Origin of the sequence: Microcoleus sp. B5-D4 (assembly GCF_036705145.1) — a bacterium.
Taxonomy (GTDB): Bacteria; Cyanobacteriota; Cyanobacteriia; order Cyanobacteriales; family Microcoleaceae; genus Microcoleus.
In genome coordinates, this window is record NZ_JAUBTV010000001.1 from 1 (window position 1) to 57,671 (window position 57,671).

Annotated in this window: 48 protein-coding genes, 1 tRNA gene and 1 pseudogene; 24 read left to right on the forward strand and 26 right to left on the reverse strand. The window is 45.0% G+C overall.

Annotated elements, in window-relative coordinates:
- Positions 1-246: 246 nt before the first annotated feature.
- The 4 genes from QUB10_RS00005 to QUB10_RS00020 all read right to left on the reverse strand — a co-directional run bounded on the left by QUB10_RS00005 (position 247) and on the right by QUB10_RS00020 (position 2,384).
- Positions 247-1,470 carry a GTPase gene (locus tag QUB10_RS00005; protein WP_333198360.1) on the reverse strand — a complete coding sequence of 408 codons (1,224 nt, stop codon included), beginning with the start codon at positions 1,468-1,470 and terminating at the stop codon, positions 247-249.
- A gap of 127 nt (positions 1,471-1,597) precedes the next feature.
- Positions 1,598-1,984 carry a type II toxin-antitoxin system VapC family toxin gene (locus QUB10_RS00010; RefSeq protein ID WP_333198362.1) on the reverse strand — a complete coding sequence of 129 codons (387 nt, stop codon included), beginning with the start codon at positions 1,982-1,984 and terminating at the stop codon, positions 1,598-1,600.
- Positions 1,985-1,986: 2 nt separating this feature from the next.
- Positions 1,987-2,202 carry a type II toxin-antitoxin system VapB family antitoxin gene (gene vapB, locus QUB10_RS00015; RefSeq protein WP_333198364.1) on the reverse strand — a complete coding sequence of 72 codons (216 nt, stop codon included), beginning with the start codon at positions 2,200-2,202 and terminating at the stop codon, positions 1,987-1,989.
- 26 nt (positions 2,203-2,228) lie between these two features.
- Positions 2,229-2,384 carry a hypothetical protein gene (locus tag QUB10_RS00020; protein ID WP_333198366.1) on the reverse strand — a complete coding sequence of 52 codons (156 nt, stop codon included), beginning with the start codon at positions 2,382-2,384 and terminating at the stop codon, positions 2,229-2,231.
- Positions 2,385-2,467: 83 nt separating this feature from the next.
- Here QUB10_RS00020 and nadC point away from each other — a divergent pair, with 83 nt between their 5' ends.
- On the forward strand, positions 2,468-3,331 hold the full coding sequence (nadC, locus tag QUB10_RS00025) for a carboxylating nicotinate-nucleotide diphosphorylase (RefSeq protein WP_333198368.1): 864 nt from the start codon (positions 2,468-2,470) through the stop codon (positions 3,329-3,331).
- A gap of 359 nt (positions 3,332-3,690) precedes the next feature.
- Here nadC and QUB10_RS00030 read toward each other — a convergent pair whose 3' ends face one another.
- Positions 3,691-4,719: a C39 family peptidase gene (locus tag QUB10_RS00030; RefSeq protein ID WP_333198370.1), complete on the reverse strand. Its 1,029-nt coding sequence runs from the start codon at positions 4,717-4,719 to the stop codon at positions 3,691-3,693.
- A 485-nt stretch (positions 4,720-5,204) separates the two neighbouring features.
- On the reverse strand, positions 5,205-6,533 hold the full coding sequence (locus QUB10_RS00035; protein WP_333198372.1) for a pitrilysin family protein: 1,329 nt from the start codon (positions 6,531-6,533) through the stop codon (positions 5,205-5,207).
- A 182-nt stretch (positions 6,534-6,715) separates the two neighbouring features.
- On the opposite strand from QUB10_RS00035, the gene QUB10_RS00040 reads away from it, so the two are divergent.
- The 4 genes from QUB10_RS00040 (at position 6,716) to QUB10_RS00055 (ending at position 9,159) form a co-directional block, all read left to right on the forward strand.
- Positions 6,716-7,588 (forward strand): ABC transporter permease, encoded by an 873-nt coding sequence (locus tag QUB10_RS00040; RefSeq protein WP_333198374.1) that lies wholly within the window; start codon positions 6,716-6,718, stop codon positions 7,586-7,588.
- A 386-nt stretch (positions 7,589-7,974) separates the two neighbouring features.
- Entirely contained in the window at positions 7,975-8,184 is a 210-nt protein-coding gene (locus QUB10_RS00045; RefSeq protein ID WP_015176940.1) for a DUF2997 domain-containing protein, read from the forward strand.
- A gap of 40 nt (positions 8,185-8,224) precedes the next feature.
- Positions 8,225-8,611, forward strand: a complete 387-nt coding sequence (locus QUB10_RS00050) for a DUF1257 domain-containing protein (RefSeq protein WP_242716193.1) — start codon at positions 8,225-8,227, stop codon at positions 8,609-8,611.
- Positions 8,612-8,688: 77 nt separating this feature from the next.
- Positions 8,689-9,159 (forward strand): ferredoxin, encoded by a 471-nt coding sequence (locus QUB10_RS00055; RefSeq protein WP_333198376.1) that lies wholly within the window; start codon positions 8,689-8,691, stop codon positions 9,157-9,159.
- 95 nt (positions 9,160-9,254) lie between these two features.
- Here the strand turns inward: QUB10_RS00055 and QUB10_RS00060 are convergent, their stop codons facing one another.
- The 4 genes and pseudogenes from QUB10_RS00060 to QUB10_RS00075 form a co-directional block, all read right to left on the reverse strand.
- Positions 9,255-9,536 carry a YiaA/YiaB family inner membrane protein gene (locus QUB10_RS00060; RefSeq protein WP_333103320.1) on the reverse strand — a complete coding sequence of 94 codons (282 nt, stop codon included), beginning with the start codon at positions 9,534-9,536 and terminating at the stop codon, positions 9,255-9,257.
- 363 nt (positions 9,537-9,899) lie between these two features.
- Positions 9,900-10,037, reverse strand: a pseudogene (locus tag QUB10_RS00065) (Uma2 family endonuclease); the annotation flags it as partial.
- Positions 10,038-10,282: 245 nt separating this feature from the next.
- Positions 10,283-10,639 carry a hypothetical protein gene (locus tag QUB10_RS00070; protein WP_333198378.1) on the reverse strand — a complete coding sequence of 119 codons (357 nt, stop codon included), beginning with the start codon at positions 10,637-10,639 and terminating at the stop codon, positions 10,283-10,285.
- Positions 10,640-10,710: 71 nt separating this feature from the next.
- Positions 10,711-14,160, reverse strand: a complete 3,450-nt coding sequence (locus tag QUB10_RS00075; RefSeq protein ID WP_333198380.1) for an nSTAND1 domain-containing NTPase — start codon at positions 14,158-14,160, stop codon at positions 10,711-10,713.
- Positions 14,161-14,309: 149 nt separating this feature from the next.
- On the opposite strand from QUB10_RS00075, the gene QUB10_RS00080 reads away from it, so the two are divergent.
- On the forward strand, positions 14,310-14,666 hold the full coding sequence (locus QUB10_RS00080) for a CU044_2847 family protein (protein WP_333198382.1): 357 nt from the start codon (positions 14,310-14,312) through the stop codon (positions 14,664-14,666).
- 211 nt (positions 14,667-14,877) lie between these two features.
- Here QUB10_RS00080 and QUB10_RS00085 read toward each other — a convergent pair whose 3' ends face one another.
- The 5 genes from QUB10_RS00085 to QUB10_RS00105 all read right to left on the reverse strand — a co-directional run bounded on the left by QUB10_RS00085 (position 14,878) and on the right by QUB10_RS00105 (position 18,661).
- Positions 14,878-15,957 carry a hypothetical protein gene (locus QUB10_RS00085; protein WP_333198384.1) on the reverse strand — a complete coding sequence of 360 codons (1,080 nt, stop codon included), beginning with the start codon at positions 15,955-15,957 and terminating at the stop codon, positions 14,878-14,880.
- A gap of 76 nt (positions 15,958-16,033) precedes the next feature.
- Positions 16,034-17,011: a hypothetical protein gene (locus tag QUB10_RS00090; protein WP_333198386.1), complete on the reverse strand. Its 978-nt coding sequence runs from the start codon at positions 17,009-17,011 to the stop codon at positions 16,034-16,036.
- 56 nt (positions 17,012-17,067) lie between these two features.
- Positions 17,068-17,436, reverse strand: a complete 369-nt coding sequence (locus tag QUB10_RS00095) for a hypothetical protein (protein ID WP_333198388.1) — start codon at positions 17,434-17,436, stop codon at positions 17,068-17,070.
- A gap of 59 nt (positions 17,437-17,495) precedes the next feature.
- Complete coding sequence (locus tag QUB10_RS00100; protein ID WP_333198390.1) at positions 17,496-18,200, reverse strand: hypothetical protein; 705 nt, start codon at positions 18,198-18,200, stop codon at positions 17,496-17,498.
- Positions 18,201-18,394: 194 nt separating this feature from the next.
- Positions 18,395-18,661 carry a hypothetical protein gene (locus tag QUB10_RS00105; RefSeq protein WP_006634886.1) on the reverse strand — a complete coding sequence of 89 codons (267 nt, stop codon included), beginning with the start codon at positions 18,659-18,661 and terminating at the stop codon, positions 18,395-18,397.
- 254 nt (positions 18,662-18,915) lie between these two features.
- On the opposite strand from QUB10_RS00105, the gene QUB10_RS00110 reads away from it, so the two are divergent.
- The 6 genes from QUB10_RS00110 (at position 18,916) to QUB10_RS00135 (ending at position 24,788) form a co-directional block, all read left to right on the forward strand.
- Positions 18,916-19,239 (forward strand): helix-turn-helix domain-containing protein, encoded by a 324-nt coding sequence (locus QUB10_RS00110; protein ID WP_172189318.1) that lies wholly within the window; start codon positions 18,916-18,918, stop codon positions 19,237-19,239.
- Between the two features lie 15 nt (positions 19,240-19,254).
- A complete protein-coding gene (locus tag QUB10_RS00115) occupies positions 19,255-19,944 on the forward strand; it encodes an ImmA/IrrE family metallo-endopeptidase (protein WP_242716182.1) in 690 nt (229 codons plus the stop codon).
- Positions 19,945-20,029: 85 nt separating this feature from the next.
- A complete protein-coding gene (locus tag QUB10_RS00120; RefSeq protein WP_333103328.1) occupies positions 20,030-20,269 on the forward strand; it encodes a polymorphic toxin type 33 domain-containing protein in 240 nt (79 codons plus the stop codon).
- A gap of 30 nt (positions 20,270-20,299) precedes the next feature.
- A complete protein-coding gene (locus QUB10_RS00125; protein WP_333103329.1) occupies positions 20,300-20,731 on the forward strand; it encodes a DUF4279 domain-containing protein in 432 nt (143 codons plus the stop codon).
- A 187-nt stretch (positions 20,732-20,918) separates the two neighbouring features.
- Positions 20,919-21,761 carry a YheC/YheD family protein gene (locus QUB10_RS00130; protein ID WP_333103330.1) on the forward strand — a complete coding sequence of 281 codons (843 nt, stop codon included), beginning with the start codon at positions 20,919-20,921 and terminating at the stop codon, positions 21,759-21,761.
- Between the two features lie 27 nt (positions 21,762-21,788).
- The gene (locus QUB10_RS00135; RefSeq protein ID WP_333103331.1) at positions 21,789-24,788 is read left to right on the forward strand and encodes a tetratricopeptide repeat protein; all 3,000 of its coding nucleotides are present in this window, start codon (positions 21,789-21,791) and stop codon (positions 24,786-24,788) included.
- Positions 24,789-24,892: 104 nt separating this feature from the next.
- Here the strand turns inward: QUB10_RS00135 and argS are convergent, their stop codons facing one another.
- Positions 24,893-26,650 carry an arginine--tRNA ligase gene (gene argS / locus QUB10_RS00140; protein WP_333103332.1) on the reverse strand — a complete coding sequence of 586 codons (1,758 nt, stop codon included), beginning with the start codon at positions 26,648-26,650 and terminating at the stop codon, positions 24,893-24,895.
- Between the two features lie 349 nt (positions 26,651-26,999).
- Here argS and QUB10_RS00145 point away from each other — a divergent pair, with 349 nt between their 5' ends.
- From QUB10_RS00145 to QUB10_RS00160, 4 genes are all read left to right on the forward strand, one after another.
- The gene (locus QUB10_RS00145) at positions 27,000-27,395 is read left to right on the forward strand and encodes a hypothetical protein (protein WP_333198394.1); all 396 of its coding nucleotides are present in this window, start codon (positions 27,000-27,002) and stop codon (positions 27,393-27,395) included.
- A 711-nt stretch (positions 27,396-28,106) separates the two neighbouring features.
- On the forward strand, positions 28,107-29,498 hold the full coding sequence (locus tag QUB10_RS00150) for a malic enzyme-like NAD(P)-binding protein (RefSeq protein ID WP_333198396.1): 1,392 nt from the start codon (positions 28,107-28,109) through the stop codon (positions 29,496-29,498).
- The gene (locus tag QUB10_RS00155) at positions 29,499-29,630 is read left to right on the forward strand and encodes a hypothetical protein (protein ID WP_333198398.1); all 132 of its coding nucleotides are present in this window, start codon (positions 29,499-29,501) and stop codon (positions 29,628-29,630) included. It abuts the gene before it with no gap.
- A 360-nt stretch (positions 29,631-29,990) separates the two neighbouring features.
- Positions 29,991-33,833, forward strand: a complete 3,843-nt coding sequence (locus QUB10_RS00160; RefSeq protein WP_333198400.1) for a PAS domain S-box protein — start codon at positions 29,991-29,993, stop codon at positions 33,831-33,833.
- A gap of 56 nt (positions 33,834-33,889) precedes the next feature.
- On the opposite strand, the gene QUB10_RS00165 is transcribed toward QUB10_RS00160, so the two are convergent.
- The 4 genes from QUB10_RS00165 to QUB10_RS00180 all read right to left on the reverse strand — a co-directional run bounded on the left by QUB10_RS00165 (position 33,890) and on the right by QUB10_RS00180 (position 38,801).
- Positions 33,890-35,278, reverse strand: coding sequence for a cytochrome P450 (locus QUB10_RS00165; protein ID WP_333198402.1), 1,389 nt, complete (start codon positions 35,276-35,278; stop codon positions 33,890-33,892).
- Positions 35,279-35,361: 83 nt separating this feature from the next.
- Entirely contained in the window at positions 35,362-35,859 is a 498-nt protein-coding gene (locus QUB10_RS00170) for a GNAT family N-acetyltransferase (RefSeq protein ID WP_333198404.1), read from the reverse strand.
- A 91-nt stretch (positions 35,860-35,950) separates the two neighbouring features.
- A complete protein-coding gene (locus tag QUB10_RS00175; protein WP_333198406.1) occupies positions 35,951-36,547 on the reverse strand; it encodes a tRNA isopentenyl-2-thiomethyl-A-37 hydroxylase MiaE in 597 nt (198 codons plus the stop codon).
- Between the two features lie 73 nt (positions 36,548-36,620).
- Positions 36,621-38,801 (reverse strand): tetratricopeptide repeat protein, encoded by a 2,181-nt coding sequence (locus QUB10_RS00180; RefSeq protein WP_333198408.1) that lies wholly within the window; start codon positions 38,799-38,801, stop codon positions 36,621-36,623.
- 99 nt (positions 38,802-38,900) lie between these two features.
- Between QUB10_RS00180 and QUB10_RS00185 the strand changes: the two genes are divergently transcribed.
- The 3 genes from QUB10_RS00185 (at position 38,901) to QUB10_RS00195 (ending at position 45,337) form a co-directional block, all read left to right on the forward strand.
- Positions 38,901-39,569: a glycosyl hydrolase 108 family protein gene (locus QUB10_RS00185; RefSeq protein ID WP_333198659.1), complete on the forward strand. Its 669-nt coding sequence runs from the start codon at positions 38,901-38,903 to the stop codon at positions 39,567-39,569.
- A 597-nt stretch (positions 39,570-40,166) separates the two neighbouring features.
- The gene (locus QUB10_RS00190; RefSeq protein ID WP_333198410.1) at positions 40,167-41,297 is read left to right on the forward strand and encodes a serine/threonine-protein kinase; all 1,131 of its coding nucleotides are present in this window, start codon (positions 40,167-40,169) and stop codon (positions 41,295-41,297) included.
- Between the two features lie 533 nt (positions 41,298-41,830).
- Positions 41,831-45,337, forward strand: a complete 3,507-nt coding sequence (locus QUB10_RS00195) for a PAS domain S-box protein (protein ID WP_333198412.1) — start codon at positions 41,831-41,833, stop codon at positions 45,335-45,337.
- Between the two features lie 259 nt (positions 45,338-45,596).
- Here the strand turns inward: QUB10_RS00195 and QUB10_RS00200 are convergent, their stop codons facing one another.
- The gene (locus QUB10_RS00200) at positions 45,597-45,719 is read right to left on the reverse strand and encodes a hypothetical protein (RefSeq protein ID WP_333109292.1); all 123 of its coding nucleotides are present in this window, start codon (positions 45,717-45,719) and stop codon (positions 45,597-45,599) included.
- Positions 45,720-45,808: 89 nt separating this feature from the next.
- Between QUB10_RS00200 and QUB10_RS00205 the strand changes: the two genes are divergently transcribed.
- Positions 45,809-47,080, forward strand: coding sequence for an FAD-dependent hydroxylase (locus tag QUB10_RS00205; protein ID WP_333198414.1), 1,272 nt, complete (start codon positions 45,809-45,811; stop codon positions 47,078-47,080).
- A 178-nt stretch (positions 47,081-47,258) separates the two neighbouring features.
- Here the strand turns inward: QUB10_RS00205 and QUB10_RS00210 are convergent, their stop codons facing one another.
- From QUB10_RS00210 to QUB10_RS00225, 4 genes are all read right to left on the reverse strand, one after another.
- Positions 47,259-48,428, reverse strand: a complete 1,170-nt coding sequence (locus tag QUB10_RS00210; RefSeq protein ID WP_333198416.1) for a hypothetical protein — start codon at positions 48,426-48,428, stop codon at positions 47,259-47,261.
- Positions 48,412-51,927, reverse strand: a complete 3,516-nt coding sequence (locus tag QUB10_RS00215) for a sacsin N-terminal ATP-binding-like domain-containing protein (RefSeq protein ID WP_333198418.1) — start codon at positions 51,925-51,927, stop codon at positions 48,412-48,414. The genes QUB10_RS00210 and QUB10_RS00215 overlap by 17 nt, the downstream gene beginning before the upstream one ends.
- A 76-nt stretch (positions 51,928-52,003) precedes the next feature.
- The gene (locus tag QUB10_RS00220) at positions 52,004-52,216 is read right to left on the reverse strand and encodes a helix-turn-helix domain-containing protein (RefSeq protein ID WP_332973393.1); all 213 of its coding nucleotides are present in this window, start codon (positions 52,214-52,216) and stop codon (positions 52,004-52,006) included.
- Between the two features lie 318 nt (positions 52,217-52,534).
- Positions 52,535-52,618 (reverse strand) — tRNA-Leu (locus QUB10_RS00225).
- 228 nt (positions 52,619-52,846) lie between these two features.
- On the opposite strand from QUB10_RS00225, the gene accC reads away from it, so the two are divergent.
- The gene (accC, locus tag QUB10_RS00230) at positions 52,847-54,202 is read left to right on the forward strand and encodes an acetyl-CoA carboxylase biotin carboxylase subunit (RefSeq protein ID WP_333198420.1); all 1,356 of its coding nucleotides are present in this window, start codon (positions 52,847-52,849) and stop codon (positions 54,200-54,202) included.
- Positions 54,203-54,276: 74 nt separating this feature from the next.
- On the opposite strand, the gene QUB10_RS00235 is transcribed toward accC, so the two are convergent.
- Entirely contained in the window at positions 54,277-54,561 is a 285-nt protein-coding gene (locus QUB10_RS00235; protein WP_006634856.1) for a YggT family protein, read from the reverse strand.
- 124 nt (positions 54,562-54,685) lie between these two features.
- Here QUB10_RS00235 and psbX point away from each other — a divergent pair, with 124 nt between their 5' ends.
- The 3 genes from psbX (at position 54,686) to QUB10_RS00250 (ending at position 57,596) form a co-directional block, all read left to right on the forward strand.
- On the forward strand, positions 54,686-54,805 hold the full coding sequence (gene psbX, locus QUB10_RS00240) for a photosystem II reaction center X protein (protein ID WP_190741405.1): 120 nt from the start codon (positions 54,686-54,688) through the stop codon (positions 54,803-54,805).
- A gap of 281 nt (positions 54,806-55,086) precedes the next feature.
- Positions 55,087-55,896 carry a Ycf66 family protein gene (locus tag QUB10_RS00245; RefSeq protein ID WP_333198422.1) on the forward strand — a complete coding sequence of 270 codons (810 nt, stop codon included), beginning with the start codon at positions 55,087-55,089 and terminating at the stop codon, positions 55,894-55,896.
- Positions 55,897-56,471: 575 nt separating this feature from the next.
- Positions 56,472-57,596, forward strand: coding sequence for a redoxin domain-containing protein (locus QUB10_RS00250; RefSeq protein ID WP_333198424.1), 1,125 nt, complete (start codon positions 56,472-56,474; stop codon positions 57,594-57,596).
- Positions 57,597-57,671 lie beyond the last annotated feature (75 nt).

The following is a 57,671-nucleotide window of genomic DNA, read 5'->3' on the forward strand; positions in this document are numbered from 1 at the left end:
AGTTTTTCTTGCAATTCTGCAATGATTTTTTGCAGCCCCAGTACCATTTCTACCAGTTCAGCTTGGCTCAACTGCTCTATTTCGGTTTTTTCCTTCTGTCTGGTGGCTGTGGGCTTTTTCATTCCTTTATTTTACCAGATGCCGCCACTTAAGTCTTTTTTGACCTGAATCCTTACGCTAGAATTGCGGGGGACTCGAACCATATTTTAACACAATCATCACAGGCGATCGCCCTTATTTTAGCAGTCAAGAGTGGGCTTTACCGTTATTAAGAAAATAAGCGATTGCTGCATCCCCCAAACCCTTTGTAGCAATTGTACTAGCTCCCGCAGACAGCACGCTACCCCAACCAGGTATGAACTTCAAAGCGATGTCAGCGATGCCCCGCATTCCAGCATCTGCACCAGCAGCTACTCCCCCAGTTACCGCAAAATCTTTGACTGTTTGTTCCGAAAACTCCCGACCACTCAGCCAACCGATATACATCACCATAAAAGTTTGAATAGCCACAACCGCTGGTATTGCTGCACCAGGTATCGGGATTGCGGAGACAACGCCACTCAATCCAGAACAGGCTGCAACAATTGTATGACCAACAGTGAGTTGAAACTCTGCAAGGTGTGCCATTCGTGCCAAAGAGCCGCGTGTTTCTCTGGGCGTATATTTGATCATTGTTTCAACTAATTCAGTGATATTCCATCGGTCGTCCTCGTCAGGAAGTATCAAACCATTTCTGCCATTTTCATACTCAGCGTATGCAACGGTTGGAACAACCTTCTTTATATGAGATTGCAACTTCTCTCGCTGTTGTAAATAACCATAGAAATTTTGGACTTCTGCATCAATATTGCGATTTTTTCTCTCGTTATTTGTGGGTAAAGTAACCCTTGGAGGAGCTAGTTCATCACACTTAGTTAAAACTCCAATCACGGGTAACTCACGATTATATTTATTCTTGATTTTCGTGAGAATAGATATACAACTATCAATATCTTGTTGACTACCACTATGAACTTCTGTCGCCTTGCATATAAAAAGAACAACATCTGGGCACTCTTTGTTTACAGCTTTCATGATGCTGTCACATGGATCTTTTGCTGGATCGGCTTTTGTCGGAACTACTGCCTCGTGTAAACCCCGTGTGTCCAGAATATGTAGTAAATCAACGCCGTCGTGATGGTAATCTTTCCATTCAGCCTCGCCTGTCTCTGGCTTTGTATCACTCATTTCTGCAACTTTCAACCCGCATATTGCATTAATTAAGGATGATTTACCGGATCTAGATCGACCTATTACCATGATCCTTGGCGCTCGTAGTCCTAGCATAGCAGAACGTACATCGTTCAGTTTCTCTTGAATGTCGCCTTTAATGGGAACAAAGTTTGGGAGATTATCAACAATTTTTAGGATTTCTGTTACTAAAGATTCATTGCGGTTAATGGCCTTATTTGTCTCGTCAGAAGCAGGCATATTCAAACTCCCAGTTTAGATAGTAATTAGGTGTGAAGCCTTGATAGCAAGAAGAATGCGGAAAATCTGAATTTTATTTTATCAGGTTCGTTCTAAATTAGCAAGGAAGATAGTATATTTGCATTCATTATGACCATACCCGCTGAATGTCATAGGCATCAAAAGCCACATCGCGACTAACCAAAACAAGGGAATGATTAATCGCCTGTGCTACCAGAATGCGATCGAAAGGATCTCGATGATGCAGCGGCAAGTTAAGATAGCATTCTGTATCAGAGAATGCGATGGGCAGAACTTCTATCTTTAGTTGTTGCAACACTTCCTCTAACTCAGAGAATGAGTTTTGTAAGCTAAGTTTTCCTAAACCAAGCTTAATCGAAATTTCCCATAAGCTGGCGATACTCAACCTGAGAGCGTTACTTGGATCTTCAATAATTTCTGCTGCTTGAGAACTTAATTGTTTACTGTCTTCCAAGTACCAGAGAAGAGTATGGGTATCCAGTAGAATATTCATGTTTACATATAATCCTTTAAATCTTCTAGAGGTTCATCAAAATGATCAGACATCCAGATTTTACCTTTCCAAATTCCAAGCCCGCCTCGCTTTGTCGGCTTTTCTTGACTTAAGTTTTTAGCCTGCTTTTCGATCAAAAACTCAATATAATGAAGCACTTCTGTCTGAAGAGACTCAGGGAGTTCTGCTAATTTTTCTAAAATGACTGGCTGTATCATGGTTTCTGCTCGCGATCGCAACGCATCTACTCCATTAAAGCACCAACACCCAATGTCAGCAACAGAATACCCCATGATCTAGCCCGATCGCCCCCGCCTCCTAAATCCCGTGAAGCGAAGCTATCCCGTTCGCGAAGCGTTCCCGAAGGGTAGGGAATCGCCCCCGATCGCACTGACACCATCCTTATTTTGCAACTTGCCTAAAATCACCCGATCGACTATTCTTCCTAGTAGATATCATCTTGATATAACAACCGACAAAAACATGACAGCAATATTACCGCCTTGGATAGTTTTAGACTCCCTATTGCACAACTGGCTACTAGAAGATATCGGTAGGGGCGATCGCACAACATCGGCCTTATTTCCCGCAAACAGCATCCAGGGTACTGCTAAATGGATTGTCAAAGAAGCTGGAGTCATTGCGGGATTGCCAATTGCCGATCGCACATTTAAACTTTTAGACAGCAGCCTCAGTTTCATCCCCCAAGTACCAGAAGGGAAACTGTGCGAAAAAGGAGAAGTAATCGCCGAGATTTCCGGCAATTTCGATGCGCTGCTAACCGGAGAAAGAGTAGCATTAAACTTGGCAATGCGTTTAAGCGGCATCGCTACTTTGACTCAGAAATATGTTGACAAAATTGCCGATTTGCCCGTGCAATTAGTGGATACGCGCAAGACAACGCCAGGGTTGAGATTGTTGGAAAAATACGCGACTCAAGTCGGTGGTGCTTGCAATCACCGGATGGGATTAGATGACGCGGTGATGATTAAAGACAATCACATTGCGGCGGCTGGAGGAATTGCAGAGGCGATCGCCCTAATTCGCAATTCTATCCCCTATCCGCTGACGATCGAAGTCGAAACCGAAACTCTCGCCGAAGTAGAGACAGCTTTGCAGCACAAAGCCGATATTATCATGTTAGATAATATGTCCTGCGATTTGATGCGGCAGGCTGTGGCAATAATTCGCCAAAAGAGCGATCGGGTAAAAATTGAAGCTTCCGGCAATGTTACTTTAGAAACAATTAGAAGTGTAGCGGAAACCGGAGTTGACTATATTTCTACCAGTGCTCCGATTACGCGATCGACTTGGCTGGATTTGAGTATGAAAATTCAGAGTCATTAGTCATTAGTCAGCAGTCATTAGTGAGAGAAAATATGGCTAATACAAAATCAGGCTTTAATACCCCTTTTACTCTTTAGCCCCCCTCTGCTCGGATTTCGTTGACTCTTAAGCGATTTGAATCGCCGAATAATTCAAGAGCCAACTTATCTCTTAGCTAATGACTAATGATGATATAATGTCCGATAAATTAACCCTGATATCCCGGTCGGGGCGGGTTTTTGAGATTGTCAATTATTGGCAGGTATTGTTGGCTCACGGGCCCCTACAAAAATCGCTGTCGATCGACCGGACATGATATGACTAATGACTAATGACTAATGACTAATGACTAATGACTAATGACTAATGACTCTTAACGATTACTTCGAGATAAAATGAACCCAAAAATTTCCGTCAGGTATACAGAGGCTGCGGATTAAGCGGTAAGTATAGTGCAAGTAAGCACCGCTGACACTTGTATCGTAGCCAGTTCGGAACCACTCGCCATAGGGATCGTGGACGAAGAATCCCTCGCTGTCGTAGCCTGATGCAACTATAATGTGACCGAAAGACGTGAAGTATCCGTGGATGACAGCAGGATTTCCGCTGGCTAGCCAATCTTGAACGTCATCAATAGTTGCATTCTCGGTAAAGAAATCTTGAGCGCCGTAATCTCTAACAATTTTTGCTAAATCGTAGGGGTCCCAGCGACTGTAACCTTTGGCGATCGCATATTCGTAGAGTTCGTCTTCATATTGCCCGGTTTGTTTGCGCCGCGGCACCTTCAAAAAGTCCATACACATCGCTAATGAAGTTACATTGCAAGAACCTGTAGGATTGTTCAAGTTATCCATTTGCGATCGATAAGGAATGCCCAGCCTGACAGTTGGGGGATTCGGTTTGGGATAAAACAGAACGCTGTCTTGAGTAACTTGAGCGTGTGCTCCGAAAACATACCAAATTCCTGAACCTTTGAAAGACTCGTTGCGGAGAGCAACTCTGATGTGACCGCGAGCCGGAGCATAAGCGAGGATCTCAAACTCTTTTCCGGCTGGTATTACTTGTTTTTCCGAGTCCTGAAGTTGAGAAGACGCCAGCGGTTTTGATTTAAAAATGGTGTCTCTGAGCGTTTTCAGGATTAGGGGATGTGTGGGAATATCCTCTGGTTTGGTTTCGATCAGCTTTTTGGCTGTGACTGCTCCCAAAAAACCCGCTTCGCCGCACTTCATCAGAGTTTGAAATCGGTGGAGGGTGGCGGTAGACAGAGGGCCAAAAATTCCGTCTACAGGAGGCTTCAGTAAACCCAGGTCAATGAGGCGGCTTTGAATTTGGCCACTGAGTTCGTCGTCTGCAGCGATTGCTTTGGCATCGTACCTAATGTTTGAGTTGAGAAAGTTTTGTAATTTCATGCTTGCGTGCGTGCCCCTGTCAATCGATTTTAGATTTTAGATTTTAGATTTTAGAATTACGATGCCGATAAATCTGGTTTCCCTAGACTAAATTGCTTGCTCGTCAATAATTCCCAGTTTATCGTCTCATAAAATTACCGTAATTTTGCCGCTCAATCGATTTTAAATTTTAGATTTTAAATTTTAGATTTTAGAATTACGATGCCGATCAACCCGGTTTCCCTAGACTAAATTGCTTGCTCATCAATAATTCCCAGTTTATCGTCTCATAAAATTACGGTAATTTTGCCGATCGCACGTACCTTAAAGGCTTCATATTAATTATTTGATACAAAACCTTCAAGGCGCGGGCCGATCGAATTTCACGCACTATTGACTAAAAATCCCTCGTGCGCGTTGACATTGTTTCTGCCGAATGCCGAATGCTGTTGGACGCCGGGGAAGCAGAGGGATGGCAGAATTCCCCTGTTGAGGCGAAGTCAGATTTATGCTTCGTCGGGGCGAATTACCACAACACCCATTGCGTCGGGAGACAGATATTTGACGGCGGCTTCTCGGAGATCCTCGGCAGTCTGAGCTTGGATGCAGGCGGCATAGTTGAGGGCGGGAGCGATATCTCCTACCATCGACTGATAGTAACCGTACAAACTTGCTCGATCGCTCGGAGTTTCGTTACCAAAGATAAACCGATTTGCTACTTGAGTGCGGATGCGGGAAATTTCGGCATCTGTCACCAGTTCAGTTTGGAGAGTGCGGATGTGTTGGACGATCGCAGCTTCCACGGCTGCCAAGTTTTCTGTTGCTAGTTGAGCCGAAATTGAGAATACGCCGCCCAGCCGCTGAGTCATGTTGCTGACCGAAATAGACGACACTAGCCCTTTTTCTTCGCGCAAATCCTGAACCAAGCGAGTTGTGCGGCCGTGACCCAATATTGTCGCCAAAACGTCCAGGGCATAAGTTTCGGACATTTCCATGAAACCTGGCACGCGCCACATCACGATCAGTCGGGCTTGCTGAAGGGCAGAGTCTACAAATTCGCGGCGGACTGTTTCTGTAAACGGCGATTCTTGGCCGTAGTTCAGGATTTGGGATTCTGGGTGAAAGTTGCTGACAGCAGGCAGATTTATTTTGTTGTTTTGTGGTGTACTTTTTGCTGCAAAACTGTCTGCGACAATTTCTATTAGTCGATCGACTGGCAAATTGCCGACAGCTACGGCTGTCATGGCTCCTGGGTGATATCTGCTGCTGTGGAAATCCCGCATTTGTTGCGCTGTCAACTGTTCAATTACCGCAGTCGGGCCGAGTACCGGTCGCTTGTAGGGCAGGACTTCAAAGGCTAATTCCATCGATCGCTGATAGGTGCGGCGGCGGGGATTGTCTTCCGATCGTCTAATTTCTTCTAAGACTACCAGCCTTTCGCGATCGAAGGCGTCGTCGGGAATGCTGGCGTTGAGCAACACATCGACTTGCAGGGGAGCTAGTTCGGCAAAATCTTTAGGAGCTGTGGTGATGTAATAGTTAGTGTAATCTTGGCTGGTGGCAGCATTGGTGACAGCGCCGCGTTGCTCGATCGCGCGCTCAAATTCGCCACTGGGAATGCTGGGAGTTCCCTTAAAAATCATGTGTTCTAAAAAGTGAGCCATGCCGTTAATGTCGTCTGGTTCGACGGCTGAGCCTAAATTGAGCCACACGCTGAGGTTAACAGCATCGACCGGCAAGTGTTCGGCTATAACGGTGAGGCCGTTGGGGAAATGGCGGATTGTTGGGGCGTTGAGGGGCGATCGGGCTGAGGTTTTGAGTAGAGTTGATGTCATTGCGCTTTTAAATTGATCTTGTTCTCTATATCTTAAAGGGTCATCCGATTTTAGATTTTAGATTTTAGATTTTAGATTGATCCCACGGCTGATGGTTGGTGGGGATGTTGTCGGGGGCGATCGCGAGCGTTAATTTATCCTAATAGTTGCTTAATTCCTCAGTTTTTTTGTGATAGCAAAAGATGGAAAATCGAAGATGGAATAAAAACTTAATATTTCCACAAGCAGCTTTTCAACGATTTTGGCGATCGACTTCGGGGAAAATCGGCTTAATTTTGACTGTAGCGCTGACGATCGCGGCACTGTTGGCCCCCCTACTTTCCCCTTACGATTCGGCGGTCGATCGAGATTATTTGTCGCGCTTAGTGGCTCCTAGCGCTAAACATTGGTTTGGCACCGACAGTTTGGGGCGAGATTTGTTGGTGCGGGTGTGGCACGGATTGGGGATCTCTTTACTCGTTAGCCTGGTTTCTGTGGGTGCGGGTTTAATTGTGGGAGCGCTTTTGGGGCTCGTGGCCGGGTATTTTCGGGGGTTGCTGGAAATTGCGATCGGCACTTTGGCGGATATTTTGTTAGCTTTTCCTTCGATTTTACTGGCGATCGGCGTTGTTACCGTCACCGGGCCGAGCCTGCAAAGCGTAATTATCGCTGTCAGCCTCGTGCAAATTCCAATTTACATCCGTTTAACTCGCAGTATGGTGCTGTCTCTGCGGGAACAAGAATTTGTTTTGGCTGTCAAAGCCTTGGGCGCCAGCGACTTACGGATTATTTTTCGCCACATTTTGCCGGGAAGTCTCGCGCCTTTAGTTGTACAAGCAACTCTTTCGACTGGTACGGCGACACTAGAAGCTGCAGGTTTAGGTTTTTTGGGTTTGGGCGCACAGCCGCCGGTTCCTGAGTTGGGGACAATGCTTTCTGATGCTTTTAAGGGCGGATACGCTCTTTCGTCTCCTTGGACGATCGTGTTTCCAGGTTTGCTGATTACCTTGACTGTTCTGGGTTTCAACCTTTTGGGGGATGGCCTGCGAGACGTTTTAGACCCCAGAGGGAATTAGAGGGGAAGTGGGGGAATTTATATTTTTGCGTTTTGCCTTCTGCCTTTTACCTTCTGCCTTCTGCCCTCTGCGCCCTCTGCGCCCTCTGCGGTTCATCCCCTCTTCCTTCCTCCTCCCTCTAAAATCTAAAATCTAAAATCTAAAATCTAAAATCGACCGACTTGACTGCTGTCACGATCTACGCGAAACTTTACATACAACTGATGTATTGCTTCTACCTATTAATAACTTCTGTTAAGTTGTGACTCAAAACCTATCAATTCGTCAAAATTGATATAGCGCTTTGTCAGTCAGCCAACTCTCAAGAAGCTACTTCAGGAGGCATCGTCCCTGGCTTGCTGGTGTCGGTGTCTGTTCTCAATATTCCTATTCAGTCAGCCCGCATTATGGAAACACTAGAGTTTGTGATCTATCCAGATGGCCGCGTACAGGAAACAGTCACCGGCATTGTCGGTGCTTCCTGTGCTGAGGTAACGGCTGCAATTGAAGCTCAGCTCGGCGTGGTGCTTCACCAAGAGTCAACATCTGAATATTTCACGCAAGCGCTGCATCAGTCAGCCGAAGCGACGGCCCAAGTGGCTTTTAGCGATTGGTAATTTTTTTTGTTGAGTTCACTTAAATTTTTTTGGAATCACCATGTCACACTTTAGCCAAATTAAGACCCAGATCCGCAATTTGAATTCTTTGGAAGCTGCTTTAACTGACTTGGGTATTGACTGGAAGTCTGGCCCGACTGAGGTGCGTGGCTATCGCGGCCTAACCAGCACCGCTGAGGTCGTGATTGAGCAAAAAAACGGCTACGACGTAGGTTTTAGCTGGAACGGGACTGAGTATGAATTGGTGGCTGACTTGCAGTTTTGGCAGCAAGCTTGGTCTGTAGACCGTTTTCTGAATAAGGTGACTCAGCGCTACGCTTACCATACTGTGGTGAATGAAAGCGCTAAGCAGGGTTTCCAAATTTCTGAGCAAAAGCAAAATCAAGACGGTTCGCTCCGCTTGGTGGTGCAACGCTGGTGCGCTTAATAATTTTTCGAGATTTTTGCAATCTTGTTTCATCAAAGTCCGCCTGTGCGGACTTATTTACTATTGTGGGGGTCTAAATGTCTGAGCTTTCTGGACTCGGAATAGATACAGCAATTGATCGCTCTGGTTTAGAGCCGGAGTTGGGGGGTTTTTTGCGGGATGCGCCCGATCGCTCTGGTTTGGAACCGGAGTTGGGCGGCGTGTTGCGCCAAAAAGGTGTCTATGTTGATGAGATTACCTGCATTGGCTGCAAGCACTGCGCTCACGTTGCTCGCAATACTTTTTATATTGAACCGGATTACGGTCGATCGCGCGTAGTTCGACAAGACGGGGATTCTGAAGAGTTGATTGCTGAGGCGATCGACACTTGTCCGGTGAATTGCATTCACTGGGTTGATTACACCGAACTCAAGAATCTGGAAGAAGAACGCAAGGATCAGGTGATTCCTGTCGTTGGTTTTCCGGTGGATATGGCGACAGTTAAGGCCGGTGTTCGCCAGCGACAAAAGAATAAGTTGGGCGATCGTAAGTTCAAAGGTACCCATTGAAATCCCCAATTCACATCCACTGGTTAAAACCTGTGACTCAAACAACAAAAACAGCCCGCGCGGGCTGTTTTTTGTATACATTGTATAATTAAAGTTTATTTGAGAGGATGGTGCTCAGCGAGAATTTTCTCAACTCTAGCTTCGTCGATTCTGGCAGTTAATGTTGATGCCTCGTTGTTATCGCGAATGGTTTTTGCTAAAGTAAAAGACGAGCCGACAGAAAAAGTTAAACCCATACCCATAAAAGCTTTTTGCCAGGGGTCTACCTGTAAATAAATGATACCTACAGTAGTTGCGGAAAGGGCAACAATAAAAGAAACCCAGCACTGAAGTATCCAAGCATTAGTATCTTTTTGGCGTAGGATTTGTTTCTGCATAGTGCCTCTAAGTCAAATATATCTTTTGGTCCATTAACTTAAAGAATAGATAGCGTGAGTGAAGCGGTCAGGAGAGGAAGGGACAGTTTCGATAAGTGAACAGTGCGATCGGGCTTTTTACTAAAAATTAGAACGCTGTAGATAGGGTTTAAGGCTCTCGAAAGACTTGGTAGGAGTGGACAGTTTGAAAACTGGACTAAGGGAGATTGATTTAGTTGGATTCGTATTGTTAATTACTAGGGTCGGCGTTTATGGTTTGCTGCTGTATTTGTTGTAGCAAAGTTTGATAACGATGTCGTTCTTGTTCAAGTTGGGCGATCGCTTCCTCTGCACGCTGCCGTTGTTGTTCAGCTTGAGTAGGATGCTGGCAAACAAGATTTCTAGATTTTCTTTAATAGTGACAATCCATCGGAATTGTTTGGTGTTGTCTGCTATTGGTTCTCCGTCGCGATCGGGGTAGATGATTTCTGGTTTGGTTTCAGGGGTGAGTTGTTGTACCATCTGGTTTGGTGCTTGGGGATACTGGTTTGAGTATAGCGGCTGGGGAGGGTGAGGGGCTATGGTGTTAATACCAATTCTCCAAAGTCTTGCTACAATCTGCATCGTTTGATTAGGAAAAAACTTTTTAGCGACTTTGGGATTTGCCATGAGAAATAGGGCAGGATTTTCGTCCTGTCCCCTGCTCATTCTAAGGTTTCTCTCCTTAGGTGCAACACCTTTGTATATAGCTTTTGACTTTAAGAGGCTTAACTACTAACAGGCTTGTTTAAAAATCGAGTAATTAATTCAGGTTTCTTGATAAGTACGTCTAGGTACTTTAGCCGCCCGTCATAATTGTATTGAGAATTTTCCAAGAGTTTTGTTGTCAGCTCGATTATTGCGTTATATTCTGGGCAACAGCCAGGAAAAACTTTTTTGCAATCTGGCAACCGAAGTAGAGCAATATTTGCCAGTTCTGACAGTTTTTCGTGAATTTTTGCACTACGTTCTAACTCACTCTGCACTTGCTCTTCACTCGGATTTTCCCGCATCGACAAATCTACTAAATCATCTCGTTCCAATGTGGGTCGAGTAATTCTTAGAGATGCTTCCAATAAATCCATATCCATTTTCTCCCTATCAATTGAATTTGATTTCTTGTATTGACTGAATAATTTAGTTATTTAAGACTATTTCATTCAGTTATATTTTTTTGCAAACAAATAGTATGGCTCTCTTTAGCTTCAGACGATAATTTTTGAGCGGTCTGAAAATATGACCTTAAGAAATCACAACTATATTCTAACATACTTTCCACCTTATCATCCCAATCTTTATACTTCTTAATTTTCCATAGCTTTACTGTTGTGTCTTCGCTAGACGATGCAATAACTATTTCACTTCTAGAAGCTAGATTAAAACTTAATGACCAAAGTAGATTATGATGACCTTCCAGCTTTTCTCGAAAAGTGCCCTCTAAATTCCACATCTTTACTAAGCCGTCATCAAGGGCAGCAGCGATAATATTATCCTCTTTTCTACTAAAAGCTAATCCCTCTATTACACTCCCCGACGAGGTAATAGTTCTTATTTTCTTATTTGCCTTAACATTCCACAATTGAATATTTCCATCGTCATCACTAGAGGCAAGAATAGTACCATCTCCATTAAATTTTACAAAGGTAAGGCGACCTTGATTATCATGCTTGCCTAGAGTTATCACTTCTTTAGGCTCATTTTTATTAGGATTAGGTTTTATATTCCATATATTAACCTTATTATCATTTCCAACAAATGCAACTTTTGAACCGTCGGGACTAAAGTCTAGTTTTAGAAGTCTTCCTTGATTAGCCAAAAAGTCAATTTGGTTTCCTGTTGTAACATCCCAGATCCTTACAGTGCCATCTCCACTACAAGAAGCAACTTTGTTTGCAACGGGGTTCCAATTTACGTCATAGACTGCATCTGTATGACCCGTAAGATTTTTACTGAACTTCCCGCTAGCATCCCAAATTTTAACTACTTTATCACTACTAGCAGATGCAATGGCACCGTCATGGCTATAGTCTATACTCCAAACTGTCTGTTTGTGTCCTAAGTCTTCAGACAGGGATTGTAAAAATTTTCCTTCAGCATCCCATAATTTTATAGAACCATCCTTACTGCCAGTAGCGATAGTTTTACCACTTGGGCTAAAACTCACAACTCGAACAGCGTGACTATGTTCTAACCGATTATATTCCCGCACTTTAGCGATTACAGACTTAAGCTCATTCGGAACTATCGCATCTTTACCCTTAAGTTTTTCTAAGGTAGAGAGTGATTTGATTGCCGCTATCATTGCCCCAAGCTGATCTTTCTGATTAAATAATGTTTGGGGTGTAGATATCAAGGTTCCAATAGTCATGGCTTCCTGTTCTCTCTTCTGACTTGCAAGTACATTGGTTAGTAATCCCAAACCAAGTGTAAATGTTAGAAGGATACTAGATGCGATCGCCCATTTCGTTCTCTGCTTTTGAGCCTTAAGTTTTTCATCCGTCAGTTGTATTTCCCTTTCTAGTACCTTTATTTCATCTTGAATCTGCCGATCGCGCCTACCCACACTCTTCTGTAAAAAATCCCTCTCATCCCCAGTCAAATCCGGCTGCACCCTCTTCTGCCACTCCTCAACCTCCGCCAATCGCGCACCTGTCAACAGCGCATCATCTGACTTACCATAAGTTTCTTCCCACTCCCGACAAGCTCTCTCTAACCGCCGACGAATCCGAATATTCTCCAGATCCTCTTCAATCCAATTACTCAGTAACTTCCAGCGGCACAACAGAGCTTCGTGAGCCACTTCCACCGTGTTTTCATCCACAATAATTAAACGCTGCTGCGCCCCAGCCAACAACCCAATTACCCGATCTAACTGCTCTAGAGAATCCGCGATCGCCCTCAATCTATCCCAATCAGCCCGCCGGCGCGTTACCTCCGTACCCTCACCCAACTGCACCAATTCCATAAACAGTTTGCGTACAAAAAGGCGATCGCCATCACTAAGACTTTGGTAGATCACATTAGCTCGATTTTCCAAAGCCCCTTGAACACCGCCAATTTCTTCATAGCCTTTTTTTGTCAGTAAGGGCTCTGGTGATTCTGGTTTTTCTATGCAGACTCGCCACAACTCTTTCAAAGCGTATTGTAATAACGGTAATGCTCCCGGTTGACCGGCCACATCTTGGGCAATTTGGGATACTAACCCTCGCTCAAATTTGACCCCGTGCAGTTCTGCCGGTGTCTCGATCGCCTCTGGCAACTCTTCAATCCCTAGCGACTTGACAATATAAGTTGTAGTCGGAATGTGATTAATCAAATTTAAAACTTCTGGATAATTAGCGCAGCGAATTAAAAAATCTCCACGAAGTGCAATAATCATCCGACTCTTTCGCTCAGTATCCTTCATCTCCTGTGCGATCAGGCGGATAAAACCCTGTCGCTCGGCTTCATCTTCACAGAGAGTAAATACCTCCTCAAACTGATCTATAAAAATTACAAAAAGCTGATTCTGCTCTCGATGTCGAGCTAGAATATCCACCAGTTTTCCGAGGGGGTGCTTACCAGGAGTAAAAGATTCAACCGGCCACTGACTGCTACCAGGAATTCTATCCCGACTTAAGTCTGGCAGCAATCCCGCTTTTATTAAAGAAGATTTGCCCGAACCAGAGTAGCCGATAACAGATAGAAAACGGCTATTTGTAAGGTGAGTAATCAGCGTCCGAACTGCTTCATCCCGCCCACAAAAATACTTCTCTTGTTCAGCTCCAAAAGCTGAAAGTCCCAGATACGGATTTTGGCGATCGAAATTAATTTCAGTAGCCGAAGTCTCTAGTTGCGGATACGTTACCAGAGTAATGCAGCGGCCCCAGCCCATACGAATCGCTTCTTGCCCCCACTGAGTGCCCTTAAGTTCATTGCTGATATAATCAAATAGGCGATCGCCACTGACCTGCCCATTTCTACTAGCATTTTCCGATGCCAAACCCTTCAGCAAAGCTCCTGTAAAAATGGCGTGCGCTTCCCCAGCCAAAGCTTTTACAGTCTCAAAACTCCGGCAAGCCGTAATTAAATAATAATCCTTTTGTGTACTGAAAGCGGTTAAAGTTTGTTGCACTAGCTGACTTTCAAGAAAATATCCACTATGACAGCAGTCCAACAACATTACCAAACTGCTCAGATCCGACTTCTTAATTAGCCGATTGAGGCTTGACAAATCAATCCCGTATTTATAATTGACCACCTGTCTTCCCACCATTTCCACCTGACAGTCGGAAGTAGCCAATGCTCCTTTTTGCTCCCCCAAGTTATCAAAAAAAGTCAGACCGTGACCCGCAAAATAAATCAGTACATCACTTTTCGTACCTTGTTCCAAGAGCAAAGTTTGCAGAGCTTCACATACCTCATCAGCAGAAACGCTTTTTTGCTGTGCTACTTCAAAACGTTGGGTCTCAGCGTTCCAGCGATGTGGCAGTCGAGTAACAGTATACTGGCCATATTCCTCTAATACCCGTGCAACAACTTCAGCATCAGTAGCCGCTTTAGAGAGGGGTTTGAGGTTGGAGCTTTGATACTGAGCAATACCAATAACAAGGGCGTAACGAGCCATTTAGTTCAACCTGGATTTAAAAAAATACTGCCTTAGTTGACACGCACCCTAAATAGCTGTTTTAATTCTATCGCTAGAATAACTCAACTTTTCGGAAGCAAGCTCGATCTTTCAGCAAACTCTACAAAAACTTAACAAAAGGTAACATTATGTCAGAATTACAGCGTTTCGCTTTTAAAGAAGGTTCTGAAGTGTACGAAGTCACAATTGACGAAGCCGCAACCTCAGAGGAGGATAGTCCTTTTGATGAAGTGAGAGACGTGCGAAGCGATGCACTTAATCGGATGCAGCAAGCTCGCCTGCTAATTCGCAATTATGCTATGTATGCTGTGACGGCTTTTAAAGATTTTGGTGCGGCTGAGGTTGAAGAGGTAACACTTAAATTTGCCATCAAAATGGGTGGAAAAGCCGGCATCCCCTACATTACTGAAGGTTCAGCAGAAAGCAACTTAGAAGTTGAGGTAAAGTGCAAGTTTCCTAAATCGGCTGCAAGCGAAAAGTCTTAAACAGTTTTTAATCCTTAATCGCAGCTAATTAAGTAAACCCAACTAACAACACAGAATACGCACTTTTTCTTAGTCCGCTTGGAGTGGAATTCGTTTGACAAGTAGCGGTTTCAACCGCCGAGTGATGCGTTCCTTCAATACCCAGATACCCGACTTCTTCAAGAAATCGGGTATCTAAAGCAACCTAATTAGCTCCTAAAAGCGCTACGGATTACTTATTTTTTTGCTGAGTCTTCGCTTGTTCGATCGCAATTTCCCTCACTGCTTGGAAAGAGTTCAAATTCGATGAGCCCTCAATCGCCTTCACCGCCAAATCTTGCACCTGTTTCAAAGCAGAATCCAGTTGTTTCGACAAGCTAGCAAGGCGCGCATCTTGATTTTGAATTGTCTGCAACATCCCTTGAATTTGCAGTTCATAATTTTGCTTTTGCCCTTCGATATCTTTAGCAAACAAATCAGCCTTAACTTTAGCTTGATAATTGCCAATATTGCGGCCGTTATCTTTCCCATTCTTGATATTAGCTTCCAGTTCTTTCGGAAAAGCTTCTACCTTAGCTTTAACCTCAGCATAAAGTTTTTCCCGTTCCGAAATAGATTTTTCGCGTTCCGCCCACTGTTTCTCCTGTTCTTGCTGAAACTCTTCGATTTCTTGATACAGCCTTTTCTGGCGCTGTTCGTATTCTTCGATGTCCAGATTTCGCTGAAGATTCAAATCATAATCATACAACTCTTCATCCCGATCGCGAGCTTTTTGCTGATTCTCATTGCGTTCTTTAACGGCCAACTTTTGCAGTTCCTGCTCTTTTTCCCAAGCTTGCCGGCGTTCCAACAATTCCTGTTCAACAGTTTCGCGCTGTTCGCTGAGTTCGCCAGCAAAAGTTTTCGCGCTTTCTTCGTACTGTTGAATTAAATTGTCCAGCGTATCTTCTGCAACATCTTCTAAACTGTGCAACTCTTGCAGTTGTTGAATTTCCTCGCCCACAGTGCGCCGCAATTCTTCGACTTTAGCAGCTTCTGAAGTTAATTTTTCAGACAACTCGCTGACAGCCCCACCAAAGCCAAATTGCAGTAAAATTAAATTGTCGATTGTGGACTGCATTTTTTGTGGATTTTGAGTTAAAGCCATTGGTTTGTGTGCCTCCACAATAGGTTTTTCTGGGGCTGGTTTTTGCTTTTGGGAAGCGTTTAGCTGTTGGATTTGCGATTCTAACTGCGCTTTTTCTTGCGCTGCTTCCTTGTACGCTTCTAAAATTTCAGCCTTGGTACTTTTGTCGCTAACTTTTTTGTTCATGACTTTTCATTTCTTAATAGCGTGGAAAATTTCTGTCATTTTTTCGTAAGGTGTGTATTGCACACCCTACTAGGTTTTAAGCTTTGCTGGCAAAAGCTTTCATTGCCAAATCTTGCGCTTGCTTCATCGTGGCTTGCAGTTGCGCGGAAATTTCGGCAATTTGTTCGGTTTGTCGCTCAATTGTCTGCTGTAGAGATTGCGCTTTCAATTCATATCCTTGCTTAGTGCTTTCCCATTCTTTCTCCACTAAATCTGCCTTGACTTTAGCTTCGCGGGAAACTTCTTGAATTGCTTCTTCTTTGGCTTTGACATAAGCCTGTTTGAGTTCTTCTTCAAATCCGGCGGCTTTTCTTTGATTCTCTTCAAACTCCGCTTGATTGTCGCTGAGGACTTTTTCCCGTTCCACCCAATTTTTTTCTTTTTCGCGGGTAGATTCTTGCAAATGCCGTTCTAGTTTACGCTTCGTTTCTTCGTATTCGTCGGTTTCGATTTTGCGAGTGCGCTGTAATTCGTATTGATAATCTGCTGTTTCTTCTTGGCGCTTTTTAGTCAGGAGTGCAGTTTCTTCTTGAACTGCTGCATCAAATTCTTGCTGTTCTTTTTCCCAATTTTTGCGTTTTTGGGTCGTGTCTTTTTCGATAATTTCGCGTTGGTTAGCAGCGTTTTGTTCGAGCAGGGTCAATTTTTCTCGGTGCTCTTGAGTTAAAATGTGGAGGGCGTCTGCTACAACTCGGATTTGCTGCAACTCTTGCAATTGTTGGGCTTCGATTTCGATCGCGCGTTTTAATTCGTCTAATTTGGAAGATTCCGCCTTTAGTTTTTCGGAAAGTCCGCTGATGATGCTGCCGAAATCTAATTGCAAGTCCGCCAAGCCTTTGACGATGCTGTCAATTGTGTAGGTGGAAGCGACTTCGAGGAGTTGTTTGTTTTTGGCTTTTTCGGCTGACTGTTCTTTGGTTTCGACTTTGGATTCGATCTTTTTTTTGTCTGCTAAAATCTGCTGAAAGTTTTGCAAAATTTGGGCTTTGCTATCCTTGGCAGTTGCTATTGTCATAATGTTTGCTTCTCCTGATTCTAATTTTTAGAGATTTTTTAGTGAAACGTTTTCAGTTATTCAAAGTTGCGGAGTTGGCTGAGAATAGCTTGGTATTTTCTGGCTGCGTCGGGTTTTTCTTCGGGATTGGCGCTGGCTAGAGTTCTGAGAATTTTCCAGCAGCGATCGCACCGATTACCTTCCCAGCAGCCGCACTCATCAATTATACTCAAAAGTGCGCCTTTTAGCAATTGATTTTCGGCTAACAAAGCTCGGTAATTCCGCTGGACTGATTCGGCTACTAAAGTCATGTGCTGGAAGTCTTCGGTGAGACTTTCAATGTCGTTAACTGCGTCTGTCCGAATTTGGTCTAGCAGCTCCAGATTCTCTCTCAAACGGCTTTCTTGCAGGTTTGGTTTGGTTTTTAGCTTGGTTAATTTCTTCATTTCAGTCTGTTGTAACAGTTATGGCAAAGGCGCGATTAAATCGCGCCTTTACAACAAAATTAGAACAAGTCAGCAGTTAATTGGTCTTCGGCTGGCGGCAGCGACATACTGCCGTTGGAATTCAAAGCCATAGCATCGTTTTCACCGCCAGCGTGAGCAGCCATCAAGCAGGCAACTTGCTGCGCCGGCAGGTTATCTAAACACACCATTGCTTTTGTTCCTTCTAAGTCAATCATCCGCGATTGATTGCTAGAATCTGACAAAACTGCTGCTGCTTGGTCGATAACAGCCCAATCTTTCCGCTCGTTCCAAGACCATTTCAAGCTGTAGTAGTTGATCGGTTTTACTACTCCGCTGTCGTCGGGTTTCTGACCGGAATGCTTGACAAATTCGGGAACAAAAATCCCGGTTGCAGGTTCTACGCCGCGAGATTGAACTGATGCTACCAAGCGGTTAAAATCGTTCAAGCTGCGGTTTTTGATGTATGTCACCATGACTACTCCTTGCGGCAATTCGCCACTTTCTGCGACAAACCACAGTTGACCCCACAATGTGTGGGAAGTTTGACCGAGGGAACCGAAGAATTTGGAGAATTTGAGGATTGTCATGGAACACTTGGAACCGTAGTCGGTGTCGCCGATCGCCCACTGGCCACTTTGGCAATTGTTACGTACTGCGATCGGGATTTCCGGTACTAGCAAAGCATTGCTCGGTTTGGCACCAAATACTGAAAATGTAGGTCTTTCTTGTGTTTTAGTAGTCATTGTTCCTTTTTCCTTAGTTATTGATTTATGTTCAGACAATTAGGAATCGGTAATTGGGAATGGGGAACTCACAAAAATGGAGTTATTTTTCTTCCCTCTTCCCTCTTCCCTCTTCCTTCTTCCTAACATCCGTTACATCCGTTACATCCGTTACCGAATCCGTTGCCGAACTTCCTTCTTCCTTCTTCCTTCGATTACCTAATGAGATGTGTTGTCGCTTTTGGTTCGGGATAGGTATACTCAAGCATCGCCTCTTGTTGAGCTTTGATAATCCGCAGCGCGGCGAGCAAATGCTCTAACGTTTCTAGGTGCGCTGGGGTGAAGTGGATGCTGAAGCCTTCGCCATCCCGCGCGTAGCCGGGACAAACCAGTGAGGCTGAGCTTTGTTCTTCGTGGGTGGCGATGTATAGCCAGTCATCGTCTTCGAGCTTGTAATGCGTGTCTGTCCAGGTTCTCAGCATTTGCGATCTGCTCCTCCTTATTTGCTGCGTACAAGCGTTTTGACGCCCAGCGCTTCTCACTCCTGGGAAGTTGACGACGCTATATGTAGCGTGTGAGCTAGGCTAATTTGCACTCTTAACCCTACCAGTCAGGGTTGGTAGGTTGATTAAACCGTCAACTAACCTCATGGTAGCGCGGGTTGATTTTCCCGTCAAGTATTTTGTTGAACTTTTCATCAAAACAGGCTAGAATGCTTGTCAGGAGGCAAAAAACCGTGGAACAAACATTTGGAAGACTGATCCGTCAAGCTCGCAAGGACAAAGCTTACTCACAACGTGAGCTAGCAGCTATGCTAAGTGTGGATTTTACTTATTTGTCGAAGTTGGAGAACGATCGAGCGGATTATGCGCCAAAAGAGGACGTAATCCGAGCATTAGCGCGGAATCTAGACATAAACGAAGAGGAATTGATTTTCTTGGCGGGGAGACTACCGCAGCAGTACGAAGCGCTGCTGAAGCAGAATCCGAAGGAAATGCAGGCTCTTTTCCGCCGGATGCAAGAAAATCCAGATTGGCTCAAACAATCTTTTGAAGCGTAAGAGAGGCCCCTCATAGTGAGTATTTTTAAGCCGTATTGCTTCTATCCCAAAGAATCGATCGAGCGTTTGGCAAATGACATCTTGATGCAGATGCAGAAAACGCAAAATTTTGCTCCGAGATGGCCTTTTGATGCGACAACGGTTGCTGATTTTCTGGATTTGGGCGTAGTTTGGGAGTGCATTGAGCCGGATGAAGAAGGTGCGATCGCGGCGAGGATTTTGCCGCAGCAGCGGTTAATCGAAATCAACGAACAGATTCTCGAAAAACCGCCGGGGTTCATCGAATCGACGATCGCCCACGAAATCGGCCACTGGGTGCTACACGTCAATCAAGACGAAGCAGACGGCACTGTGGAACAGTTGGAATTAAACTTAGGCAATGAAGGAAAAACGGCGTCTGATGTCGAGGAACCGTTTGTTTGTCGGGGTGCGAGTGCTGATAATAAGGTTTTGTCGATCGAATGGCAAGCGCAATATTTTGCAAGCTGTTTGTTGATGCCTCGGTGTATTTTGGAGGAAAAAAGACAGGGCCGCGATTTAACTAAGTGGTCGCATTTATACAAAATGAGAGATGAATTGGGAGTAAGCATTTCCAATTTGACAAACCGCTTGCAAGAATTCGATTGGATTTACATTCCCAAGGGAACGCGCGAGATTTATGCCGGGAAAGATGCCGCAAATGGACAGCAGCGGTTGTTTGGATAAAAGTGCGATCCTCTTCGAGGGCTGCGCTAACGAATTGGAGATTTGAGATTTGGAAGCGATTCTCAAATTTTTAGGGGTGTGAGGAATGACGGAAACAGATTTAGAGAATAGTGAAGAAGACCGAAACTGGAGACAAGACAAGCTGCTGACTATTGATGAAATCGAGAGGCTTCAGAGAGGGGGTGAAAACATTCATTTACTCAAAGGTAAACGCAATGCTTCAAAAAGAGACCTCTACAAAGACACAGAAGGGAATATTTATGTTAAACCTAAAAGTGGTATTGGGGCCGGTGAATTCACGGATTTGAATATTAATGATTTTTAATTAATTAATTAATCAAAGAGGAGCGGGCTGATGGAGTCAGAAATTTACTCTTACTTTATGTTGACGGGAATGGAATTCGATCCAGATGAAGTGACTGTAAAGGTAAGCATCAATCCAACTGAAACTTGGAGGAAAGGGGACTTAATTAATCCTAGGGGTACTAGACGGCATCAGGAAAATGGTTGGAGCGTGTATTCTAAAATTGAAAAATCTGCTGACTTAGAAGAACACATTAATTCGGTTTTAGAACAGCTTCAGCCCGGGTGGGTTCCTTTGCTTGAGTTGTGCAAGTGTTATGCTGCGGAGATTGCTTGTGTCATTTATTATCGAAGAGGCAGTGTACCAGCCATACATTTCGATCGAGATATTGTCGCTCAAGCAGCTAAACTGAATGCAGAAATCGATGTTGATTTCTATGTTTTGCCAGAAGAAAGTACATCGGACAAAGCAGTAAGTAGGTAAGGCGATCGCCATTTATGCTCATTGCTTCCTCCTGTGGTATAGTGTGAATGAAAAAAATCAGGGCTTACGCATGGGGGCTAGAAACCCGGTTTCTACGAGTTTTGCATTTACTCAGGAGAAATAGACAAAGAAACCGCGTTTCTGAGGTCAGGGTGCGTAAGTCCTCAACATTTATACTGTTCAAATTATGCTGACAAATATCAGTCTCGTTCTCGAAGCTTGTGAGGAATTAAATATCCCTTACGAAATCCTGCATCCTTCCCAAAACTTGATTAGACTCAAACAGGGCGGCGAAGAATATTATTTTGTCAATTACATGACGGCATTTAACAGCGCGTCAGTAGCAGAGATTTTTAAAGACAAAGAATATACCTATCAACTATTAAACGGTAATATAAATACTCCCAGAACTCTCGGTTTTGTCTCGCCTCACTGCGAGGAGAAGTATAAAAAGTATTTGAGTTTCCCAGATATTGAATCAATAGTTTTAGAAGTAAACAAAAAATTCGATTTCCCGGTGATTCTCAAAAGAAATCGCGGTGCTGGTGGCAACAATGTTTTTTTATGTAAAACTAGAGAGCAAATTAAAGAAGCCCTAGAAATTATATTTAACGTCAACAGCAAAGATTATGACTATGTGGCCCTAGCTCAAGAATATATCGAAATTGCCCACGAATATCGGGCTGTATTCTGCAAAGAAAAGCTAGTTTTGCTGTACGAGAAAGACAAATCTCAGGCTAAATTTGCGGGCAATTTAAGCCCGCTGCACTGGGAAGGTGCAAAAGCCAAACATATAATTAATCCCACTCTAATGTCTGCAATTGAAGATTTTGTTAAACCTGTTTTTGAGGAAATTTCGATTAATTATGCTGGGCTTGACATAGCAATCGATAAAAAGGGAGCCTATTGGTTAATTGAAATTAACTCAAGTCCTAATTACGATATTTTTGTCAGAGATAACGATCGCCAAATTGTCGTAACAATGTTTAAAGGCATTCTGGATACCTTAATTGTTAACAAAAAGCCGTAAATGCTCGATTTTAAAAGGACATAAACTATGGACAGTCAGCAGCTTAGAAAACTCATCAGCCAGCCCGAAGGTTTGAAATTAGATTTCAAACGGGAACTGCACAAACTAAAAGACCCCAATAAAGATGATGCCAAGAAGCAATGCGATGAGTTCATCAGAGATATTCTATCACTCACTAATGGCAATGTTAACACCGCTGAGCAAAAAGGCTATCTAATTATAGGGGTTGGGGATGAGTTAAGGCCTGATGGTACGAGAGACTTATTTGATGTTAGCAACCTGCTAATCCCCAAACAAATTCTGCAAAGGGTTAACCCTGCCTGTGAGCCTCCTATTCCAGATGTTCACTGTGAAACAGTTGAGATAGATGGCAAAAATATTTTCGTGGTTTCTATCCCGCCGAGTCCCCATTTACACCGGACGATCAGAGATTTAACAACACGGAGTACAACTTATCCTGCTGACACTGTTTTCATCAGGCGAAATGAGGAAATATTTCCGGCAACTCCAGAAGAGTGCGATGTTATTCTGAGGGAAAAGGAGCGAGTCTTTGCCAAACCGAGGCGTGAGAAATACGATAATCTTACTCGCAGCAGTGTGGTGGAGTTTGTAGGGCGAGAACAGGATATTGAAAAGCTGGATGAGTTGTTTCAGCAACAGAATAATCTTCCTGCTGTCGCGATTATTGGCATGGGCGGGGTTGGCAAAACAGCACTTGCCGATCGCTATGGGCAGCGACATTTAGAGGGGTTAGGTGACGGTGCCGGCGGTGTTTGTTGGATTGATGTCAGAAATGGAGATGTAGGGCTTCAAATTGTTAGTTTTGCGCGGAGTCTCTTAAACCTGAAGCCGCCAGAGGATTTTGATTTACCAAATCAGTTGAGGTACTGCTGGCAAAATTGGCCATCGGGAGATGTGCTGATTGCGTTCGATGATGTCACAGACTACAAGCAGGAGGTAAAGCCTTATTTGCCACCAAAATCATCTGGGTTTAAGGTGCTGATTACATCGCGGGAACAGTTGGGGCGAGGTTTGGCGTATTTGCCATTGGATGAACTGAAAGCAGAGGCGGCACTGAGACTGTTGGAAGTGCTGATTGAAGATGGCGATCGCTTTCAACAGGAATTAGATGTTGCCGAACAAATATGTGAGTGGCTTGGCTATTTGCCCTTGGGGTTGGAATTAGTGGGGTGTTATCTTTATAATCGCCGGGATTTGTCGTTGGAGGCAATGCTGTCTTTACTGGAGGAAAAGCGACTCAGACACATAGCTGTCCAAAAACCTGACCCGACAATGACTGCCCAATTGGGGGTAGCTGCTGCCTTTGAGTTGAGTTGGGAGCGATTATATGAAAACGCCCAAAAATTGGGCTGTATGCTGAGTTTATTTGCCTTAGCTGACATTCCTTGGTGGCTAGTGAAAGGAGCATACCATTATCTGCTCACCTCAGAAGATGAGGAAATTGATTTAGAACTTTTGGAAGAAGCTAGAGCTGATTTATTGAATTGCCATCTGCTAAAGTATACGAGTGATACAGCCTGTCGTTTGCATCCCCTAATTCGAGAATTTTTGAGGGGGAAGCGAGAAGAGTCAATAGAAGTGAATGAACTTAAAGAAGCATTTGTAAACGCCACATGGGCAGTAGCGGATCAAATCCCTGATTCACCCACTTATCAGCAGATTCAAATAGCTGCCCCTGCTATTCCCCATGTGGCAGAGATAGCCAAAGACAAAGAGTTAAGGGATTTACTGAATGACAAGTATTTAACAGTGCCTTTTGTAGGCTTGGGTCGATTTTATACAGGTCAAGGATTATACGATCAAGCATTACCTTGGTTTGAGCAATGTCTATCCGTAACTCGATCGCATTTTGGGTCAGAGCATTCCCAAGTGGCAACAAGCCTCAGCAATTTGGCTTGCGTCTACAAAGCTCTAGGTCGCTATAGGGAAGTTGAACCCCTATTAGTAGAAGCTTTGGAACTAGACAAACGCTTACTCGGAGAACAAAATGTTTGCGTATCAATCAGTTTAATCAATCTCGCTAGCCTGTACAACCTTCAAGGTCGTTATGATGAAGCTGAAACTATGTATTTGCAAGCCTTATATCTAAGCAAATACTGGCGTGAAGAAGACACTAATCTTCTCATAACCTGCTTGAACCATCTGGTAGCACTATATTTTGAACAAGATGAATATGAAAAAGCTGAATCTCTGTTAATGCGATCTATAGAGGAGAGCAAAGATTTTAGCAATGTTAACCACTTGCCTAATTTACTAAGCTATATAGCACGTATTTGCAAGCATCAGCAACGCTACGCTGAAGCTGAAAATTTTTATAAGCAAGCCTTGGAAATAACAAAGCAATTACTGGCAGAAAACCATCCTGATGTCGCAACACACCTGAATAATCTAGCACTGTTATACCTTGAAAAATATCATCCCAGTGAAGCAGAACCCTTATTAATCCAAGTTTTGGAAATGAGGAAAAAAATATTGGGAGAAGACCATCCCGATCTGGCAATAACTCAGCATCATTTAGCACATTTATATGATACTCAATGTCGCTATAATGAAGCAGAGCCTCTGCATTTACAAGCTTTAAAAACAAGAATTTACTGGCTAGGAGAAGAACATCCTGATGTTGCTATTAGTCTAAATGATCTAGCTTATTTATATTACTGTCAAGGTCACTACAGCCAAGCGGAGCCTTTGTTTGTAAAAGCATTACAAATTAGAGAAAGCTGCTTGGCAAAAGACCATATTCAGGTACAAATTAGCCTCAAAAATTTGGCTTGTTTTTATTTAGATCGGGATCGCTATAGTGAAGCGGAACCGCTAATGCTACGACTTTTTAAAATTCTTCAGCGAAAGTTAGGCTCTAAACATCCTGAAACTATTGATTGTCAGGAAAGCCTTGAAATGCTTCGCCAACGCCTCAACTACGCAGAGATAGACTTGGCAAATTTTCAACATAAAGGTAAGAAAGGAAAATCTCCTAAAAAGCGAAATAAATTCTGGGAACTGTAAAATTTATACAATACTGTTTGGGGCGGTGCGTGAGTGCAAATAGTCTCATCATCTAGATTCAAATATTTATTGCTCTCACGCACCCTACAGCTACAAACCTTAGATTACATCCTCTCCAATACCTTAATCCCCAACAACTCCAAACCCAACTTCAAAGTCCTCGCCGTCAAATCGCACAAAATCAACCGCGAAGTCCGCAACGGTTCCTCAGCTTTCAAAACCGGACATTGCTCAAAAAATTGATTGAACTTTTGGCTCAATTCAAACAAATACTGACAAATTCGATTCGGCAACAAATCGCCGCCAACCGCATTTATCACTTCATTCAACTGCAATAAATGTTTGGCTAAAACCAACTCTGCATCAGACTGCAAGATTACTTTCGCACCAGCATCTAAATTATCAAAATCAATCTCACCTTTGCGGCGAATTCCTTGCACGCGCACGTAAGCATACAGCATATAAGGAGCGGTATTTCCTTGCAATGCGAGCATTTTGTCGTAACTGAAAATATAGTTGCTGGCGCGATTTTGACTTAAATCGGCATACTTAACGGCACTCAAACCAACTGTTCGAGATACGTTAGCAATAAATTCCTCAGTTTCTTGTCTTTCTTCGACTTTTAATCTCTCTTCTAAATCTTGGCGCGTGCGGACGATCGCCTCATCTAACAAATCCTGCAACCGCACTGTTTCCCCAGAACGAGTTTTGAGTTTTTTGCCGTCTTCTCCCAATACCAAACCGAAGGGAATGTGGACAATTTCGACATCTTCAGGAATCCAACCGGCTTTTCTGGCTACTGCAAATACTTGGGCAAAATGGTTTGCTTGTCCTGAATCTGTGACATAAATTAACCGCTTTGCATTGTCTTTTTGGATGCGGTAGCGCACTGCTGCTAAATCTGTTGTGGCGTAATTGTAGCCGCCGTCGGTTTTCTGCACGATTAGCGGCAGTGGTTCGCCTTCTTTGTTGGTGAAACCGTCTACAAAAACGCATTTCGCGCCGTCACTTTCTACTAGCAAACCTAAGTTGGTTAAATCTTCGACTACAGCGGGCAATAGAGGATTGTAAAACGATTCGCCGCGTTCGGTTAATTTGATATCGAGCAAGTCGTAGATTACTTGGAATTCGCGGCGAGATTGATCGCACAGCAATTTCCAAGCGCGGCGGGTGTCTTCGGCGCCTGCTTGCAGTTTTACTACTTCTTGGCGGGCGGTTTCTTTGAAGGTTTCGTCTGTGTCAAAGCGCTGTTTTGCTTGGCGGTAAAATGCGACTAAATCTCCTAAGTCTAGGGCGTCAGCGGTTGTGAGGGCTTCGGGGTGAACTTCGCGCAAGTATGCGATCAGCATTCCGAATTGCGTGCCCCAGTCGCCGATGTGGTTGATTCTGAGTACGTCGTGGCCTTGAAATTCGAGGGTGCGGGCGATCGCATCTCCGATGATTGTCGATCGCAAATGTCCGACGTGCATTTCTTTGGCTATATTCGGACTCGAAAAGTCGATCGCGATTGTCTGAGGCGTTTTCGCCGGTTCAATCCCCAAACGCGAGTCGGCGGCGATCTCACTAATTTGCGCTTCCAAATAAGCCGGTTTCAGCTTCAAATTGATAAAACCAGGCCCGGCGATTTCTGGGGTTTCGCAGATGTCAGTAATATCTAGGTTTTCGATGATTGTCGAGGCGATCGCCCGTGGGGGCTTTCCTAACTTTTTCCCCAAACTCATCGCCGCGTTGCACTGAAAGTCCCCAAAGTTGGGATTGCTGGCGGCGGCTAGCATCGGATCTGCACCTGCATAACTTTCGCCGAATGCAGCGGTGAATGCTTTTTCAAATTTTGCTTTTAACTGTTGGGCGATCGAGTTCATCTTGAATATTTTGATTGGATGTTTATTTTAAACTCTAGATTAAGCACTTTGTGGCAATAATACTCTCACTACTTAGGTAATTTCCCTCTGGTTCTCTCCCTCTGGCCCTCTCCCCCTCTCCTCACCTAGTAGGAAATTTTGTACTTAGCTTTGAGCTGCTGATGCGATCAAAATCATTGGCCGTGATAGCACAGAGTACATTTTATCACAGTTGCGATCGCTACACAAATTAAAAATTATCACATCAAGTCCATGATCTCGATCGCTAGATAATTTTGTTAAATCGCTTACATTAAGGTATGTTAAAATTTTTTCAATGCTCCCAAAAATCCTACGAAAGGAAGTAGTTATGTTATCTCAACCAATTTTTGGCGATCGCTCTCTGACAATCGCCTTTTATCAAGCAGTAATCGCTCGCTTCTACGACGGTTTCAGTCTCTCCACCCAAGCACTATTACGAGAGTGTACCCTTGGCTTCGCTCCTTGTCCCGATGGAGTCAAAACCTTTTTCATCATCGCGCCAAGTCTCGATGCAGCAGAGCAACTAATTGACAAAATGGACAGTATTTTGGAGCGAGTTGCCGAACTCATGGCTGGAGTCGGACAAGTTGCCCTGTGCATAGTTCCCCCCGGCAGCGAAGCAGAGCAACCGATAGATCTGCAAGACTTAGAAAAAGTTCCCCCAGATTGTCTGGCTTGCAAATTCTTTACAATTATATGGGCCGATGCTGCGGCCGATCGGTAAAATTGACACTTAGCAACCAGCAACTCAACACGGTTCGGCCCAAGCTGTGCCCGTGGTGGCGCGGGGTATATTGTCTGTTAGTTACAATCCCTGGAATTATCGGGCAAAGCGTGTAGGTAATTCGATCCTTGGCAAGGTTGCACTCGCAATCTTTGGCAAGTGTTAAACCAGACAAAATATATATCAAAGGTCCGCTTGTCAGTCGCTCAGATTTTTACCTGCCGGCTCCAACAGCCGTGCATCTACTTTTTACATTCCCAATAAAGGCTACCAAAAAGCCGCATCAACTCTCCTGGGTGTCTCGCTTCAAAATACAGCAGCAGGAATTAGGCGGAAGCGCTGGAAAATAGATTTTTGCGAAATATCTGCTGATGTTCAGAATAAGCAGAAATATTCTCAAAAATAGATAATAGTTCCGCAGGTTTACCTCAGAAACCCGGTTTCTAGCCCCGCGCTTCATATTCGCGGTTCGCTGGGAAATTGACAGAAAATAGGCTGTTTGTGGGAGAGTCACCAGCTAGAAACAGATCACAGATTTACTCAAAAAAAGATTAGTTTTCCAGCGACACCCCGGGCAGTGCAGAGCGATCGTACCACAGGCTCATAGAATTTGTTAAAAATTTTAGTTGAAAATTGGAATTATTAAATTTTATGCCTAACATTGGGGATAAAATCTAAGATTGAAATTCTCAAATCTGAAATCAAGGAATCATGGTAAAACTGACACCGAACCCCAGCTTTAGTTTAACAATTCGCGTTGCTCTGCCGAATCGGCCGGGAATGCTGGCAAGCGTCACCAGTGCGATCGCATCTGTCGGCGGCAACTTCGGCCAAATCGACTTGATCGAGCAAACCCGTGCCACTACCGTTCGTGATATCACCGTCGATGCTTACAGCCTCGAACACAACGAAGAAATATTGCAAGCAGTGAAAGCGCTGCCGGATATCAAAGTGATCGATGTGTACGATCGCACTTTCAACTTGCACCGCGGCGGAAAAATCAGCGTAGTTAGCAAAATTTCCCTGAAACGCCAGTCAGATTTGGCAATGGCATACACCCCTGGAGTGGGCCGCATCTGCACGGCGATCGCCAATGACCCGCAACAAGTTTATAACCTGACAATCAAACAAAATACTGTTGCCATTGTTACCGACGGTAGCGCAGTTTTGGGACTGGGAAACCTCGGCCCTGCCGCCGCACTGCCAGTCATGGAAGGCAAAGCCATGCTATTTAAAGAATTTGCAGGTATTGACGCCTTTCCTATCTGTTTGAATACCCAAGATACTGAGGAAATTATTCGCACAGTGCAGAATATCGCCCCGGTTTTTGGCGGCGTTAACCTCGAAGATATTTCTTCTCCCCGCTGCTTTGAAATCGAAGCAAGATTGCGGGAAACCTTAGATATTCCGATTTTTCACGACGACCAGCACGGCACTGCGATTGTTAGTTTGGCAGCATTAATTAATGCCTTGAAAATCGTCAAAAAAACCATCGCAGAAGTGTGTATCGTGATTAACGGAGCCGGTGCGGCCGGAGTCGCGATCGCCCGGTTGTTGCGTAAAGCAGGTGCCCAAAACATCATCATGTGCGACTCCAAAGGCGTCCTTTCCCAAGAGCGCACGGATATGAACCCAGAAAAACTAGAATTTGCTGTGGCTTCGAGCGGTACTTTGGAAGATGCGATCGCCGGTGCCGATGTATTTTTAGGCGTCAGCGCCCCCGGCGTAGTCACCCGATCGATGGTGCGTTCGATGGCCGAGAATCCCATTGTTTTTGCAATGGCAAATCCCATTCCTGAAATTCAGCCAGAATTAATTATGGAAGATGCGGCGATCATAGCAACCGGACGCAGCGATTACCCGAATCAAATTAACAATGTTTTGGCATTTCCGGGGATATTTCGAGGTGCTTTGGACTGCAAAGCGACCACGATTACGCCCAGTATGTATTTGGAAGCAGCTTATGCGATCGCCTCTTTAGTCAGTCCTTCCCAGCTTGACAAAGAGCACATTATACCGTCGGTTTTTGACGAAAGAGTTGCCATTGCTGTCGCCGGTGCAGTGCAGTTGGCCGCCCGATCCGAAGGTATTGCCCGCGATTAATTGAAGGAAGTTCGGCAACGGATTCGCTCGACGGATGTAACGGATGTAACGGATGTAACGGATGTCAGTCCGATGTCCGTCGGAAGGAGGAAGAAGGAAGAAGGTTGGAGGGAAGATATTATGTATAAATAAATGGTATTTGTACCATTTTTGTACTTCTTATCTTGTGATTTTTCTGGTTCCTTCTCATTCCCTCTTTCCTCCTCCCCGGTGATTATTACTCATTTTTGTTTCCCCATCTTGTCTTTTTCCTCAACATCCATCCGTTAAATCCCGATCGCGCGATCGTTGCCGAACTTCCCTCGAACCTTGAACCTCCAACCTCTTCCTTCTTCCATCCAAGCTCAGCATCTATCAGTTACATTTGTTAAATCCCGTAGAGGGATCGTTGCCGAACTTCCTTCTTCCCTCTTTTTTAATTAAGGATAAAACTCACAAAAATAAACAAGATAATAAAGATATAATTAAATAAACCAAGTCCAGCTAGGTCAGATGCAAAGCCAGTTAGGAAAAGCCAAGCGCCATCGCTCCCGTTGCCAATTGTTAGAACTCAGCCCTATCGGGCTGGCATTGTGCCGGACGGACGGGACTTTTCTCGACGTAAATCCAGCTTTTGCAAGTATTATCGGTCGCACAGTTGCAGAAACTCTCCACCTCAACTACTGGGAAATTCAGCAAACACAGTGCGCGCGCCCAGAAACATATCTAGAATGTCAAGCAAAAAATAGCCACACGCACCTGTGCGAAGCAGCATACAAACATAAAAACCAGCATCTCGTACCCGTGCGAGTTTCCGAGCGGGCAATTGAAACAGAGGGACAGTGCGCGATTTGGCTAAGTGTTGAAGAAATCTTTAATAATCGGGATCAAAATAGCGCTCCGCTGGAATCAGCGCCCCCGCAGGGCAATTCACATCTAGAAAAATTGCTGACAAAGCAGACTGCGGAACTGGAAAAAACTCAGAAACTACTCGAAGAAAAAATCGCCGAACTGGAACAGGCTCAAGAAAAATTGCGTCTCCAAAGTCAAATTATCGACCAATTTCACGAAGCGGTGATTTCTACAGATATGGACGGCTCGATTACCATTTGGAATCAAGCCTGCCAAAAGTTATACGGCTATGAAGCAACTGAGGCTATCGGACAGCACGTTTCTTTAATTTACCCGCCAGAACAGCACGAATTTTTGTTAGAGCAAGTCATCAAACCGCTACAAGAAAAAGGCGAGCATGAAATAGAAGTTATCACACGCCGTAAATCTGGAGAAAAATTTTCCTCGCACCTGATGCTCTCGCTATTGAAAGACCAAACGGGAGAAGTTGTGGGGATGATTGGCTCTTTAACAGATCTCAGCATTTGCAAAGCTTTAGAACAAGAATTAGCACAGAGACAATCACTATTTGATGCCTTTTTGAAGGAAGCGCCGGCGGGACTTTGCATTTTGGACTCGCAATTGCGCTACGTGCAAATTAATCAATTTCTAGCAGAAATTAATTGCCTGAGTCCAGCAGAACACATCGGCAAGACTGTACGCGAAATATTGCCAAATATCGCTCCAATTGTAGAGCCTTTGTACGAAGAAATTTTGAGAAAAAAACAACCATTAATTAATATTGAGATGAGTGGTGACAATCCCAGAAAGCCTGGGTTTGTCCGGCACCTGACAGGCTCTTATTTTCCCCTGCTAGACAAAGATGGGGAGGCTCTCGGCATCGGTGCAGTTGTAGTTGACATTAGCGATCGCAAACAAGCAGAAGCTGCGCTGCAAAAAAGCGAACAGCTTTACCGCACTATGGCAAGCAACTTTCCTAACGGTGCGGTGATGTTGTTCGATCGAGAAATGCGCTACACGCTGGTAGAAGGTACAGAATTAGCCGCAGTGGGGCTTTCCAAAGAGTTGATGGAAGGCAAGACAATTTGGGAAGTATTCGAGCCAGATTTTTGCGCTGCTGTCGAGCCAAATTATCGGGCGGCACTGGCAGGAGAAACAGTTGTTACAGAATTTATTTACAGCGATCGCATCTACCTCGGTTATACTTTGCCAGTCAGAAACGAACGGCAAGAAATTATCGGCGGTTTGCTAATGACTCAAAACATTACGGCTCGCCAATTAGCAGAAGAAGCGCTTAGGGAAAGCGAGGACAAATACAGGTGCATTGTCGAGACAGCAGACGAAGGAATTTGGATGATAGATACGGATGGTAAAACTACTTTTGTCAACCAAAAAATGGCCGATATGCTCGGCTGCACTCCAGAGGAAATGATCGGGGAGTCGCTATTTGCTTTCATGGATGCAGAAGGCATGGCGATCGCACAAATCAGTCTCAAACGCCGCCGTGAAGGAATTCGCGAACAGCTCGATTTTAAGTTCCGTAGCCGAGACGGCAGGGACTTGTGGGCGATGGTTTCTACTAATTCCTTGGCAGACAAACAGGGACGCTATGTGGGCGCTTTGGCAATGGTTGCCGACATTACCGATCGCAAGCAAACAGAAGCCGCATTGCAGCAGTCGGAAGCCAAATTTCGATCGCTCTACGAATTAACCAGTTTGCCTGTTTTTATGTTATGTGACAATGCCATCACCGATGCCAACACAGCCACCCTAAAACTATTCGGCTGCACCGCCCCGCAAGAGTTGTACGGTCAAAACCCTGGCAAACTCTCGCCTCCTTTGCAACCCAACGGCAGAGATTCTTTGAGCTTGGCCCACGACATGATAGCCATCGCCTTTGAGCGGGGAAAGCACCGTTTTGATTGGGTTCATCAGCGCTTAGACGGTACAGATTTTCCCGCAGAAGTGGTGCTGACAATCATCGAGGTGGGAAATGAAAAAATTATCCAAGGAGTGATCCAAGATTTAACCGATCGCAAACTTGCAGAAGAAACTTTAGTGCGATCGGAACAAGCGCTCAGACAACAAGCTCAGCGAGAACTACTACTCAATCAAATTGCCAACCAAATCCGCACTTCTTTAGATTTAGACACAATTGTAGAAACCGCCGTTCAAGAAATTCGCAATCTGATGCACCTAGATTGGTGCATCTTCACTTGGTATCGCCCCAACAACAATCCTCCGGTTTGGGAAGTAACTTACGAAGCGAAGAATGCAGATTTGCCGAGTATGCTTGGCACTTATCCTGTAGACGACAAATCTAGTCTCGCAGTGCGACAGATTTTGCGGCGAGAAATCCTGCGAATTGATGATGTCAGCACTTTTGAAGATGTAGAATTGCGCGAAGTTTTGCAGGGTTCAAATTTTAACTCAGTGCTGTCGCTGCCAATTCATACTGCGGCAGGCGATATTGGGGTGATTACCTGCTATCAGGCTATCTCCGTGCGAAATTGGAGCGAATCCGAAGTCGAACTGATGCAAGCGGTGGTCGCTCAAATTGCGATCGCGATCGACCACGCCGAACTGTACACCCAAACCCGCCAAGCGGCCCGACTAGCTCAAGCTCAAACTCAACAGCTAGAAGAAACTTTGCGCGAACTCCAACGTACCCAAACTCAATTAATTCAAAGTGAAAAAATGTCGAGTTTGGGACAGTTAGTAGCAGGTGTCGCCCACGAAATTAACAACCCGGTTAATTTTATCTATGGCAATCTCACCTACACCAGCGAATACACTCAAAACTTGCTAAAAATGCTGCGACTTTACCAGAAGGAATACCCGCAGCCTAGCGCAAGAATTGTAGATGCAAGGGAAGACTTGGAAATTGATTATCTTATTGAAGATTTACCTAAAATTTTAGCATCTATGAAAGTCGGAGCCGATCGCATCCGCGACATAGTTTTGAGCCTGCGGACTTTCTCAAGACTTGACGAAGCCGAAAAGAAACAAGTTGACATTCACGAAGGCATCGAAAGCACGCTGCTGATTTTGCAAAATCGCCTGAAACATAAAGCCGATCACCCGACAATTAATGTAATTAAAGAATACGGGAATTTGCCTTTAGTTGAATGTTATCCCGGTCAGTTAAATCAAGTATTTATGAATTTGTTGAGCAATGCGCTAGACGCCTTGGAAATGGAGATAAAGGAACCCGATCGCACCGACACAAATCTCGCAATTACGATTCGCACCCAAGTAACCGACAATAACAGCGTTGCCATCTGGATAGCTGACAGCGGCCCTGGGATGAGCGAAGATGTGCAAAAGCGCTTGTTTGACCCGTTTTTCACTACTAAACCCATTGGTAAAGGAACTGGCTTAGGATTGGCGATTTCCCACTCTATTATAGTAGAAAAACACGGTGGCAAGCTTTCTTGCAATTCTGTATTGGGAGAAGGTTCCGAATTTGCGATCGAGATTCCTCTGCAGCAAAAAATAAATTAAAACCCATTGTATCGGTATCATATCAAATCCTATCGCTCGACCGGATTTGATATGATTCAAATCCGATCCTTTACCGTCAGATGCACACCACCAGCGGGTGCCATTGTCAAACCCCGGCGTACTGGCAAAACCGGACGATTTTCTGCAAGTTCTAAAGAGTATCGTGACAGCACTTTCGCCAATACTAACTTCATTTCAAACATGGCAAATGCCGCCCCAATACAGCGGCGGTTCCCTCCCCCAAACGGCAAATATTCGTAAGGCGAAAATTGCCTTTCTAGAAAACGTTCCGGTTTAAAACGTTTTGGTTCCGGGTAAATATCCGGTCGGTGGTGAACCAAATAAATGCAGGTAGAAAGTATCATTCCTTTGGGAATATTATAACCCATTAACTGCATCGGAGCTTGGAGAAGGCGCGGAAATGCAAAAAATAGGATCGGATAAATCCGCAGCGTTTCGCAACAGACAGCATTCAAATACGGGAGTTTACTTATTTCCGTCGGCTCGCAATTTTCGACATCAATAGAATTGAGTTCTTGCAGCAGTTTTTCACGGACTTCTGGGATGTAGTGAATCCAATACAAAGCCCAGGCTAAAGCTGTGGCTGTAGTTTCGTGTCCTGCGAATAAGATTGTCATTAATTCATCCCGCAATTCAACGTCGCTCATCGGCTGTCCTGCTTCGTCACGAGCGGAAATTAACAAGCTCAGGATGTCTTCGCCCAATGGTTCAGACTGAGTTTTGCGCTCGCGAATTTCTTGATAAAGCAGTTCATCTAAACGCTGTCTTTGTCGCAGAAATCCTCCCCAAGGACTCCAAGCACCTAAATCTTTTTGCAACGACTTGATAAACAAAAAGGTAGCGCTTAATGGATTGCTAAACAGGCTGAACATATTAATCATTAGTTGCTGAATTTGCTGGTAGCGTTCTCCTTCGCTCAGCCCAAAAATCGTGTGCAAAATTACTTCCAAGGAAATTTCCTGCATAGTTGATTGCGCGATTACCGAGTTACCAGGAGTCCAATTATTAATTACTTTTTCGGTTGTATCGCGGATGATTTGTCCGTAAGCTTTCATCCGTTCACCATGAAAAGGTGGCATTAAAAGTTTGCGCTGCAGCAAATGTCGATCGCCATCTAACAACAATAACGAATTCGAGCCTACTAAAGGTAGCGTTATCTGGTTTCCCGTACTGGATTCAAAGAGTTTGGAATCGGATGTAAAAATTTCTTGAATAGCTTGAGGATTGCTAACAATTACTTGGGGCGGAAAGTTGCTGAATTCGCTGGTAAAAAGGTCGCCGTAGCGCTGAGAATTACTATCTAAATAATACAGAGGATTTAAAATTCCCCGCACTGTCTGAACAAATCTAGCGTCTTTAGGGCCGTCTAGCAATTTGTCGGTAGCATGATTTTGAGAGTGAGAGTTTTCTGTGGTGATAGTCATGTGTTTTCCTCCTAGATTAATTTACTCAGTTTCAATCAACAGTTGATTGAAACTGAGTAAATTAATCATTGTTTTCACAAACCTTATTGTACTTTTTTTATACCTAGAGATTTTACGTAAACCCGATCGCACCTTTGCGTCTCCACACCAGTTGTCGGTAGATATCCGCTATTTTCGTACATTTTCACAGCTTCTTTGAGAATGCTAGCAGTTTCTATCCAAATTTCCTCAAAGCCGCGAGCGATAATTTTACTTTCCAATTCTTGCAGTAAAAATTTCCCCAAACCCTGTCCCCTTGCTGCTGGCAAAATATACATTTTGCGAATTTCCACAGCATTATTTCCTCGCTCAATCGGATAGTAAGCGGCCGTACCCACTATTTTATCCTGCCGTTCAACTACCCAAAATTCGCCGCCTTGATTATGATAATGAAGTTCTACATCATAGACATCTCGATCGGCCCCGTGAGGTTCGCATTTTAAACCGTATTCTGCTAAAACATCCCTAATTAAATAGAACGCCTCAGCACGATCGCGCGTTTCCCAGGAACGAATAAAAAAATCCAGATGTTGGGTTTTCATTGGTGGTTGCAACTTATATTTATTTTTGGACTTTACCAACTGTAAAATTAGTATTTTTTTGTATCTTACAGTCTTTAAATGCACCTAGATTTTAACTGTGAATTCTCGGTTCGGGATGAAGACTTGCCAGCAACTCGCTCTCTACTAATGATAATTCCTCCAACCTGTCAATCACAAGAGTGCGATCGAAATAAGTTGTTGCCAAAATCCAATATACACCGTAATGGCGCGCCTCCGAAGCCATCAAACTGCGGTAAAATTTAGCTAATTCCACATCGGGACAGCGATCGCCCAGCAGCCCCAACCGTTCGTGACTGCGCGCTTCTATCAAACCAGAAACCAACAAAGAATCCAAAAGTCTCTCCGGTTCCTGCTTGCGAATTTGGGCGGACAAACCGGCACCGTAGGGAGGTGCAGCCAAAGGGCCTAAAGCAATGCTGCGCTGTTCTAACCGCTGGTTGACTTGCTCGAAATGCTCTAATTCTTCGCGGGCGATCGCCGTTAGCATCCTCACCAATTTTTCCCGGGCTGGGTAGCGAAACATTAAATTTAACGCTACTCCCGCCGCTTTCCGCTCGCAGTGAGAATGGTCTAATAAGATTGTATCCAAATGGGCGATCGCCTGTTGCACCCAAGCTTCCGAAGTCGGCTCTTTTAAAAACTTAATAGTTGGCAGTGTTGAAGTCATTAGTCAGTAGTCATTAGTCAGTAGTCAGTAGTCATTAGTCAGTAGTCATTAGTCAGCAGTCACTAGCCAGCATTTATCCTATCTTACATAATTTTTCCAAGACCGCATACATATCACCAGCAAACTTTTTCGGATTCCACAGCGGCGACAAATTGGCTGGATCTTTAGATTTCACCAACTGTGCTTTAATTGCATTTCTCAATTCACGCTCTTTACCCAATTTTACACCAACTTCCACATATTCCGACCAAGACAAAGCCACGCCAGTTTCAATTCCCAAAGTCTGCAAAAACGAATAACCCATTCTCGACAAAAACTGCTCTCCTGTGCGAGTCACCACCGGCAAATTAAACCACAAAGCCTCTAAAGTTTGAGTTCCTCCGTTGTAAGGATAAGAATCTAACAAAACATCGGCCAGCAAATAGATAATTCTGTGTTCTTCCTCAGTAGCAAACCTCGGCAAAAACTTAATTCGGTGCTTGCTCACTTTCTCAGCTTCGCAAGCTTGGTGATAGCCAGCCTCAAACACCGCAGCATCGCCTAAAGCTTTGTGAATTAAGATACTGTTCGGCACTTGTTTGAGAATCGCAATTTGTGCTTTTACCAACTCGCTATTGAATTTTCTGCCGGGAGCGACGCACAGGTAAACTATCTGATCCAAACCGATCCGATGCGACCTTCTCAATGCAACAGTATCGACTCCATATCTCTGAAAACCGGACACCGCTACAAAGGAATCAGGCATCCTAATTAGCTGCTCGTCATAATATTTTTCCCGCCCGGCTGGGTGCGAGTGCCAGTCTGTAAGAAAGTAATTTTCTGGCGATATGTAAGGCGCGTCAAATCCCAGCCAAGAAATACAAACTGGTGCGGGTTTTTGGTAGAGAATATCAGCGTGAACAGGTACGCTGAGAGAATCTAAATCAACTAAAACGTCCAATTCATCTTGCTGAATTTGGTCGATAATTTCGGCAGAATTGGCAATTCCGTTGGGGTAGGTTGTGGGAAAAGTCAGTTTGCCCCAAGTTTCAAATTGCTGAGTGCGATCGTCAGGACTAATTCTTTCGGAAGCGTACAAATACACATTGGGTGTGATGTCGGACAATTCGCGAATGATGTCAGCGCTGCACCAACCTACAGAATGGCGGCTAAAGTGATTGGACAAAAAGCCAATTTTTAACTTGCTGGATGGAACCGTTGGTTTGAAACTGTAATTTGCGGGTTGAGAAAAATTAGGTTTAATACATTGGTCGATATACTTTTTGGCAATTAATCTGTAAAGTTTTGAGTTGGTCGCCAAGTCATCTCGCAAATACGGTGTGCTGAATAACAAGTTTGCATAAAGCGATTTAATTTCCACCGGGCTAGCGGTTTCTAAGTTTTGCTCTAAGTATGACTCTAGCTCTAAAAATCGATCGCCCGCAATTTGATTTAATCCCGACACTTGATAGGTGCTGATGAAGTAAATCGCGGTCATAATTGGATCGGTTTCGGCACACATTTGGCTGTAGTGGTGCACGGCTTGCCGCGCGGCAGCTAAATTGCTAGTATCTCTGAGGATGCCGCACAAATGTTGGTGGGCGGAAATAAAATCGGGTTTAATTTCTAGAGCTTTTTGAAGGTTGGGTATGGCGTCTTTAAATTGACCCTGGTGGCGCAAAACTCGCCCAATTTGACAGTATGCTTCGGCTAAATCGGGTTTAAATGCGATCGCCTGCTGCCATGCAGCCACCGCCTCATCTAACTTCCCTTGCCGCGCTAATTTATCTCCTAAATTTAAGTGAAAATCTACCTCAGCAAGCTGGGGATTGAGTTCGAGAGCTTTTTGCTCGTATGCTACCGCTGCATCCTGCTGCCCCTGCTGCTTCAGTGCCCCTGCCAAATTCCAGTAAGCAGCAGCCAAATTTGGTTTAAGTTCGATCGCCTTTTCGTAATTGACAATCGCCTCCACCAAATGCCCTTGTTTGTAGAGCATACTGCCCAAATTAGCATAAGCCTCAGCAAAATCGGGATTCAGAGCGATCGCCTCGGAATAAAACCGCATCGCTTCATCAATTTGGCCGCTTGCTTGCTGCACATTGCCCATTGTCACGTAAGCCGCCGCCCAATCCGGTTGCAATTCCAGAGCTCGGCGACAAGCAGCGACGGCTGCTGCTAAGTTGCCTTGAGAGTAATAGGTTTCTGCAACGACTGTCAGGGATGCAGCATCTTCAAATTGGGGTGTTTCGGATTGGTTGCGAAAATCGGAATTCATTTGGCGGCCTATCTGTGCTATCAAGTTAAAGGTTGAATCTATATTATTTTGAAGAGTAGCAGTTTTAGCGGAATTACGGGCGATCGTCACAGAGAATTTATGAGCGACAAGCAAGCGACACAGCGCCAACATAACATCAAGTGGAAACCAAACCTCCTGCTGGGGATACTCTTGTTAACCTTAGCAATCCCCTTACCCTTTGCCCAAAAGACTCTCGCACAGCAGCAGCAGACAGCCAGCTTTCGGCAGAAATTATTTCAAACGGCTCTTTATTTCACCCTCTATTTTGAGGGCGGATTCAGCAATCACCCAGCCGATAAGGGCGGCAGAACTTATCGGGGTGTCTTGCAAACGGAATACAACGCCTACCGCTACAGTCGTGGGCTTCCGCCCCTCGACGTGACGCAGATGTCGGAAGCAGAGCTCCTAGAAATTTATAAATATTACTGGGATTCGAGCCTTTCGGGCACGATGCAGCCGGCTTTGGCGATCGTCATGTTTGACACCGCCGTTAATTTCGGTATTAATAACTCTATTACCTTTCTCCAGCAAGCATTAGGATTGCCGCAAACGGGAGTTTTTGACTCGCGCACCAAGGAAGCGCTGAAAGGGGCAAATAATAGAAATACCGCGCTGCAAATGATTAACGAACGAATTATTTACCGCTACAAAAGGGTGCAAGAAGATCCGACTCAGATGGCTTTTTTCCGGGGTTGGCTCAGTCGCGATTACAGTTTGTGGGGGTATGTGAATAAGATTAAGAATTAACACTTAACAGTTAACGGCTAACCGTTAACTGTTAATAATCAGGCGCGCATCTAATTTTTACTATCTTGTTTCTTTAAACTATTGTCTGGTGGGCAGGAGCGCCCGCCCGATAATTCCCATCTCAATGCACAACAGCTTATCATGTCGGCTTAAATCACCCTTATATAGCAATCCTTGCAGGAGTCGTAAATTTTTTACTCCACCCCAACCCTCCCCGAACCGGCGGGGAGAAAGTAAGAAACTCACAAATGAATGATTTAAGATTGCTATAAGCTGTTGTGCATCTAATTTGACAGTCAATTTGTCTACAATTATTGTGGAACGGGCATCCTGCCCGTTTCTGGATGCAATTTAAATGCGTAGCAGCTTATCTCTAAGATCCTCTATGAGAAAAATTCGTCAATTCTACTTAACACATCAACCATTTGTCAAGTAAATGAATTTCATATAATTCATTTACTTGATTCATAAAAGTCATATTTATCAAGATATATTTCACCACTCAAAAAACCTAGTAAATTTCAACCCAACCGTCTATAACAGAAATATAAAAACCCAATGTGTTGCTGCTGCACAACTAACTTAAGCCATAAAACTATGACAGTAGAAGAAGCAATAATTTTTTTGGACAATCTGGTATACGAACAAACGGAAAAACACCTGAGTCGGTTGCAACAGTCGATAATTCGAGGCGTTGTAGGGGGTTTGACGTACAAAGAAATTCAGGAAAACGATCCGATCGCCCGCGGGTACACAGTATGCTACCTGGGGCGCTATGTCGGCTACAACTTGTGGAAAGACCTCACCAAGGTACTGAAGCAAGCAGAAATTATTGGACAAGAAGAAAAAGTCGTCGGAGCAAATCTTTGGGACTGCATCATGAGATCTGTACAAAAAGGCACACAACCAGCTAATTCTGTCGATCCGATGTTGCAAAAGCTGCTGCGGATGCGTTACCGAATTAGAGAACATTTGGTGAACACCGAGTACAGCGATACCTATCTGGCTGAAGATGAAAATTTGCCCGATCGACCTTTGTGCCTCGTCAAGCGCCTGAAAAGCCAGTCTGAGAGAACCAGCCACCTATTCGATCGAGAAACGCGGGTTTTATATCGATTGGGCCAACACGATCGGATACCAGAATTGTTAGCTCGTTTTGAAGAAGATGGATATTTTTATTTAGTCTATCAATTCATCGAAGGGCAACCGCTGTATCAAGAACTAATCGAAGGTCAACCTTGGGAAGAACATCAGGTTATTGCTTTGTTGAAAGATATCTTGGAAGTGCTTGTCTTTGTTCACAAACAAGATGTAATTCACCGCGACCTACACCCTCAAAACTTAATCAGGCGGACATCAGATGGCAAGATTGTATTAATTGACTTTGGGGCAGTTAAAGAAATCAACACTTCACAAAACAGCATCGGTCAAACGAAATCGCGCGGCGGTACTCAGCAAGATTACATTCCCCCCGAACAAGCCATCGGTTCCCCGAAACAGTGCAGCGACATTTATGCTGTCGGCATCATCGGGATTCAAGCCTTGACAGGAATGCGCCCGAAACAACTCAGAGTTGATAATTTAGGGAATCTCATCTGGCAGAAAAATGCAACTGTCACCCCGGAGTTGGCTCGCGTTTTAGACCAGATGGTGCTGTACGCTTTCCCCCAGCGTTACCCCTCAGCAACCGAAGCTTTGCAAGCACTTCAAAATTTGGGAGTTAGTTGACTGTTGTCAGTTGTCAGTTGTCAGTTGACAGTTACCAAATCCGACTTTAATATCCCCTCTTTAGTCCCTCTCTGCTGGGACTTTGTTTTTGTAGTAGCGGTTTCAACCGCCGAGTCTTATTGTTCTGCCGCATTTCCCACAGCCACAGCAGCCAGTTTACAATGCGACTGATATTGTTGCAGAGTGATTCATCCGCTACCATTATCCCTCGATGTACTGAGTAACAACACTTCGTCTTGCCGATGAATCGGGCCCCAATTTCCGAGATCCAACGGGCAAGGAACAAGGAACAAGGAATTTTTTTTATAATTTACCACGAAGAAAAATTATTTAATTCTGCCGGATGCCTTATACATAAGAGCCTTCAGCCTTCATTTGACTACCTCTCTAAAGTTAGATAAAATAATTAGTGTTTTATGCTTAGGAGCTTTGAGAAAACCTTAAGCAGCTTTGTATAGCGGGCAACAGTCTCAATCGAGTATTTATTGTTACCTTAGATACGTAGAAACCCAATAATTAGAGGGATCGAGAAATTGGAAGTTTTTGAACGAGCACAACAACTGCAAAGGCCCTCAACCCGAATGGCTGCTGTCGAGTCTTTTTCCAAAAAAGCCAGTATTGCAGTAATTGCGATCGGCTGTACAGTCATTTTGGGTTGGATATTCGATCTGCAATTCTTAAAAAGCATTCTGCCCGGACTCGTGACCATGAAAGCCAATACTGCGGTATGCTTTATTTTGGGCGGGTTTTCTCTATTCATCCAACAGAGCCGGGGCGCCAAATTAACAGCAAGAAAGTCTCAAAAGAAATACAAGAATTTAATTTTGGGTTCCTCATCTTTGATTATATTAATTAGCCTATTAACCCTAGTCCAATATAGCTTTAATTTAGATTTAGGCATCGACCAACTGCTATTTAAAGAAAGTTACACCTTGACAATCACCGGAACACCCGGACGCATGGCGCCGAATACTGCTGGTGCTTTTTTCTTGCTGGGAACAGCGCTGCTGCATCTGTCAGAACGTCGGCCTAAATACCTGCGGATTCAAATCTTAAGCTGTTGTGCATTTTTAATTGCATTTACGGGTTTGATAGGCTATTTCTACGACAAAGCTTTATTTTACCAAATTGGCAATAATACAGGAATGGCTTTGCACACTGCCGCAGCATTTATGTTGCTGAGCTTCGGCATTTTATTTGCCAGTCCTGAGCGAGGATTGATAGCAGTAATGACGAGCGATCGCGCGGGCGGCATCATGGCGCGGCGCTTGTTGCCACGGGCAATCATTATCCCGCCTTTAGTCGGTTATTTCATCCTATTGGGAGATCGGTTGCAAGCCTACACGCCGGAGGTAGGGATATCGCTGTTAAGCGTATTGAACGTGATTATTTTTACAGTTCTGATTTGGCAGAATGCAAAAACTCTCTGCAGCGCAGACCGGAAGCGCTATCGAGCGGAACTGGGACTGAGGAAAGCTAAATTAGACTTAGAAAATCAAGTTGAGAAACGGACTCTCCAACTGCAAATCACCAACGAGCAATTGCAGCAGCAAATTTTCGACTCTCAAACAACAAAGCAGGCGCTTCAAAAAAACTATAACCTGTTGATGGCAGTCATCAACAGTACGCCCGCCGCCCTATTTGTCAAAGATATTCATGGCAGTTACCTAATGCTTAATGCTGCAGGAGCCAGTATAATTGGCAAGTCTGTAGACGACATTATCGGCAGAGATGACAGCGAGTTATTTCCGCCGGAAATTGCGGGCAATATTAGGAAAACCGATCGCCCAATTATGACAGCGGGAACAACGCAAGCGATCGAAGAAGAACTGCCAGTTAAAGGCAATTTGCGGACATTTCTTTCTACAAAAAGTGCTTACCGGGACGGGTTAGGAAAGATCAGCGGTATAGTTAGCATCGCGCGGGATATTACTGAGAGCAAACAAGCCGAAATCGCCAACAGAAGTCTGGCAGCAATTCTGGAAGCGACCCCGGATTTTGTAGGTATCTCCAACCTCGAAGGACGCGCGATTTACATCAACAAAGCAGGCAGAAAAATGGTGGGTATAGACGAAAACGAAGATATATCCAAGCGACAAGTTGCAGAATTCACGCCAGCGTCAGGCCGCAGCAATTTGAATCAAGCGATCGCCACCGCTATTTCCGAGGGCTTTTGGAGTGGAGAAACAGCCTTCGTGTCAGCATCGGGACTCGAAATTCCCGTCAGCCAAGTTATCATCTCCCACTCCGCACCGGACGGCAAACTCGCATACATTTCGACGATCGCCCGCGACATCAGCGATCGCAAACAAGCTGAACAGGCGCTGCAACTGTCTCAAGCTCGTTTCGCCGGCATTTTAGAAATTGCCGAGGACGCGATTATTTCTGTGGATGCTGACCAAAAAATTATCCTGTTCAACCAAGGTGCAGAACGGATTTTTGGGTGGACGGCTGCTGAGGCGATCGGGCAATCCTTGAGCCTGCTGTTGCCCGAAGCTTTTGCCACGCATCATAGTCACCTCGTCAGCAATTTCGGCGACAACGTTCAACAAGCCCGAAAAATGGGCAACCGCAAAGAAATTTTCGCCCGCCGCCGAGATGGTACGGAATTTCCCGCCGAAGTTTCTATTTCCAAACTCGAAGTGGCAGGCGAAATCATATTCACAACTATTTTGCGCGACGTGACAGCCAGCCGCCAAGCCGAAGAATCTGTGCGTCTGAGCGAGGAAAGATACCGATCGCTGGCAATGGCCACCGCACAGATGGTTTGGACGACCAACGCTAGCGGAATCTTCGACAAGCCTCAGCCTGATTGGATAGCTTATACGGGCATGAGTTGGAAAGAGAAGGACAACTGGATAGAAGCAGTGCACCCAGAAGACCGCGATCGCACAATACAAGCTTGGATGGGGGCCATAGAAACAAAAAGTCTCTACGAAGTCGAGCACCGCTTGCGGGCCGCCGACGGCAGCTACAGACACTTCTGGGTGCGGGGCGTCCCCCTTTTGGCAGCCGACGGCAGCATTCGCGAATGGGTGGGAACTCACACCGACATTAGCGATCGAGTCCAAGTTTTGGAAGCACTCAAGCAGTCCGAGGGACAGTATCGATCGCAAGCAGCCGAGCTCGAAAAAGCTGTCCACGAGTTGCACCAAGCTCAAACTCAACTAATCCAAACCGAAAAAATCTCTTCTCTGGGGCAGTTAGTCGCCGGCGTCGCCCACGAAATTAACAATCCCATTAACTTCATCTACGGCAACATCACCCACGCCAAGGAATACGCCACAGACTTGCTCGGTTTGCTCCACCTATACCAAGAAAAATACCCAAATCCCGTCCCAGAAATTGTAGAAGCAGCCGAAGATATTGAAGTTGATTACTTAATGGAAGACTTTACGAAGATTTTGGAATCAATGAAAGTTGGAGCCGATCGTATCCGCGACTTAGTTGTATCCTTACGCAACTTTTCCCGACTCGACGAATCGCAGATGAAGCGAGTAGATATTCACGAAGGAATCGAAAGCACTTTGCTAATTTTGCAGCACAGGCTCAAAGCTAATGTACTTCGTCCCGCTATTGAGATTATCAAAGAATACGGCAATTTTCCAAAAGTCGAGTGCTATGTAGGTCAGCTCAATCAAGTATTTATGAATCTTTTAGTAAATGCGATCGACGCCCTCGAAGAGTATAACAGCACTCATTCTTCAAAAGAAATATATGCTCGTCACAACCGAATTCGGATTAGCACAAATGCGAATTCCGAGACAGTAACAATTCGGATTGCCGACAACGGCATGGGAATCAATCAAGAAGTTATTGGCAAGTTGTTCGACCCATTCTTTACTACTAAACCAGTCGGCAAAGGCACAGGCTTGGGACTGTCAATCAGCTATCAGATTATAGTTGAAAAACACCGAGGCAAATTGCAGTGTATTTCCACGCCTGGGGAAGGTGCAGAGTTTGTCATCGAGATTCCCATTCGCCAGGAAGTATCGCCTCTAGTCACAGGAAATAATCAATTAGCAGCAGTTGGTAGTTAATTGTTAGTTGCGATCGGTGGCATCGGAATTAATATTACCCGAAATCAGGAAACGGCAGTGCCGTTTCCCTACAATTATATCATTCCGAAGCTAGCGGATTTGATATAACCGGGCGGTTGGAAACCGCGTCTACACAAACGATGTCCGCCTCCGCGGACGAAGAAATATCGAATTTGAGATAAATGTGCGATGGCTTACGCCCCGCTACGCTACGACTCTTCAACCCGCGGAGGCGGGTTTTGTCTGTGTAGACGCGGTTTCAACCGCCGGGGTTTTTGGGTTGATGGCCGATGGGATTTTTGGGTTGATGGGCGATCGAATTTGAGAGAAATGTGCGATGGGATTTGATATCATTCCGGCACAGCCAGAATTGATATGACATAAGCTCTGCCTCAAGATCGCCCCAAACCGCAATAATTCTTTACAATAAAATAGTAAATATGATTATTCACTTAAATAAATCCCTTGAAAATGCCTGTAAACCAACTTTCTCCAACCACCGCCTCCACGGAAACACCGACACTCGACTTTGACATAGCCATCGTCGGAGGTGGCATAGTCGGGGCCACTTTAGCCAGCGCCTTAAAAGATTCCGGCTTAAAAATCGCTATAATTGAAACCCAACTCCCCGCCGCCGCAGCAGCCAAAAAACAAGCTTATGCAATCACCCTGCTATCAGGAATGATCTTAGAAGGTATCGGCGTGTGGCAGCAAATCTTGCCGCAAATCACCACCTTCGAGCAAATTAGCCTCTGCGACGGCGACTATCCGGGCGTCGTCGAATTCCACCGCCCGGATTTGGGAAATACTGGCAAATTGCCCGTACCAAAAACAGCTTTAGGTTACGTTGGCGAGCACGGAGTCATGCTGTCAGCTTTGCAAGAATGTTTGGCAAAAAACCCGAATTTTAGTTGGGTTTGTCCGGCGGAAGTAGTCGAGGTAAAATATTTAACTAATTGCGCTGAAATAGAAGTCAAACAAAACGGCGAAACCCGCACAATTCGCACCAAATTATTAGTCGCCGCCGACGGTTCGCGATCGCGCATCCGCACCGAAGCCAACATCAGCACTCGCGGCTGGAAATACTGGCAATCTTGCGTTGCTATCACTATTAAAGCAGAAAAACCGCACAACGATATCGCTTTTGAGCGCTTTTGGCCGAGCGGCCCGATGGGAGTTTTACCATTACCTGGGAACCGTTGTCAAGTAGTTTGGACAGCACCCCACGCGGAAGCAAAAGCTTTGCAACAAATGGATGAAACAGAGTTTTTGACTTTGTTGGAACAGCGCACGGGCGGGCTTTTGGGGCGTTTGGAATTGGAGAGCGATCGCTTTTTGTTTCCGGTGCAGTTAATGCAGAGCGATCGCTACGTTTTGCCCAGATTAGCACTAATTGGCGACGCGGCCCACTGCTGCCATCCCGTCGGCGGCCAGGGATTAAATATGGGCATTCGAGACGCAGGGGCGATCGCCCAAATCTTGCAGCAAGCGCACCAAAAAGGCGAAGACATCGGCGATTTGCGAGTATTGAAACGGTATCACAACTGGCGCAAAAAAGAGAATTTAATCGTATTAGGATTTACCGATTTTCTAGACAGATTATTTTCTAATACTTGGCTGCCAATTGTAGCATTTCGCCGCTTTGGATTGTGGTGTTTGCGGACAATTCCCCCAGTGAGGTTTTTAGCCTTACGCTTGATGACAGGCTTGATGGGGCGGCCGCCAGAATTAGCGCAAAATTAGGACTTACGCACGGGTGGTCAGAAACCGGGTTTTTGCGAGAATACTTCGTTAAAACCCATATAAACTGCCAAAAACCCGGTTTCTTTAGTATTTATGCGTAATTCCTATAGAAGTACAGTTTAACTATTAGCAAAATTCCCCGATGTCTAATCTGGAGAGTGTGAAATATTAAACCCGCTCAAAACGCGCCCCAATAAATGGAAGACTCGCCCTTGGAATTTGTCGCCGCTTTACTAATATTAGATTCTTGATTTTCAGGCTCGGTAGCGGTGACAAGCGATGGTAAAGACCTAATTCGCAACTCGTTTAGCAAACTGTGAATATTACATGGCTCCGCATCGATAATGCTGGCGAGGGGTAGCAAATTTTTAACGGCATATTCCCCAAGCCGAGCGTTAATACTTTCTGCTAAATACGATAGCATAATATATCTGCTAGCACTACTGATAATCTGAAAAATTTTATTGAATTCGTCAAAGTGTTGAGTACCCGGTATATCTGTGGCAATACAGGTTTCATCGCTCAAAAATAAATCTACATTAATTTGACTAGCCGCTGCAACTTGAGCTTTGGCCAACCAGATTAAATCTAAAATTGGTTCCGATTCGCACTCGTGAAAAATCAACCGCTTCAAACCCGATCGCAATTCTGCCGAATTTAAGGTATTTTGCCATTCTAGACACCAATCGCAGCTTTTGGTATTGCGGGCGACTTTTACTGTTTTCGGGCGTTCTCTAGCATCTTTCAACAAAGAAAGACAGCCAACCGATTTAGCAAATTTGACAGAAACTCTATCGTGCAGTATCCGGTTAGAGTCAATATAATCCTTGCGCCAATGCGCGTCGGGGATGAGAACTTTTTCCGCCAAACAAAGCGTGTTGTTAGCGGTAATAATCGGTATATTGTTAACTGTAACTCCTTGTAATAACTGTTGAGATTCCAGGCGATTTAGTACCTGAATCGCGCAGTTTTTATCCGCTTCATTTAAAGCATTATTGCCGTACTCTGCTGCTAGTTCGGCCAGGAAGTCTAAGTAGTCTTGTACAGTGGGCGATATCCTTTGTCCTAATAACTGATAAACTTCGCAATGAGAATTAGAACTAGGTATGGTTGTGCGTCGATTTCCGAAAAAACCAACATCATCTAAAAAAACGTGTTTGGGCTGCCAAAACTTACCCGTAGACTCATCCCACAGACATTGACGATGAGCAAAACGCTCTTGAATTTGCCGCTTTTTATCTGCCGAAATACCGCCTTTTACCAAAGTATCGTAAAAATACTTGTAAATCGCCTCGACTGATTGCAGTTGTGTATTTTGATTGTTGGATAATTTAATTTGAACTGTCATTTTCCCAAAGTTTTATGATAACATCAAAGTAGTCGATAACGGTATTTGGGTCTACAGGCTCAAAACCCAGTGCCTTTTTGATTTCTACCTTCAGTAAATCCCGCTGAGGACGTGCAAATATAAACTTTTGGCTGGCGACTAAAGGAGCATCTTGAATGAAACACAAGTCTTTAGCGCGGTACAATCTAGGTTCAGGTTTTGCAGCACCGAAATATTGGCTTAACTTTTGAGGATTTCCCTCGACAGGAAGCCAAGGTTTATCTACAAGTGCTTCTGGTAGTGTCTTGTTGCTGTTGGCAAGTCTGATATTTTTGATCGCATCCCAGTTGTCAACGATGTAATTAAAAATAGCAATGCAGCTATCGGCTACAGCCTCTGCACCCGATCGATTGGCCCTTTGAATGAGATTGTCAACGCAGGCTAAAATGTCATCAGCATCGGGATTTTGCCTCATTCCTAACTCTGAGAAAAATTTCAGCCAAATTTCAGAATTCTGCGAGTAAAATTCCATGTCTGGAATCACTGCTACATTCCCGATAATGTTTCGGACTACCTCACTAAAAGGATTATAAATCAATTGGGCAGCTCTCAATCTCCTGTCACTACAGCGTACCAGACGTGCCTTTTTAAGCTCTTCCTGGAATCCGAAAGCATTCTCTCCTGCATTTTCTAACTCTTTGCTAGCTTTAGTCAAGTTATCCCTAATCCAAGTTAGTGCGATTAACTGTTCTTCTGGGGAAAAGGAGGCATACTCTGGCAACAAACAGTCACGAATTAGTCGGGCGCGGTTGAGTATTGGTACTTGCAAAAGTTGGAAAAGTGGCAGCCATTCTCGTTTTTGTCCTAAGCGTAAAAGGCGCAAACTACCTGCAATTTCTGGCGGTTCATATCCGTCGCCCGGAAGGTAGACATTTTCACTGTAGAGGTCAACTATTTCGCCGGAAGTTGTTGGATAAATTGGCAGTTGGCGCAGCTTCTTTTTCCGGTTTTCATCGTAATTTATTTGCTCTCGACTTGCCAGGAAATTCAGCAGATATGTATAATGCTTTTCGTTGTAAGGTGGCAAACCTCGATCGCACCGCGAATATACTATGTCTAGGATATCCGGGCCCGTGATACAATAGACTAACTGATTTTTGTGGCGATCGGCAAATTGTGCGATCGCACCCTCAAGTTTTGCCGGTGCTTTGACAAGTGTTGCCCCAAAATATTCTACCGCCGCAATTGTTTCCGCCTCAATTCGATCCCCGCGCAACAAAGGAGTGTCAGCAATTTTCGCTTTGTAAAGCTTGCCATTACTTCCCGGAACCAGTGGCACTTTTGTCAAGGCATCGACTGTTTCTTGCGACAGATGTCTCGGATTTATCTTGTAAAAATAATCATAAACTAGAGTCAACCATTCTGCATTAGGAGGATGCGTTGCATCGGGATTCCAATCAATTTCTGACGCAGTTGAATCCACCAACTTAACCAATTGCTTGGCTACTTCCGCAGCAGTCATGGCTGAGATGCCCTTTAGATTGTATGCAGGCAATAATTTAGTTAAATCTTGGTGGAGAAACCATTCGGGATAACTGACAAATATTTCCCTCTGCGCCTCATCTGCAATGTAGATAGTGCCGATCGCATTATACCCAAATACCTGCAAAGTATTGTCAGCCAGAATAGCAAGTGGCAAACCGCGCAAATCTTGACAATTGTCGCTGAGACAATATCGCAGCATATTCCCAATCCACTGCCGATTTCGCAGGCTTGCTTTCGGTGCATCCGACAGCGCAATCCCTAGGGATTTATTTTCGATTAAATGCTTTCGCAAGTTTGCAGCAGTGAAGGTTGGTAAAGGCAAACCTGCATCTTTAAAAGCTGTTAAAATCGAATCGGGCAATGGCGGATTTGGAAGATCGATATTATCGGCACACAGCGGTGCTAATAACTCGTCCCAACACTTTTTAGATGGTAAATTTTTGACTGTCGGAGGTGTCACCCATCTTGTCTGTGACATTACTGCTCCGGTAATTTTACCCTCATATACAATTTGTTTGACAGCCGATCGCACAACTGGTTTGTGGTACAATAACTGCATCACAAATCCCTGCAATTCTTCCAGAGCTTTGCTGGCAGTAATTTTGCTAATCGGCCAAATTTGGTAAAATTTATCTGATTCAAATACTCCGATATCTTGCACTAAATCGACAATTAAGTTAGCACAAGCATGAGACAAAACGTGGCGCGCTAGTAGCCCATTCCAAATAGCTCTAGGCTTATCTTTTCCCGTTTGTCCGCTGTCGCTACTGAGATTATCCCGCGAACTATTTAAGTTGAAAAAACCGTTGATGTGAACCTGCCAACCAGTTTCGAGAGGAAGCGGCAAAAAACAGTAAACTTTGCCCGAAACAGGCGCCAGATTTCCCTCTGTACTGGCAGCATTAATTCTAGCAGCCGCACCGGCCCAAGGCACGACTTTTTCTTGGCTTTGGTGCATTGCTTCTATGACTTTTGCCAATTCGCCGCCTTCGTCTGTGCGAATTAAACTGACTATTCTCCAAGTTGACTTGATAGTACGATCGCAACTAATCGTTTCTATCTCGTGGCGGTAAGAAACTGAGACTAAACCGTCATGATTGCGGTGGCACAATTCCAGCAACTTGTCGGGGTTATCGGGAATTGCATCAAGGATTTTTTGTCGCGCCGATCGGACTTCTTGCGGATTTTTGGTAACAATCGCTAGAATTTCTTGCCTAGTTCCTTGACTGTTTGCAGGAATTTCGTAGACTCTAATTTCCTGAACAGATTTCAAAAATAGCAAAAGTTCTTCACCCGACTGTCTCAGTTCGTCTAGGAGTTCCTTGACGTTTGATTCAGTAAAAGCTTGTTTGCGAATCTCGCTATTTTTTGCGCTTTCCGTTGTTCGCAGAGGCAGCCGAAATAGAGTACCTTGAAAGTTTGTATCTCCAACGGGCAATCCTCCCGCTGCATAGACTTGCATAAAATCGGGATATTTTTGGTACCATTTAGCCTCTGCCAAATTCCACTCGCGCCCAGGTTCTTGCCGAGAAGTGCCGGGAATAGCTGCACCGTGAGGGTCAAAAAAAATGATGCGATCGCGCGACACGAAACTGGGAAAATCTGTAACGTGATAAATTGCATTAAACCCAACACCAAACCTACCCGTTTTCTGCAAGTCTCGCGCTTTTTCGCTTTGTCCCAAGCTGCGAATGCTGTCAAAATCTTTGTCTGCAAACACGCTATCGTTGTAGACTAACATCGCCGGCCCCATTAGCAGTACCATGCGATCGTCCGGCAATGATTTGACGTGATGGTTCCGCCAATCAAGGGTTATTTCTACCCGCGCTGCTTTCGCATCGTCAGCATTTTGAATTAATTCTTTGAGAATCCCCACACCTTCGGGATAATCTCTGATAATTCCCCTCAATCGGGCGATTAAAGGTTCTGATTGATAGAAAGATTTTCCCTCAACTTCGCTGTTGCTGTAAGCCATAGATGTTCTGACTGCAGGAATTTTCAGGCGAGCGCGGGTGTTCGCTCTCTACCCATACTATAACTGATAAATTAGTTCATTCTTTGACCACATCCATCAACTCCTCAATCAAAACATCGAGAGTGCGAGCTATCTTTTGAATTGATGTGATATCAACCGTTGCTAGTCCTTCCGATCGAGCATAGTGCCTGACTGTGCTGTACGGAACCTCGGAGCGATCGGCAACATCCTTTAGTGTCCATCCTTTTTCGTCAGCCAACTCTCGGATTCGGAACCTAACTAACCCCATTCTACTTGACAAACGATAAGTATCTATCTTTTAAATTAAAACACAATTGTCGATCGACAGTTAAACAGTATTTTGTATCGTGCGGATCTGTCAGAAGTCCGCGCGTGCGAAGCTATCCCGTAGGGAATCGCACTTAAAGATATCTGATGAATCCGCACCCGATGGTACTCACCCACAAATCAAAGAAACCGGGTTTTTCACCAAATCTTCGCCTATAACCAAATATTCTCGCAAAAACCCGGTTTCTGACTACCCACCCATCAAAAATAAAACAACTGCCGACAGCCAAAACCGTCAACAGTTGTTTTATATATTCAATGCGGATGGCGAGACTCGAACTCGCAAGGACATAATGCCACACGCACCTCAAGCGTGCGCGTATACCAATTCCGCCACATCCGCTCTTTCTGGCAATCTCCGGGATTTTTGCGTTACGAGTTAAAGATTCACAGGTTGAGGTTCCTGACATTTAACTTGTGACTTGCCCTTTGACACCGCCGATTTACAATCATAGCACCACTACCAGCCAAATGTAAAATAAATTTTTGTGAACAATTTCTGCAAAACGATTATCCAGAACATACCGAAAGGCATTATTGTACAGAATATTGAGTGAATTAAGCAGCGAAGATGGGGTTCTCGAAAATTTTAATCGCTAATCGGGGAGAAATAGCTCTCCGCATATTGCGGACCTGCGAGGAAATGGGGATTGCCACGGTCGCCGTTCACTCCACCGTAGATAAACACGCCTTGCACGTCCAGTTGGCAGACGAAGCCGTTTGCATCGGCCCCCCCACCAGCAGCAAAAGCTATTTAAACATCCCCAACATCATCGCGGCCGCCCTGACGCGCAACGCCGCAGCCATTCACCCCGGTTACGGCTTCCTCGCCGAAAACGCCCGATTTGCCGAAATCTGCGCCGACCATCAAATTACCTTCATCGGCCCTTCTCCTGCGGCGATGCGGGCGATGGGTGACAAATCCACCGCCAAAGAAACGATGCAGCGGGTGAAAGTCCCCACTGTTCCCGGTAGCGAGGGATTGCTGGCCGACGATCGCGAAGCTTTGTCGATCGCCCGCGAGATCGGCTATCCTGTGATGATCAAAGCCACCGCCGGCGGTGGAGGCCGCGGGATGAGGCTAGTCAGAGAAGCATCCGAACTCCCCAAACTATTCTCAGCCGCCCAAGGCGAAGCCGATGCAGCCTTCGGCAACCCCGGACTTTACCTCGAAAAATTCATCGAAAAACCCCGGCATATCGAAATCCAAATCCTCGCCGACAACTACGGTAACGTCATCCACCTCGGCGAGAGAGATTGTTCGATTCAGCGCCGACACCAGAAACTCCTCGAAGAAGCCCCCAGCCCTGCCCTCAGCCAAAAACTGCGAGATCAAATGGGTCACGCCGCCATTGCCGCCGCCAAATCGATCAACTACACAGGTGCCGGCACAGTCGAATTTCTGCTTGACAAATCGGGCAAATTCTACTTCATGGAAATGAACACTCGCATCCAAGTAGAACATCCCGTCACCGAGATGATTACAGGCCTCGACTTGATAGCCGAACAAATCCGCATCGCCCAAGGAGAAAAACTGCAAATCAAGCAAAACCAAGTAGTTCTCAACGGCCACGCCATCGAGTGCCGCATCAACGCCGAAGACCCCGATCGCAATTTCCGGCCTCACCCCGGCATAATCAGCGGTTATTTGCCTCCCGGTGGCCCTGGCGTGCGGATGGACTCTCACGTTTACACCGATTACGAAATACCCGCTTACTACGATTCTTTAATCGGTAAAGTAATTGTATGGGGGCGCGATCGACCGACAGCCATCCGCAGGATGAAACGGGCATTGCGGGAATGTGCTATCACTGGCGTTCCTACCACCCTGGGCTTTCACCAAAAAATCCTCGATTCCCCCGAGTTTCTCAGCGGCGAAGTTTACACGAATTTCGTCGAACAGTTCTTGAACCAAAACAGTCATTAGTCAGTTGGCAGTTGGCAGTTGGCAGTGAACCGCCAACAGTCAACAGTCAACCGCCAACAGTCAACCGCCAACTTCTACATCATCATTGTCAGTAGCCCTTGCTGACCGAGAATCATTTCTCGCAGCAAGCTACAGATACCGACCCAAATAATCGGCGTAATGTCCACCCCGCCGATCGGCGGTACAATCTTTCTAGTTACGGCTAAAAAAGGTTCCGTCGGCCAAGCAATCAGACTCAACGGCAACTTGCTCAGGTTCACCTCGGGATACCAAGTCAGGACGATCCGAAAAATAAACAGCAAGGTCATCACGACTAGGACAGAGCCCAGAATCCAACTTGCAACGGTAATACCAGTCATGGGTCTTATCTCGAAATTTTAAGTTTTGTTAAGTCAGCCCTTCAGAATTTTAACCGTTTCACAGGTGCGATCGAAAGTATAAAATTAATAAAAATCAAATTGTTGTAACAAAGGCTTTGAATCTATGACTCCTTCTCTCGCGAACTTCTTGTACAGCCTGCTGGTGGGCGTGGTGGTAGTAGTGATTCCAGCAACGATCGCCCTGATATTCATCAGCCAAAAAGACAAAATCAAGCGCACCTAAAAAGTCAGCGGGTTTCTAAGTCCGGCGCTGCAAGTCAATTGTGGGCTACAAGTCGGGCATTTCCCCGATCCGAGAAACCTCGGCTGCCAGCAACTGTCAAGGCAAAACCTTCAGTTGACTGCCAAGCTGAGGTTTTTTCCCGTTAAACTCATTATTATACTCACTTACCAAGCTGAAACCCTGACCGGACGCTGCCCCAGAAAGCACAGTCGGGCTGACAGACTTAATGATAGATGTAAAATCTAACTCGCTAACATAGGAAAGACATAGGAGATAGGCTAATGGTCAATTTAGGATTGAACTGGAGCAGCCTGTTAGGGATTATCCTAGCAGTAGCAGGGGCAGGACTGTATTTTCTGCGATCGTGGCGTCCCAAACTAGCCCGAGACCACGATATTTTTTTTGCAGCAGTCGGCTTGCTGTGCGGCGGTATTCTGTTATTTCAGGGGTGGCGGCTTGACCCAATTCTGGCATTCGGTCAATTTCTGCTCACCGGTTCCGCCATATTTTTTGCAGCAGAAAGTATTAAGCTGCGAGGAGCGACCACAGCCCAAGCCAAAAGTCGCGCCCAATACGTAGATGAAGAGCGACCGGTCAGCAACGCCTACGGTTACGACGGCTACGATGCCGAAATGGAACAGCTAGAACCAGAGGAAGACTATCCGCCGCGTCCCCGCATCAGAGGCAGCCAAGACTACCGTTCCTCTCGGGAAGCCTACGACGACGAACCCCGCCGCCGCCCCTCGAATCGCAACGGCAGCGTTAACACCGGACGGCCCGACTCGCCCGATCGATCCTCGCGCAAACGTCCCTCTCGCCCAGAAGCCCCGCCTGCCCAAGAGTCGGACAACTGGGACGTTTCAGACAACCCCGAAGAAAGACCGACCCGCAGCCGCAGCAGTCGCCCCCCTGCTTCGGAAAACCGCAGTTCCGATACGCCGCCGAGAACCAAAAAACCCCGTCCTACGGAATCATCGAGGTCTCGCCCCAGCAACCGCGACGTGGAAGCACCGCCGTCAGATTACGTGGAGTATCGACCTGTAGAATACCCGGAAGACCAACCGGATAATTCCCCCAGTTTCGACAAATAGGCAAACACTAAGTAGATGGGTGAAACTAAACTTTTCTCGTACCCGCAGGCAAAAAAATAAGTTGCGTTTATTGATGCCCATCTACTTATTCTCAGATATTAGACTTATTGCTTAAAAAGACTGTAAATTGCGAGTGTGAAACCGCATAAAAACGCAGATATACACAAATAAAAGCTAATTTTTTTTAAAATTTATTTTGACAATCAAGCATCCAGGATACAAGCCCCCGGATTCATTCCGAAAGCAGACTCAGGACGGCTCAATAAAAAACCTGTATCCGATAAAGGAGTCCCCGAATTTATTCGTGGGGTCAATGCTTCAATTCTTTAATCTCAGGAAGGAAAATTCAATAACTTAGAATGCGTGATGGTTCTTGTGGGATGGGCGTCCCGCCCGTCCAGAAAGGGCGGGCTATAAGCCCAACCCTACTCCCCACTTTCAAGAGTGTAAATTATTTAATTCGCGATCCTAAAATCTAAAATCTAAAATCTAAAATCGATTGACATACCGAATCTGTGGAACTAATCGACAGCATAATAATCTAAAAATAAAATCCCAAATCTCAAATCAGCAAGATGCCATTACTCGAAATAGGAGATCCGGCTCCCTGGTTTTCCATTCCTTCTACAAATAACCCCTTATTTCATTTCCAGACTGTTGGCGGCCGGCGAGTCGTCCTGTTTTTCTTTGCCAGCGCAGCTTTTGAACAAATCCAAGTTATCCTCAAAAGCTTTCAAGAGCTTTCAGAAGAATTCCAAAGCTTGCAAGTACCGCAGTTCGGAGTGAGCGTTGACCCAGCAGACAAAGAACAAAACAGGCCAACCACAATTGCTCCATCATTCATCTTTTTCTGGGACTTGGATAAAAAAGTCAGCCAGCAGTACGGTGTTTTCCGAGATGTCGAAGAAAATGGAGTTGCCGGAGTTCACTATGCACCCCAAACTTTTGTACTCAACGAAAACCTTCAGGTAATTAATATTTTGCCGATGGGCGAACCGCACCAACACGCCCAGCAAGTATTAGATTTTCTCAAAACTTTGCCCCCAATTGAGGAAGCCCGAGCAGCCACTCGCCACGCTCCGGTGTTGGTAATTCCTAACGTTTTGGACAAAGCATCTTGCCGCAGTTTAATCGATATGTACAAAACTCACGGTGGCAGTCCTTCCGGCTTTATGAGGCAAATAGGCGGGAAAACAGTTGGTCTGCACGACGACACTTTCAAGAAGCGCCGAGATTTCTTTATTGAAGACCCGAAGTTACAGCAGCGATTGAGTGCGATTATTTGGCGCCGGGTGCGGCCGGAAGTAGAGAAAGCTTTTCAGTTTACAATTACCAGGTTTGAGCGGTATTTGGTGGGCTGTTACGATGCTGACAGCGGCGGTTATTTTCTGCCGCACCGCGACAACACTAGCAAAGCTACGGTGCACCGCAGGTTTGCGATGACGCTAAACTTGAATGTGGGAGAGTACACGGGGGGATTTTTACGGTTTCCCGAGTACGCGCCGCACGGTTATAAAGGGGATTGTGGCACGGCGATTATTTTTTCGTGTTCTTTGCTGCATGAAGCGACGCCGGTGATTAGCGGCCAGCGTTTTGCTTTGCTGTCTTTTTTCTACGGCAATGAGGATGCCGAGGTACGACAAGCTAATTTTAAGTATTTAGCTGCTGATTCAGATTCCCGAATTGGAGAACCGGCGTAAGGAATGTCACTACCGTGGTGCAAGTCCTAAAATAATTAGAGAAGGTAGTTAGCGGTTAGCCACAAAACCTAATTC

Bases quoted from the DNA above. Each gene is read 5' to 3' on its own strand.
- QUB10_RS00005 (WP_333198360.1), bottom strand. From the start codon at position 1,470: ATGCCTGCTTCTGACGAGACAAATAAGGCCATTAACCGCAATGAATCT.
- QUB10_RS00010 (WP_333198362.1), bottom strand. From the start codon at position 1,984: ATGAATATTCTACTGGATACCCATACTCTTCTCTGGTACTTGGAAGAC.
- vapB (WP_333198364.1), bottom strand. From the start codon at position 2,202: ATGATACAGCCAGTCATTTTAGAAAAATTAGCAGAACTCCCTGAGTCT.
- QUB10_RS00020 (WP_333198366.1), bottom strand. From the start codon at position 2,384: ATGGTGTCAGTGCGATCGGGGGCGATTCCCTACCCTTCGGGAACGCTT.
- nadC (WP_333198368.1), top strand. From the start codon at position 2,468: ATGACAGCAATATTACCGCCTTGGATAGTTTTAGACTCCCTATTGCAC.
- QUB10_RS00030 (WP_333198370.1), bottom strand. From the start codon at position 4,719: ATGAAATTACAAAACTTTCTCAACTCAAACATTAGGTACGATGCCAAA.
- QUB10_RS00035 (WP_333198372.1), bottom strand. From the start codon at position 6,533: ATGACATCAACTCTACTCAAAACCTCAGCCCGATCGCCCCTCAACGCC.
- QUB10_RS00040 (WP_333198374.1), top strand. From the start codon at position 6,716: ATGGAAAATCGAAGATGGAATAAAAACTTAATATTTCCACAAGCAGCT.
- QUB10_RS00045 (WP_015176940.1), top strand. From the start codon at position 7,975: ATGGAAACACTAGAGTTTGTGATCTATCCAGATGGCCGCGTACAGGAA.
- QUB10_RS00050 (WP_242716193.1), top strand. From the start codon at position 8,225: ATGTCACACTTTAGCCAAATTAAGACCCAGATCCGCAATTTGAATTCT.
- QUB10_RS00055 (WP_333198376.1), top strand. From the start codon at position 8,689: ATGTCTGAGCTTTCTGGACTCGGAATAGATACAGCAATTGATCGCTCT.
- QUB10_RS00060 (WP_333103320.1), bottom strand. From the start codon at position 9,536: ATGCAGAAACAAATCCTACGCCAAAAAGATACTAATGCTTGGATACTT.
- QUB10_RS00070 (WP_333198378.1), bottom strand. From the start codon at position 10,639: ATGGATTTATTGGAAGCATCTCTAAGAATTACTCGACCCACATTGGAA.
- QUB10_RS00075 (WP_333198380.1), bottom strand. From the start codon at position 14,160: ATGGCTCGTTACGCCCTTGTTATTGGTATTGCTCAGTATCAAAGCTCC.
- QUB10_RS00080 (WP_333198382.1), top strand. From the start codon at position 14,310: ATGTCAGAATTACAGCGTTTCGCTTTTAAAGAAGGTTCTGAAGTGTAC.
- QUB10_RS00085 (WP_333198384.1), bottom strand. From the start codon at position 15,957: ATGAACAAAAAAGTTAGCGACAAAAGTACCAAGGCTGAAATTTTAGAA.
- QUB10_RS00090 (WP_333198386.1), bottom strand. From the start codon at position 17,011: ATGACAATAGCAACTGCCAAGGATAGCAAAGCCCAAATTTTGCAAAAC.
- QUB10_RS00095 (WP_333198388.1), bottom strand. From the start codon at position 17,436: ATGAAGAAATTAACCAAGCTAAAAACCAAACCAAACCTGCAAGAAAGC.
- QUB10_RS00100 (WP_333198390.1), bottom strand. From the start codon at position 18,200: ATGACTACTAAAACACAAGAAAGACCTACATTTTCAGTATTTGGTGCC.
- QUB10_RS00105 (WP_006634886.1), bottom strand. From the start codon at position 18,661: ATGCTGAGAACCTGGACAGACACGCATTACAAGCTCGAAGACGATGAC.
- QUB10_RS00120 (WP_333103328.1), top strand. From the start codon at position 20,030: ATGACGGAAACAGATTTAGAGAATAGTGAAGAAGACCGAAACTGGAGA.
- QUB10_RS00125 (WP_333103329.1), top strand. From the start codon at position 20,300: ATGGAGTCAGAAATTTACTCTTACTTTATGTTGACGGGAATGGAATTC.
- QUB10_RS00130 (WP_333103330.1), top strand. From the start codon at position 20,919: ATGCTGACAAATATCAGTCTCGTTCTCGAAGCTTGTGAGGAATTAAAT.
- QUB10_RS00135 (WP_333103331.1), top strand. From the start codon at position 21,789: ATGGACAGTCAGCAGCTTAGAAAACTCATCAGCCAGCCCGAAGGTTTG.
- argS (WP_333103332.1), bottom strand. From the start codon at position 26,650: ATGAACTCGATCGCCCAACAGTTAAAAGCAAAATTTGAAAAAGCATTC.
- QUB10_RS00145 (WP_333198394.1), top strand. From the start codon at position 27,000: ATGTTATCTCAACCAATTTTTGGCGATCGCTCTCTGACAATCGCCTTT.
- QUB10_RS00150 (WP_333198396.1), top strand. From the start codon at position 28,107: ATGGTAAAACTGACACCGAACCCCAGCTTTAGTTTAACAATTCGCGTT.
- QUB10_RS00160 (WP_333198400.1), top strand. From the start codon at position 29,991: ATGCAAAGCCAGTTAGGAAAAGCCAAGCGCCATCGCTCCCGTTGCCAA.
- QUB10_RS00165 (WP_333198402.1), bottom strand. From the start codon at position 35,278: ATGACTATCACCACAGAAAACTCTCACTCTCAAAATCATGCTACCGAC.
- QUB10_RS00170 (WP_333198404.1), bottom strand. From the start codon at position 35,859: ATGAAAACCCAACATCTGGATTTTTTTATTCGTTCCTGGGAAACGCGC.
- QUB10_RS00175 (WP_333198406.1), bottom strand. From the start codon at position 36,547: ATGACTTCAACACTGCCAACTATTAAGTTTTTAAAAGAGCCGACTTCG.
- QUB10_RS00180 (WP_333198408.1), bottom strand. From the start codon at position 38,801: ATGAATTCCGATTTTCGCAACCAATCCGAAACACCCCAATTTGAAGAT.
- QUB10_RS00185 (WP_333198659.1), top strand. From the start codon at position 38,901: ATGAGCGACAAGCAAGCGACACAGCGCCAACATAACATCAAGTGGAAA.
- QUB10_RS00190 (WP_333198410.1), top strand. From the start codon at position 40,167: ATGACAGTAGAAGAAGCAATAATTTTTTTGGACAATCTGGTATACGAA.
- QUB10_RS00200 (WP_333109292.1), bottom strand. From the start codon at position 45,719: ATGTCATATCAATTCTGGCTGTGCCGGAATGATATCAAATCCCATCGC.
- QUB10_RS00205 (WP_333198414.1), top strand. From the start codon at position 45,809: ATGCCTGTAAACCAACTTTCTCCAACCACCGCCTCCACGGAAACACCG.
- QUB10_RS00210 (WP_333198416.1), bottom strand. From the start codon at position 48,428: ATGACAGTTCAAATTAAATTATCCAACAATCAAAATACACAACTGCAA.
- QUB10_RS00215 (WP_333198418.1), bottom strand. From the start codon at position 51,927: ATGGCTTACAGCAACAGCGAAGTTGAGGGAAAATCTTTCTATCAATCA.
- QUB10_RS00220 (WP_332973393.1), bottom strand. From the start codon at position 52,216: ATGGGGTTAGTTAGGTTCCGAATCCGAGAGTTGGCTGACGAAAAAGGA.
- accC (WP_333198420.1), top strand. From the start codon at position 52,847: ATGGGGTTCTCGAAAATTTTAATCGCTAATCGGGGAGAAATAGCTCTC.
- QUB10_RS00235 (WP_006634856.1), bottom strand. From the start codon at position 54,561: ATGACTGGTATTACCGTTGCAAGTTGGATTCTGGGCTCTGTCCTAGTC.
- psbX (WP_190741405.1), top strand. From the start codon at position 54,686: ATGACTCCTTCTCTCGCGAACTTCTTGTACAGCCTGCTGGTGGGCGTG.
- QUB10_RS00245 (WP_333198422.1), top strand. From the start codon at position 55,087: ATGGTCAATTTAGGATTGAACTGGAGCAGCCTGTTAGGGATTATCCTA.
- QUB10_RS00250 (WP_333198424.1), top strand. From the start codon at position 56,472: ATGCCATTACTCGAAATAGGAGATCCGGCTCCCTGGTTTTCCATTCCT.